53 protein-coding genes, 2 pseudogenes and 1 riboswitch are annotated in these 53,668 nt (G+C 45.6%); of the genes and pseudogenes, 33 read left to right on the top strand and 22 right to left on the bottom strand.

Annotated features, from left to right (window positions below; genetic code table 11):
* The first annotated feature begins 609 nt into the window (after nt 1-609).
* Nucleotides 610-1,158 (top strand): gamma carbonic anhydrase family protein, encoded by a 549-nt coding sequence (locus ACQEXR_RS12820; protein ID WP_138972816.1) that lies wholly within the window; start codon nt 610-612, stop codon nt 1,156-1,158.
* Here the strand turns inward: ACQEXR_RS12820 and ACQEXR_RS12815 are convergent.
* The 4 genes from ACQEXR_RS12815 to ACQEXR_RS12800 all read right to left on the bottom strand — a co-directional run bounded on the left by ACQEXR_RS12815 (nt 1,151) and on the right by ACQEXR_RS12800 (nt 3,825).
* Nucleotides 1,151-1,417 (bottom strand): DUF1488 domain-containing protein, encoded by a 267-nt coding sequence (locus tag ACQEXR_RS12815; RefSeq protein ID WP_331417349.1) that lies wholly within the window; start codon nt 1,415-1,417, stop codon nt 1,151-1,153. The genes ACQEXR_RS12820 and ACQEXR_RS12815 overlap by 8 nt on opposite strands.
* Before the next feature lie 2 nt (nt 1,418-1,419).
* Nucleotides 1,420-2,253 carry a shikimate dehydrogenase gene (gene aroE / locus ACQEXR_RS12810; RefSeq protein ID WP_427020459.1) on the bottom strand — a complete coding sequence of 278 codons (834 nt, stop codon included), beginning with the start codon at nt 2,251-2,253 and terminating at the stop codon, nt 1,420-1,422.
* 75 nt (nt 2,254-2,328) lie between these two features.
* The gene (gene hemF / locus ACQEXR_RS12805) at nt 2,329-3,246 is read right to left on the bottom strand and encodes an oxygen-dependent coproporphyrinogen oxidase (protein ID WP_331417347.1); all 918 of its coding nucleotides are present in this window, start codon (nt 3,244-3,246) and stop codon (nt 2,329-2,331) included.
* A gap of 21 nt (nt 3,247-3,267) precedes the next feature.
* Nucleotides 3,268-3,825: an L-threonylcarbamoyladenylate synthase gene (locus ACQEXR_RS12800; RefSeq protein ID WP_427020458.1), complete on the bottom strand. Its 558-nt coding sequence runs from the start codon at nt 3,823-3,825 to the stop codon at nt 3,268-3,270.
* 192 nt (nt 3,826-4,017) lie between these two features.
* On the opposite strand from ACQEXR_RS12800, the gene purE reads away from it, so the two are divergent.
* Both purE and ACQEXR_RS12790 read left to right on the top strand, forming a co-directional pair.
* Nucleotides 4,018-4,503 (top strand): 5-(carboxyamino)imidazole ribonucleotide mutase, encoded by a 486-nt coding sequence (gene purE, locus ACQEXR_RS12795; protein ID WP_138972821.1) that lies wholly within the window; start codon nt 4,018-4,020, stop codon nt 4,501-4,503.
* 4 nt (nt 4,504-4,507) lie between these two features.
* The gene (locus ACQEXR_RS12790) at nt 4,508-5,641 is read left to right on the top strand and encodes a 5-(carboxyamino)imidazole ribonucleotide synthase (protein WP_331427158.1); all 1,134 of its coding nucleotides are present in this window, start codon (nt 4,508-4,510) and stop codon (nt 5,639-5,641) included.
* Nucleotides 5,642-5,679: 38 nt separating this feature from the next.
* On the opposite strand, the gene ACQEXR_RS12785 is transcribed toward ACQEXR_RS12790, so the two are convergent.
* From ACQEXR_RS12785 to dprA, 3 genes are read right to left on the bottom strand one after another with little or no spacing between them, the layout of a single operon-like run.
* Nucleotides 5,680-6,264 carry a topoisomerase DNA-binding C4 zinc finger domain-containing protein gene (locus ACQEXR_RS12785; RefSeq protein ID WP_426952766.1) on the bottom strand — a complete coding sequence of 195 codons (585 nt, stop codon included), beginning with the start codon at nt 6,262-6,264 and terminating at the stop codon, nt 5,680-5,682.
* 15 nt (nt 6,265-6,279) lie between these two features.
* The gene (locus ACQEXR_RS12780; RefSeq protein ID WP_269378311.1) at nt 6,280-6,759 is read right to left on the bottom strand and encodes a DUF494 family protein; all 480 of its coding nucleotides are present in this window, start codon (nt 6,757-6,759) and stop codon (nt 6,280-6,282) included.
* Nucleotides 6,760-6,761: 2 nt separating this feature from the next.
* Nucleotides 6,762-7,883 carry a DNA-processing protein DprA gene (gene dprA / locus ACQEXR_RS12775; protein ID WP_426952768.1) on the bottom strand — a complete coding sequence of 374 codons (1,122 nt, stop codon included), beginning with the start codon at nt 7,881-7,883 and terminating at the stop codon, nt 6,762-6,764.
* Nucleotides 7,884-8,164: 281 nt separating this feature from the next.
* Between dprA and def the strand changes: the two genes are divergently transcribed.
* From def to ACQEXR_RS12745, 6 genes are all read left to right on the top strand, one after another.
* Complete coding sequence (def, locus tag ACQEXR_RS12770; RefSeq protein WP_138972826.1) at nt 8,165-8,683, top strand: peptide deformylase; 519 nt, start codon at nt 8,165-8,167, stop codon at nt 8,681-8,683.
* Nucleotides 8,684-8,709: 26 nt separating this feature from the next.
* Nucleotides 8,710-9,657, top strand: coding sequence for a methionyl-tRNA formyltransferase (gene fmt, locus ACQEXR_RS12765; protein ID WP_426952770.1), 948 nt, complete (start codon nt 8,710-8,712; stop codon nt 9,655-9,657).
* Nucleotides 9,658-9,746: 89 nt separating this feature from the next.
* Nucleotides 9,747-11,027 (top strand): 16S rRNA (cytosine(967)-C(5))-methyltransferase RsmB, encoded by a 1,281-nt coding sequence (rsmB, locus tag ACQEXR_RS12760; protein WP_426952772.1) that lies wholly within the window; start codon nt 9,747-9,749, stop codon nt 11,025-11,027.
* Between the two features lie 56 nt (nt 11,028-11,083).
* Entirely contained in the window at nt 11,084-12,460 is a 1,377-nt protein-coding gene (gene trkA / locus ACQEXR_RS12755; RefSeq protein ID WP_331417340.1) for a Trk system potassium transporter TrkA, read from the top strand.
* A 9-nt stretch (nt 12,461-12,469) separates the two neighbouring features.
* Nucleotides 12,470-13,915 (top strand): TrkH family potassium uptake protein, encoded by a 1,446-nt coding sequence (locus ACQEXR_RS12750; protein WP_427020457.1) that lies wholly within the window; start codon nt 12,470-12,472, stop codon nt 13,913-13,915.
* A 9-nt stretch (nt 13,916-13,924) separates the two neighbouring features.
* Entirely contained in the window at nt 13,925-14,476 is a 552-nt protein-coding gene (locus ACQEXR_RS12745; protein WP_427020456.1) for a DUF3157 family protein, read from the top strand.
* Here ACQEXR_RS12745 and trhA read toward each other — a convergent pair.
* Together trhA and ACQEXR_RS12735 are read right to left on the bottom strand one after the other, a co-directional pair.
* Nucleotides 14,473-15,126, bottom strand: coding sequence for a PAQR family membrane homeostasis protein TrhA (trhA, locus tag ACQEXR_RS12740; protein ID WP_426952775.1), 654 nt, complete (start codon nt 15,124-15,126; stop codon nt 14,473-14,475). The two genes, ACQEXR_RS12745 and trhA, sit on opposite strands and share 4 nt — an antisense overlap.
* Nucleotides 15,127-15,218: 92 nt before the next feature.
* Complete coding sequence (locus ACQEXR_RS12735) at nt 15,219-16,016, bottom strand: sporulation protein (protein WP_331417337.1); 798 nt, start codon at nt 16,014-16,016, stop codon at nt 15,219-15,221.
* A 293-nt stretch (nt 16,017-16,309) separates the two neighbouring features.
* Between ACQEXR_RS12735 and ACQEXR_RS12730 the strand changes: the two genes are divergently transcribed.
* From ACQEXR_RS12730 to ACQEXR_RS12710, 5 genes are all read left to right on the top strand, one after another.
* Entirely contained in the window at nt 16,310-16,477 is a 168-nt protein-coding gene (locus tag ACQEXR_RS12730) for a hypothetical protein (RefSeq protein ID WP_269378302.1), read from the top strand.
* A 98-nt stretch (nt 16,478-16,575) separates the two neighbouring features.
* Nucleotides 16,576-16,842: a YihD family protein gene (locus ACQEXR_RS12725; RefSeq protein ID WP_138972833.1), complete on the top strand. Its 267-nt coding sequence runs from the start codon at nt 16,576-16,578 to the stop codon at nt 16,840-16,842.
* Nucleotides 16,843-17,096: 254 nt separating this feature from the next.
* The gene (gene ccoG / locus ACQEXR_RS12720) at nt 17,097-18,515 is read left to right on the top strand and encodes a cytochrome c oxidase accessory protein CcoG (protein ID WP_426952778.1); all 1,419 of its coding nucleotides are present in this window, start codon (nt 17,097-17,099) and stop codon (nt 18,513-18,515) included.
* Nucleotides 18,516-18,567: 52 nt separating this feature from the next.
* Nucleotides 18,568-19,554 carry a serine/threonine protein kinase gene (locus ACQEXR_RS12715; protein ID WP_138972890.1) on the top strand — a complete coding sequence of 329 codons (987 nt, stop codon included), beginning with the start codon at nt 18,568-18,570 and terminating at the stop codon, nt 19,552-19,554.
* Between the two features lie 27 nt (nt 19,555-19,581).
* Nucleotides 19,582-20,184 (top strand): thiol:disulfide interchange protein DsbA/DsbL, encoded by a 603-nt coding sequence (locus tag ACQEXR_RS12710; RefSeq protein ID WP_426952780.1) that lies wholly within the window; start codon nt 19,582-19,584, stop codon nt 20,182-20,184.
* Nucleotides 20,185-20,240: 56 nt separating this feature from the next.
* Here ACQEXR_RS12710 and ACQEXR_RS12705 read toward each other — a convergent pair whose 3' ends face one another.
* Entirely contained in the window at nt 20,241-21,125 is an 885-nt protein-coding gene (locus tag ACQEXR_RS12705) for an acyltransferase (protein ID WP_138972838.1), read from the bottom strand.
* A 182-nt stretch (nt 21,126-21,307) separates the two neighbouring features.
* Between ACQEXR_RS12705 and ACQEXR_RS12700 the strand changes: the two genes are divergently transcribed.
* Complete coding sequence (locus ACQEXR_RS12700) at nt 21,308-22,297, top strand: DUF2860 domain-containing protein (RefSeq protein WP_426952782.1); 990 nt, start codon at nt 21,308-21,310, stop codon at nt 22,295-22,297.
* Between the two features lie 45 nt (nt 22,298-22,342).
* Here the strand turns inward: ACQEXR_RS12700 and ACQEXR_RS12695 are convergent, their stop codons facing one another.
* Nucleotides 22,343-23,866 carry a YifB family Mg chelatase-like AAA ATPase gene (locus ACQEXR_RS12695; RefSeq protein ID WP_427020455.1) on the bottom strand — a complete coding sequence of 508 codons (1,524 nt, stop codon included), beginning with the start codon at nt 23,864-23,866 and terminating at the stop codon, nt 22,343-22,345.
* Nucleotides 23,867-24,342: 476 nt separating this feature from the next.
* On the opposite strand from ACQEXR_RS12695, the gene ilvG reads away from it, so the two are divergent.
* The 6 genes from ilvG (at nt 24,343) to ACQEXR_RS12665 (ending at nt 31,822) form a co-directional block, all read left to right on the top strand.
* Nucleotides 24,343-25,989, top strand: a complete 1,647-nt coding sequence (gene ilvG / locus ACQEXR_RS12690) for an acetolactate synthase 2 catalytic subunit (RefSeq protein ID WP_427020454.1) — start codon at nt 24,343-24,345, stop codon at nt 25,987-25,989.
* A gap of 1 nt (nt 25,990) precedes the next feature.
* Nucleotides 25,991-26,275, top strand: coding sequence for an acetolactate synthase 2 small subunit (gene ilvM / locus ACQEXR_RS12685; protein WP_138972842.1), 285 nt, complete (start codon nt 25,991-25,993; stop codon nt 26,273-26,275).
* Nucleotides 26,276-26,286: 11 nt separating this feature from the next.
* Nucleotides 26,287-27,234, top strand: a complete 948-nt coding sequence (gene ilvE / locus ACQEXR_RS12680; protein WP_331417328.1) for a branched-chain-amino-acid transaminase — start codon at nt 26,287-26,289, stop codon at nt 27,232-27,234.
* A 12-nt stretch (nt 27,235-27,246) separates the two neighbouring features.
* Entirely contained in the window at nt 27,247-29,088 is a 1,842-nt protein-coding gene (gene ilvD, locus ACQEXR_RS12675) for a dihydroxy-acid dehydratase (protein ID WP_138972844.1), read from the top strand.
* A 3-nt stretch (nt 29,089-29,091) separates the two neighbouring features.
* Nucleotides 29,092-30,621 (top strand): threonine ammonia-lyase, biosynthetic, encoded by a 1,530-nt coding sequence (gene ilvA, locus ACQEXR_RS12670; RefSeq protein WP_138972845.1) that lies wholly within the window; start codon nt 29,092-29,094, stop codon nt 30,619-30,621.
* Between the two features lie 220 nt (nt 30,622-30,841).
* Nucleotides 30,842-31,822: an MDR family oxidoreductase gene (locus ACQEXR_RS12665; protein ID WP_331417326.1), complete on the top strand. Its 981-nt coding sequence runs from the start codon at nt 30,842-30,844 to the stop codon at nt 31,820-31,822.
* Nucleotides 31,823-31,881: 59 nt separating this feature from the next.
* Here the strand turns inward: ACQEXR_RS12665 and ACQEXR_RS12660 are convergent, their stop codons facing one another.
* A complete protein-coding gene (locus ACQEXR_RS12660) occupies nt 31,882-32,823 on the bottom strand; it encodes a LysR family transcriptional regulator (RefSeq protein ID WP_269378283.1) in 942 nt (313 codons plus the stop codon).
* 154 nt (nt 32,824-32,977) lie between these two features.
* Nucleotides 32,978-33,169: a hypothetical protein gene (locus tag ACQEXR_RS12655; RefSeq protein WP_071985918.1), complete on the bottom strand. Its 192-nt coding sequence runs from the start codon at nt 33,167-33,169 to the stop codon at nt 32,978-32,980.
* A 134-nt stretch (nt 33,170-33,303) separates the two neighbouring features.
* On the opposite strand from ACQEXR_RS12655, the gene tusA reads away from it, so the two are divergent.
* A complete protein-coding gene (gene tusA, locus ACQEXR_RS12650) occupies nt 33,304-33,552 on the top strand; it encodes a sulfurtransferase TusA (RefSeq protein ID WP_138972849.1) in 249 nt (82 codons plus the stop codon).
* Nucleotides 33,553-33,607: 55 nt separating this feature from the next.
* On the opposite strand, the gene ACQEXR_RS12645 is transcribed toward tusA, so the two are convergent.
* Together ACQEXR_RS12645 and ACQEXR_RS12640 are read right to left on the bottom strand one after the other, a co-directional pair.
* Nucleotides 33,608-33,868, bottom strand: a complete 261-nt coding sequence (locus ACQEXR_RS12645) for a hypothetical protein (RefSeq protein ID WP_331427153.1) — start codon at nt 33,866-33,868, stop codon at nt 33,608-33,610.
* A 158-nt stretch (nt 33,869-34,026) separates the two neighbouring features.
* Nucleotides 34,027-34,584, bottom strand: coding sequence for a TMEM165/GDT1 family protein (locus ACQEXR_RS12640; RefSeq protein WP_331427152.1), 558 nt, complete (start codon nt 34,582-34,584; stop codon nt 34,027-34,029).
* Nucleotides 34,585-34,674: 90 nt separating this feature from the next.
* Nucleotides 34,675-34,813, bottom strand: a riboswitch (yybP-ykoY riboswitch).
* A 211-nt stretch (nt 34,814-35,024) separates the two neighbouring features.
* Between ACQEXR_RS12640 and glyQ the strand changes: the two genes are divergently transcribed.
* The 3 genes from glyQ (at nt 35,025) to ACQEXR_RS12625 (ending at nt 39,558) form a co-directional block, all read left to right on the top strand.
* The gene (gene glyQ / locus ACQEXR_RS12635) at nt 35,025-35,948 is read left to right on the top strand and encodes a glycine--tRNA ligase subunit alpha (RefSeq protein ID WP_138972852.1); all 924 of its coding nucleotides are present in this window, start codon (nt 35,025-35,027) and stop codon (nt 35,946-35,948) included.
* Between the two features lie 2 nt (nt 35,949-35,950).
* Nucleotides 35,951-38,017: a glycine--tRNA ligase subunit beta gene (gene glyS / locus ACQEXR_RS12630; RefSeq protein WP_426952790.1), complete on the top strand. Its 2,067-nt coding sequence runs from the start codon at nt 35,951-35,953 to the stop codon at nt 38,015-38,017.
* Between the two features lie 290 nt (nt 38,018-38,307).
* Nucleotides 38,308-39,558, top strand: a complete 1,251-nt coding sequence (locus tag ACQEXR_RS12625; protein WP_426952792.1) for a valine--pyruvate transaminase — start codon at nt 38,308-38,310, stop codon at nt 39,556-39,558.
* 201 nt (nt 39,559-39,759) lie between these two features.
* On the opposite strand, the gene ACQEXR_RS12620 is transcribed toward ACQEXR_RS12625, so the two are convergent.
* The 5 genes from ACQEXR_RS12620 to dnaA form a co-directional block, all read right to left on the bottom strand.
* A complete protein-coding gene (locus tag ACQEXR_RS12620; protein WP_426952793.1) occupies nt 39,760-40,194 on the bottom strand; it encodes an Hsp20 family protein in 435 nt (144 codons plus the stop codon).
* 363 nt (nt 40,195-40,557) lie between these two features.
* Nucleotides 40,558-42,975 (bottom strand): DNA topoisomerase (ATP-hydrolyzing) subunit B, encoded by a 2,418-nt coding sequence (gene gyrB / locus ACQEXR_RS12615; RefSeq protein ID WP_427020453.1) that lies wholly within the window; start codon nt 42,973-42,975, stop codon nt 40,558-40,560.
* 13 nt (nt 42,976-42,988) lie between these two features.
* On the bottom strand, nt 42,989-44,071 hold the full coding sequence (gene recF / locus ACQEXR_RS12610; RefSeq protein ID WP_426952797.1) for a DNA replication/repair protein RecF: 1,083 nt from the start codon (nt 44,069-44,071) through the stop codon (nt 42,989-42,991).
* A gap of 1 nt (nt 44,072) precedes the next feature.
* Nucleotides 44,073-45,173 (bottom strand): DNA polymerase III subunit beta, encoded by a 1,101-nt coding sequence (gene dnaN, locus ACQEXR_RS12605; protein ID WP_138972858.1) that lies wholly within the window; start codon nt 45,171-45,173, stop codon nt 44,073-44,075.
* Between the two features lie 53 nt (nt 45,174-45,226).
* Nucleotides 45,227-46,633 carry a chromosomal replication initiator protein DnaA gene (gene dnaA, locus ACQEXR_RS12600; protein WP_138972859.1) on the bottom strand — a complete coding sequence of 469 codons (1,407 nt, stop codon included), beginning with the start codon at nt 46,631-46,633 and terminating at the stop codon, nt 45,227-45,229.
* 408 nt (nt 46,634-47,041) lie between these two features.
* Between dnaA and ACQEXR_RS12595 the strand changes: the two genes are divergently transcribed.
* The 8 genes and pseudogenes from ACQEXR_RS12595 to ACQEXR_RS12560 all read left to right on the top strand — a co-directional run.
* Complete coding sequence (locus tag ACQEXR_RS12595) at nt 47,042-47,788, top strand: amino acid ABC transporter substrate-binding protein (protein WP_138972860.1); 747 nt, start codon at nt 47,042-47,044, stop codon at nt 47,786-47,788.
* Nucleotides 47,789-47,904: 116 nt separating this feature from the next.
* A complete protein-coding gene (locus tag ACQEXR_RS12590; protein WP_138972861.1) occupies nt 47,905-48,576 on the top strand; it encodes an amino acid ABC transporter permease in 672 nt (223 codons plus the stop codon).
* Nucleotides 48,573-49,310, top strand: a complete 738-nt coding sequence (locus ACQEXR_RS12585) for an amino acid ABC transporter ATP-binding protein (protein WP_138972862.1) — start codon at nt 48,573-48,575, stop codon at nt 49,308-49,310. Before ACQEXR_RS12590 ends, ACQEXR_RS12585 begins: the two co-directional genes overlap by 4 nt.
* A 230-nt stretch (nt 49,311-49,540) precedes the next feature.
* A complete protein-coding gene (gene rpmH / locus ACQEXR_RS12580; RefSeq protein WP_005378825.1) occupies nt 49,541-49,675 on the top strand; it encodes a 50S ribosomal protein L34 in 135 nt (44 codons plus the stop codon).
* Between the two features lie 46 nt (nt 49,676-49,721).
* A complete protein-coding gene (rnpA, locus tag ACQEXR_RS12575; protein ID WP_239928257.1) occupies nt 49,722-50,045 on the top strand; it encodes a ribonuclease P protein component in 324 nt (107 codons plus the stop codon).
* Nucleotides 50,012-50,269, top strand: a complete 258-nt coding sequence (gene yidD, locus ACQEXR_RS12570; RefSeq protein WP_138972864.1) for a membrane protein insertion efficiency factor YidD — start codon at nt 50,012-50,014, stop codon at nt 50,267-50,269. The genes rnpA and yidD overlap by 34 nt, the downstream gene beginning before the upstream one ends.
* Nucleotides 50,270-50,271: 2 nt before the next feature.
* Nucleotides 50,272-51,891: a membrane protein insertase YidC gene (gene yidC / locus ACQEXR_RS12565; protein ID WP_427020452.1), complete on the top strand. Its 1,620-nt coding sequence runs from the start codon at nt 50,272-50,274 to the stop codon at nt 51,889-51,891.
* Between the two features lie 129 nt (nt 51,892-52,020).
* A pseudogene (locus ACQEXR_RS12560) lies at nt 52,021-52,260 on the top strand (transposase domain-containing protein); the annotation flags it as partial.
* A 448-nt stretch (nt 52,261-52,708) separates the two neighbouring features.
* Here ACQEXR_RS12560 and ACQEXR_RS12555 read toward each other — a convergent pair.
* A complete protein-coding gene (locus tag ACQEXR_RS12555; RefSeq protein ID WP_427020451.1) occupies nt 52,709-53,197 on the bottom strand; it encodes a hypothetical protein in 489 nt (162 codons plus the stop codon).
* A pseudogene (locus ACQEXR_RS12550) lies at nt 53,194-53,668 on the bottom strand (lipase); the annotation flags it as partial. The pseudogene ACQEXR_RS12550 and the gene ACQEXR_RS12555, both read right to left, overlap by 4 nt.

Raw genomic sequence — 53,668 nt, 5'->3', positions numbered from 1 at the left:
AGGCCTGCCGCCAGCGTTCAATCTGAGCCATGATCAAACTCTTCAATTTAAGATTTTGTCGGCTCAATGAATACTGAACATTACATAAGTAATGTTTGAATTGACTGTGCTCTTATTGGTCTTTACTTTTGAGAAAGTAAAACAAAACAGCTCAAGGCTGTTGCCCAATTCGAATGGTCACTTCGTTTCATTGAAACCTAATTTGAAGCCTAAGCTTCTAATTGGATTATCATCAACGAGTGCCCACACAGATTGATAGGTTTATATTGTTAAAGAGCTGCTCTTCTTTGTGACCAACATCACTTCGGAAGAGGCGGTCATTTTAGCGAGATAAAGTTTAGTGTCAACCACTTTTTTCAAACTTTTTTCAAGTGTTTCCACTTGGCTAAGCGACCTGCTAACTGGGCTTTCATTCTTTCGAAACCTTAGCTTCGAACTGTTCCCGTGTCAGCGAGGGGGCATTATAGAGATCGCCATCACATTGGCAAGTGCTTTTTTGAGTTTTTTTTGATTTTTTTGCTGTTTGGGTATTTTCTATTCAAAACCATCTGTTTTTGTCACTTTTCTACGCCAATATTGGCAAATTCCCCCTTCTTACTAGGAGATAAAATGAGCTCTCTGCGCAGTTATAAAGGTATCAAGCCCCAAATCGGCCAACGCGTCTATATAGATAGTAGTTCTATTTTAGTTGGCGACATTCAAATTGGCGATGACTCTAGCGTTTGGCCTTTGGTGGCCGCTCGCGGAGACGTTAACCATATCCATATAGGCGAACGTACTAATATCCAAGATGGAAGCGTACTTCATGTTACCCATAAAAACGCAGCCAACCCAGAAGGCTACCCTCTTATTATTGGCAATGACGTAACCATAGGTCACAAGGTGATGCTTCATGGCTGTACCATCAAAGACCGTGTTTTAGTTGGTATGGGCGCAATCGTACTGGATGGTGTTGTAATAGAAGATGAGGTAATGATAGGAGCAGGCAGTCTGGTTCCACCCGGAAAGGTTTTGCAAAGCGGTTATCTTTATGTAGGCAGCCCAATCAAACAAGCACGCCCTCTTAACGATGCCGAGCGTGCTTTCTTGCAAAAATCTGCAGATAACTATGTACAGAACAAAGAGGACTACCTACATCAGGTAGAAGACCTTAATTAGTTACCTCTACTTTTCCATCAGCGTTGAACTCTTCATCTTCGATAAGTTGCTCGGCAAGTTCCTCTAGATCAAAACGATATTGAGTAAAGAGGTCTAGGGCTTGTTGGGCATTGTTGATGGTTTGTCCGGATAATTTTTCCAATTCAGCCTGAGTAATGACACATTCAATGAGTGCCCCAGCCAGCTGAGCAGGGAACGTCATCTCTTTATGTTGCTCATCCCAAGACTGTAGATCTGGAAATAGGATCGACTGATTCAATTTTACATTCCTTCTAGATTCTTACGCAGTTCGCGCAGAATTTGTTTGGTTCCTGGTCGAAGTCCACGCCACAACATAAAGCTTTCTGCGGCCTGACCAACCAACATACCCAAGCCATCGTAGGCAGCGGCTACCTTATTATCTATAGCCCATTGATTAAACGCTGTGTTGCCCGCACTGTACATCATGTCGTAGACATGCGTATGCTTAGTAAATATATCAGGAGAGATTTCAGGAAGTTCACCACTTAGACTCGCCGACGTAGAGTTAATCACCACATCAAAGCCATCATTTATCTCTGACATTGCTACGGACTGGACCCGTCCATATGGAGAAAACATCTCTTCAAGCTGCAACGCCTTGGAGAATGTTCGGTTGGTAATAACGATTTCACTTGGTTGTTGATCAAGTAATGGCTTTATTACCCCTCTCGCTGCGCCACCAGCACCAATGATAAGTATTCGCGCATCTTTCAGCGGCACTTGGTGTTGCAACAGATCTTGTACCAGCCCTTCCCCATCGGTGTTGTCACCAATGATTTCTCCATCATCCAGCTTCTTTAAGGTATTGACCGCACCAGCGAGTTTCGCTCGCTCAGTCAGTCGTGTCGCGAATTGGTAAGCATCTTCTTTGAACGGCACTGTCACATTGCACCCTTTGCCGCCAGTAGAAAAAAACATCTTTGCGGCACTGTTAAATTCACCAACAGGCGCAAGCTCTGCTGTGTAAGTAAGAGACTGGTTAGTCTGGCGAGCAAATAGAGTATGAATAAAAGGGGATTTACTGTGTCCAATGGGATTACCAAAAACGGCATAACGATCTATTTGCTGTGTCATATCCTTACCTGCAGAAATAAAAAGGGTCAACTAAGTTAAGTTGACCCTATCACTATCTATATAAGGAAGAAAGCCTTACCACTCTCTTGGTTTAAGGTAATGATCATAGAGCTCCGCTTCCGGTGAGTTAGGTTCAACTTGATAAGCATACTCCCAACGCGCAAGCGGAGGCATCGACATTAGGATCGACTCAGTCCGGCCACCACTCTGTAGGCCAAATAGAGTGCCACGGTCAAACACTAGGTTAAACTCAACATAGCGACCTCGGCGATATAACTGGAACTGACGTTCACGCTCGCCGTATGCAGTCTCTTTACGACGCTCGATAATAGGCAAATAAGCTTGAGTATAACCTTCACCGACCGCCTTGATGTAATCAAAGCACTTGTCGAATTCCCAATGGTTGAGATCATCAAAGAACAAGCCGCCAACACCACGAGTTTCATCGCGATGAGGGAGATAGAAATATCGGTCACACCAAGCTTTATGTTCTGGATAAACTTCGCTACCGAACGGGGCACACACTTCCTTAGCCGTGTTGTGCCAGTACTGAGCATCTTCTTCGAATGGGTAGAATGGCGTTAAATCGAAGCCACCACCGAACCACCAGATAGGGTCTTCACCCTCTTTCTCGGCAATAAAGAAACGTACATTAGCGTGAGAGGTTGGTACATAAGGGTTATTCGGGTGCATAACCAAAGAGACCCCCATCGCTTCAAAACGACGCCCAGCCAGTTCAGGACGATGCGCTGTTGCTGAAGCCGGCATCTCTTTCCCTTCAACGTGGGAGAAGTTAACTCCACCTTGTTCAAATACCGCACCATCTTTCATGACACGAGTACGGCCGCCCCCGCCCAATTTCTCTCCAGGTTCACGGTGCCATGCATCTTCGACAAACACCGCTTGTCCATCAGCCTCTTCCAACTGCTGACAAATTGAATCCTGAAGTTTCATTAAAAACTGCTTAACCGCTAGTTTATCTATGGCTGACATACGACTTCCTTAACTGCAGGGTTATCCCTGTCTTAATACTTGTGAGGTTTTAGCATCGCGAATCTCACTGGGTTTATTACGCCCCCCTGTTTCCCCCTCCAAGACAGCAACCAATTGGCTACCCAATTGCTGGTAGACTTCATCAGTCGTCATACAAGGTGGCTGACCGGTCAAGTTCGCGCTGGTAGAGGTTAACGGCTTTCCAAATGCATTACACATCTTTTGTACCAAAGGATGATCACTCACACGAACTGCAATCGAATTATATTGACCGCAAACCCAGACAGAGACTTTATCGCTACAAGGCATGATCCAAGTTACCGGTCCGGGCCAACTTTGCTTTACTTGCGCTAACTGCTTTGGCGTCAACTGAGATTCATCAATATAAGGCAGCAACTGCTGGTAACTTGCTGCGATGAGAATCAGCCCTTTGTCCTTTGGTCTCTGTTTGAGTTTTAGTAGCTTATCAATGGCTTGAGGATTATCGGGATCGCATCCGACCCCAAACACGCCTTCGGTTGGGTAAGCGATGACTTCACCATTACGCAAAGCGCTGAGCGCCTTATCAAAGTTATCCACCAAATCACTTCCTATTAATCATCAATCCGCACAAGTGTACAAATATTCGCAACCACACACTAAAGCTATTTGTCGACAAATTCATAGGCGTCGCTTTCAAACCCAACGCAAACGTTTGCTTCGATCGGAAATCCCCGTATAATGCGCTCAAATTATTTGCTCACTATTCTATGTGCTTTGAAGGAGTTTGAGATGAAAGTCGGTATCATCATGGGTTCAAAATCAGATTGGCCAACAATGAAGCTAGCCGCAGAAATGCTAGACAAGTTTGGCGTTGAGTACGAAACCAAAGTTGTGTCAGCGCACCGTACCCCTCAGCTTCTTGCAGATTACGCAACCACCGCAAAGCAACGTGGGCTAAAAGTGATTATTGCTGGCGCAGGTGGCGCAGCACATCTACCAGGTATGGCGGCAGCCTTTACATCTCTACCTGTACTGGGTGTACCCGTTCAGTCTCGTGCACTGAGTGGATTGGATTCACTGTACTCCATCGTTCAGATGCCGAAAGGGATTGCCGTTGGTACTCTTGCTATTGGTGAGGCTGGCGCAGCAAACGCAGGCATTCTCGCTGCTCAAATCCTAGGTACTCACGATGAAGAAATCATGGCGAAAGTGGAAGCTTTCCGTCGTGAGCAAACTGAAACCGTTCTAGCAAACCCAAATCCAGCAGAGGATTAAGTCGATGCATGTTTTAGTGTTAGGCGCAGGCCAACTGGCGCGAATGATGTCACTTGCTGGTGCACCTCTTAACATTGAGATCTCTGCCTACGATGTCGGTAGTGAAAATATTGTTCACCCACTAACACAAGCTGTTATTGGCCACGGGTTGGAAAATGCGATCGAAAAAGCGGATGTCATCACCGCAGAGTTTGAACATATTCCACATCCTATTCTTGAGATCTGCGAGCAAAGCGGAAAGTTTCTCCCATCAACACAAGCGATTAAAGCTGGCGGCGATCGTCGACTTGAAAAGTCGCTTCTCGATCAAGCGGATGTTCGCAATGCTAAGTATTATGTGATCGAGACGCGCGAAGATTTCGATCAGGCTATCGACCATGTCGGTATTCCAATGGTGCTCAAGAGTGCGCTAGGTGGCTATGATGGCAAAGGTCAATGGCGTTTGAAAGAGATGGCTCAAGTAGAGCAAATCTGGACTGAGATGGCTGATTGCATTGCGGCAACGCCTACACAAGCGATCGTTGCAGAACAGTTTGTTCCTTTCAACCGAGAAGTCTCTTTGGTTGGTGCTCGTGGTAAAGATGGTTCAATCGCCGTCTACCCACTCGCAGAGAACATCCACACAGACGGCGTGCTGACTCTCTCAACCGCGATTGCAGATACTGAACTGCAAGAACAAGCAAAGGCGATGTTTACTGCGATCGCAGAGCGACTCGAGTATGTGGGTGTATTAGCGCTGGAGTTTTTTGATGTCGACGGCACCCTGCTGGTCAATGAAATCGCGCCACGAGTACACAACTCAGGTCACTGGACTCAACAAGGTGCAGAAACCTGTCAGTTTGAAAACCATCTACGTGCAGTGTGTGGCTTACCACTTGGCAGTACAAAACTGATCCGTTCGACCTCAATGATCAACATCTTAGGTGAAGATACACTACCAACAGAAGTGCTTGCGATGGATGGGTGTCATATCCACTGGTACGGCAAAGAGAAACGTGCTGGACGCAAGATGGGACATATCAATGTCTGTGGTGACTACAACGGTGAACTTCAACGCAAATTATGCGCGCTGGCCAACCTGCTTGATAAGCAAGCTTTTCCTGCGGTGCATGAATTTGCCGAGCACTTCTCGGAATAGAGAATAAGAAGCAAAAACGGCGCTTTATGCGCCGTTTTTTATTGCTCTGATTGGGTGTGATGACATTTACGATTTGCGCACTGGCGCTTATTGCCACTGGCGAGTTTCTTCTCGACTAATAGTGGATAACCACATTGCTCGCAACTGCCTGCAACTGGGGGTTGATTCACGGCAAACTTGCATTTTGGATAGTTGTCACAAGCATAAAAGAGTTTGCCAAAGCGCGTTTTACGTTCGACAAGCTGTCCTTTATGGCATTCAGGACAAGTGTACGTTTGTGGCGTGTGCTCTTGTTTTGGCTTTTCGAGCGACTCAATATGTTGGCACTGGGGATAGTGACTGCATCCAATGAACATGCCATAGCGACCCTGACGCAAAACCAGTTCATTACCGCACTCTGGGCACGCTACACCTAACTCTTTAACGATATGGCCATCATTTTGATGCAATGGCTTAATGTAGTCGCAGGCCGGATACTGGTTGCAACCGAGAAAAGGACCATGCCTACCATGACGAAGCTGAAGTTCACCCTCACGGTGCTGTTCCTGACACTTAGGACATGCTTGATGCTCTAACGCATGTTCATGGGCAGAGAACAACTGATGATCTATTTTGTTACTCATATCTACTCTTGAAGATTAATGCAGAATACCTTGCTCTTTGGTATACAACAGCTCTTCCATAAGCGTATAAGCATTTTCATTACCTGGCACATTAAATAGCACCATCAACACAATCCATTTCAGATCGTCTAACTCAAACTCATCAGTTTCTAAACCCATAATACGGTCGATAACCATTTCACGAGTTTCTGTCGTCAACACATTAACCTGCTCTAAAAAGGTTAAAAAACCACGACATTCAAGGCTAAGACGTTCACACTCTTTAGCCGTATAAATACGAGTTGAGTTTGAAGTGCTACACACTGAAATCGCCGAGTGAGTTTCACTTTGCTGCAGTGCTGCTAACTCTTCTAGCCAGACGAGAGCTTTGTATATGTCTTTTTGATGAAAACCAGCGCGAAGAAGCTCTTCTTCTAGCTCATCTTGATTGACCTGTAAATCTGCATCGCTATGGATGTAGGTCTCGAATAGATACATTAGGATATCCATCATCATAGCTAGCCCCTCCCCTTAAGAATATAGCCACCACAAACTGCAACAACATGCCCTGAGAGCTCAAGCTCCAAGAGCTGCATCATGACTTCCTGCACAGGTATATTGGTCCTGTTTGCAAGAATATCAACTGGTGTAGCCTTACTTCCTACGTTAGCTAACAGCTGAGGAAATGGCAATTGTTCTTTACCACCAATTTCATTGAATAGCTCATTTTGAATCGGAGGCTCACTTTTGTTAGACCACTGCAAAAGCGTTTCTACTTCACTCACAATGTCATCCACCGTTAATACCAAGCAAGCCCCCTGTTTAATTAGAAGGTTACATCCCCTCGCGTTCACATTGTGAATTGAACCTGGCAAGGCAAACACTTCTCGCCCTTGTTCAAGAGCGTAACGAGCAGTAATAAGGGAACCACTCTTTTCCGCCGCCTCGACAACCAAAACACCAACAGAAAGGCCACTAATTATTCTGTTACGACGCGGAAAGTGTGCCGACTTTGGTTTGGCATGAGGATGCAATTCAGAAACTAGCGCGCCTCCAGCATCAAGAATTCGACCCGCCAAATCACGGTGGCGTGTAGGATAAACGGTCTGTAAACCACACCCTAGAACGGCAAGAGTTTGTCCGCCCCCCTGTAGAGCACCATCATGTGCGTATCCATCGACCCCAAGCGCTAGCCCACTGGTCACAGCTAAACCCTGCTTCACCAAATGCTTGGCAAATTGACGAGCCGTATCAAGCCCTTCATGACTGGCGGATCGACTGCCCACTATCGCTATTTGAGGTTGCGACAAGCTCTCAACACTCCCTTTAACAAATAAAATTGCAGGTGAACCTGAAGCCTGTTTTAAAAGTTCGGGATAACCTTGATCAAGTAATGTGACGATGTGGTTATTGCCCATCTGCGCCTGCCAATCAAAACACTGCTCTACGTCTTTCCGTGCGCGATGGTGAAGATAGTCAACCTGCCTGTCGTTCATTCCTAGAGCTAATAAGGCAGTCGCTTTAGAGGTAACGATATTGATGGGAGAATCGTATTCCAATAAGCGAGTAAAGCTCTTAGAGCCAATTCCGGGAGTAAAATACAGTGACAACCAAGCACTGAGTTCTTCATCAGATACCACTGCTATTCCTTGATGTTTTACAAGCTTGCCTTAGGGGTACGTAGGCAGCTTGAAGTTTAAAGATTTCCTACCCCGTAAATATGCACCAAGCACTCAATCACTTAACAAAACCACCACAATTAGCAGCTCTAGTTGCGTGGTTGTGTCATCGACATCACTCGCTTCATGAACAAGAAGCGACTCAAAAAGCCGCATTGATGCTGTCATTTGAGATGTAAAATGTCTAGAATTGAGCCAACAAGGTTTATCCTGATTTGGCACAGTTCAACATTCGAGTGTATATGTCTGTATTACAAGTATTAACATTCCCAGATGATCGCCTGCGCACAGTGGCAAAGCCCGTAGAAGCAGTGACACCTGAGATTCAAAAGTTCGTTGATGACATGATTGAAACCATGTACGACGAAGAAGGTATCGGCTTGGCTGCAACCCAAGTAGATTTCCACCAACGTATCGTTGTTATCGATGTTTCCGATACCCGTGACGAACCTATGGTTCTGATCAACCCAGAAATCATCGAAAAACGCGGTGAAGATGGCATTGAAGAAGGCTGTCTATCGGTTCCTGGCGCACGTGCACTTGTGCCACGAGCAGCTGAAGTAACGGTAAAAGCACTTAATCGTGATGGCGAAGAATTCACTTTTGAAGCTGACGATCTATTAGCTATTTGTGTTCAGCATGAGCTTGACCACTTAGAAGGCAAACTTTTTGTAGATTATCTTTCGCCTCTAAAGCGTAAACGCATCCAAGACAAGCTTGCGAAAATTAAACGCTTCAACGAGAAAAATACGAACGCTTAATCGCTAACTAATAGAAGGAAGGTACCTTGAGCAAACCTTTAAAAATTGTTTTTGCTGGTACTCCGGATTTCGCCGCCCGTCACTTGGCGGCGTTGTTGTCTTCGGAGCACGAGATCATTGCTGTTTACACTCAACCAGATCGCCCAGCGGGTCGAGGTAAGAAGCTGACAGCAAGCCCAGTTAAAAATATCGCTCTTGAGCATAACATTCCGGTATATCAGCCAGAAAACTTCAAATCAGATGAGGCGAAACAAGAATTGGCAGAACTGAATGCCGATCTCATGGTTGTGGTTGCTTACGGTCTGCTTCTGCCTCAAGCGGTACTCGATACACCAAAACTCGGTTGTATTAACGTTCATGGTTCAATTCTTCCACGCTGGCGTGGTGCGGCTCCGATTCAACGTTCTATTTGGGCGGGCGACAAAGAGACTGGCGTGACCATCATGCAAATGGATATCGGCCTTGATACTGGCGATATGCTAAAAATTGCCACTCTACCTATTGAGGCTAACGACACCAGCACATCAATGTACGAGAAGTTAGCAGAACTTGGTCCTCAAGCTTTGGTGGAATGCCTAACAGATATCGCGAATGGTACGGCTGTGGCAGAAAAGCAAGACGATGAACTGGCAAACTACGCGAAAAAACTCAGCAAAGAAGAAGCTCGTATCAACTGGAATGATGAGGCTCAACACATCGAGCGTTGCGTCCGTGCGTTCAATCCTTGGCCAATGAGCCACTTTGATGCCGCTGAAAATAGCATCAAAGTTTGGCAAAGCCGTGTTGAAGAGCAAACTTCAGCGAAACCTGCGGGCACAATTTTGCAAGCAGACAAGTCTGGTATCTATGTCGCGACAGGCAAAGGTGTACTTGTCCTAGAACAGCTACAGATACCGGGTAAAAAAGCCATGCCAGTACAAGATATTCTTAACTCTCGTGCAAACTGGTTTGAAGTGGGTAGCGTACTTAGCTAGTCCCCATTCGAGCTCAGTCATTATCATTGGGCTCACTATTACGAACTTTTCGAGAGCAGAGATGCTCTCGCACCATTAAGGTACTCAACATGAATGTTCGCGCTGCTGCAGCCAACGTCCTATTCCAAGTGGTCGACAAAGGTCACTCTCTTTCGAGCGCACTCCCTGCGGCTCAACAAACTATCAAGCCTCGTGATCACGCACTATTACAAGAGATTTGTTATGGTGCACTACGTTACCTCCCACGCTTGGAATCCATTGCCAACGAGTTGATGGATAAGCCACTCAAAGGTAAACAACGTGTCTTTCACCACCTGATTCTGGTCGGTATCTACCAACTTAGCTTTATGCGTATTCCCGCGCATGCGGCGGTAGGTGAAACGGTAGAGGGGACAAACACTCTTAAAGGCCCACGTCTACGCGGCTTGATCAACGCAGTTTTACGTAATTATCAGCGTCATCAGCAAGAGTTAGACGCAATAGCGGTGAGTCACAATGCTGGCAAATATGGTCATCCAAGTTGGCTACTGAAGTTACTTCAAGAGAGCTATCCAGAGCAGTGGCAAGAGATTGTTGAAGCGAACAACAACAAAGCACCAATGTGGCTACGTGTTAACCACCAACACCACTCGCGTGATGAATACCTTGAATTACTTAAAAATGAAAACATTGATAACACGATTCATAGTGAAGCCAAAGACGCCGTAAAATTGGCCACCCCATGTGACGTGACAAAACTGCCTGGCTTTGAAAAAGGTTGGGTGTCCGTTCAGGATGCGGCCGCGCAGTTATCGATTAACTACCTAACACCGCAAGATGGCGAATTGATCTTAGACTGTTGTGCGGCCCCTGGCGGTAAAACAGCACACATTCTGGAACGTACTCAGGGTTGTGAAGTGGTTGCCATTGATTGCGACGATACACGTTTGAAGCGCGTTCACGATAACTTGCAGCGTTTGAACCTCAAAGCCAAAGTGATTTGCGGTGACGCACGAAATCCGCAAGATTGGTGGCAAGGTGAGCAATTTGATCGCATTCTACTCGATGCACCTTGTTCTGCGACTGGCGTTATTCGTCGTCACCCTGATATCAAGTGGTTACGCCGAGCTGACGACATTGCCGCCTTGGCCGAGCTACAAAGCGAAATCCTTGATGCAATGTGGCAACAACTGAAGCCGGGCGGCACTCTAGTGTATGCAACCTGTTCAATCACACCTCAAGAGAACAAGGAGCAGGTGAAAGCTTTCCTAGCTCGCACTTCAGACGCTCAGTTGCAAGGTTCAGATGTGAGTAACCCTGGACGTCAGATTTTACCAGGTGAAGAGGATATGGATGGCTTCTATTACGCCATCCTAACTAAGAACGCGTAAGTGATAGGACGGCAGCAACCCTGTCGCCTTTTTAAGTAGTTAAACGAGAAAACGGTATGAAAATCATCATTCTTGGTGCGGGTCAAGTTGGCGGCACGTTGGCAGAAAACCTTGTCGGTGAGAACAACGACATCACCATCGTCGATAGAGACTCAGATCGTCTGCGTGAGCTTCAAGACAAATACGATCTCCGTGTGGTTAATGGTCACGCAAGTCACCCAGACGTACTGCGCGAAGCCGGTGCACAAGATGCTGATATGTTGGTTGCAGTAACCAACATGGATGAAACTAACATGGCCGCTTGTCAGGTGGCTTTTTCTCTGTTTAATACACCAAACCGTATCGCTCGTATTCGTTCACCAGAATACCTCGCTGAAAAAGAAGCACTATTCCAATCTGGCGCCGTACCCGTCGATCATTTAATTGCACCTGAAGAACTCGTCACCAGTTACATTGAACGCTTGATCCAGTATCCAGGAGCTTTACAGGTTGTGAGCTTCGCAGAACAGAAAGTCAGCCTGGTTGCGGTGAAAGCCTATTACGGTGGCCCATTAGTGGGTAACGCGCTGTCGGCATTGCGTGAACACATGCCGCATATCGATACTCGTGTAGCGGCGATTTTCCGTCAAGGTCGACCTATCAGACCTCAGGGTACAACCATTATCGAGGCTGATGATGAAGTGTTCTTTGTCGCCGCCAGCAATCATATCCGCTCAGTCATGAGTGAACTGCAACGTCTTGAAAAACCTTATCGTCGCATCATGATCGTCGGCGGGGGTAACATCGGTGCCAGCCTAGCGCGTCGTCTTGAGCAGTCATACAGCGTCAAACTTATTGAACGAAGCTATCAGCGAGCTGAAACGCTGTCTGAAGAACTAGAGAACACCATTGTTTTCTGTGGCGATGCTGCCGACCAAGAATTGCTAGCTGAAGAGAACATCGATCAGGTTGATGTATTTATTGCTCTAACCAACGAAGATGAAACCAACATTATGTCAGCCATGCTCGCCAAACGTATGGGAGCAAAGAAGGTAATGGTGTTGATCCAACGCGGTGCCTATGTTGACCTTGTACAAGGCGGTGTTATCGACGTTGCGATCTCGCCACAGCAGGCCACAATATCAGCACTGCTAACCCACGTGCGTCGAGCAGATATTGTCAACGTATCTTCACTACGTCGTGGAGCCGCTGAAGCAATCGAAGCAATCGCCCACGGCGATGAAACCACGTCCAAGGTGGTTGGCCGAGCGATTGGCGACATCAAACTACCACCGGGTACCACTATCGGCGCAATCGTCCGTGGTGAAGAGGTACTCATTGCCCATGACCGTACGGTTATCGAACAGGATGATCACGTAGTGATGTTCCTCGTTGATAAGAAGTACGTACCAGACGTAGAAGCACTATTCCAGCCAAGTCCATTCTTCCTATAGGCTCGGGTTATGGTTAACTTTCGTCCCGTACTTTTTGTAATAGGGTTAGTACTTTCTAAACTAGCCCTATTTATGTACGTCCCCACCTTAGTCGCCTTTATCACTGGTACTTCGGGTTTTCTCGAATTTGGTCAAGCTGTGCTAATCACCCATTTAGCCGCCTTCTGCTGCCTAAGTGTCGGGCGAACGAGAGACTTTAAACTCAGTGTGCGTGACATGTTTCTGATCACCAGTTTGGTATGGACTATCGCCAGTGCTTTTGCCGCCTTACCATTCGTGTTTATCAATCATATCAGTTTCACTGACGCCTACTTTGAAACCATGTCAGGCATCACTACTACTGGGTCTACGGTGCTAAGTGGGCTAGACAATATGGCGCCAAGTATCCTGCTGTGGCGTTCAATATTGCAGTGGCTGGGAGGCATTGGCTTTATCGTCATGGCTGTTGCGGTTCTTCCGATGTTAAACGTTGGTGGTATGAAGCTCTTCCATACCGAATCATCAGACTGGTCAGATAAAAGTAGCCCAAGAGCCAAAACAGTGGCTAAAAACATTGTTGCGGTTTATCTGGCGTTAACGGGTTTGTGTATTGTTGGCTACCTGATAACAGGAATGAATCTATTTGAGGCCATTAACCATGCCTTTACCACGCTATCGACTGGTGGCTACTCCACTTCTGATGGCTCAATGAACCACTTCTCAAATGGCGCTCATTGGGTCGCGACCTTGTTTATGTTTTTAGGTGGACTGCCCTTCTTATTGTTCGTTGCCGTCATCAGAAAACGTCGCTTGAATGAGCTGCTCAATGATGCTCAGGTGCGTGGATTCACTTATTTATTTCTTATAAGCAGTCTAATTATATCGGCTTGGTTGGTGATTCGAGATGGCTACGCGGTGATCGATGCCCTGCGAGTATCCATGTTTAACATCGTCTCCGTTGTCACTACCACCGGATTTGGTCTTGAAGATTTCACCGCTTGGGGAGCTCTGCCAACCACTCTATTTGCGTTCTTAATGATGGCAGGCGCCTGTTCCGGTTCTACCTCTGGCGGCATCAAAGTTTTCCGCTTTCAGATTGCTGTAACCCTACTCAACAAGCAGATGATGAAACTAATTCACCCTTCTGGTGTATTTGTTCAACGCTACAACAACCGTCCGGTCAATGATGATATCGTGCGTTCAGTAGTGGCTTTCGGCTTAACTTTTTTTATCACGATTATCGCGATTGCTGGGGGACTGAGTGCCATGGGCCTTGACCCAATTACCAGTATTTCGGGCTCTATTACTGCGGTTGCAAACGTTGGACCTGGGATGGGTTCTATTATCGGACCAACAGGCAACTTTGCTCCCCTACCTGACGCTGCTAAATGGCTCCTCAGCCTGGGAATGTTAATGGGACGCTTAGAGATACTGACTCTACTGGTGCTTTTCTTCCCTGCCTTCTGGCGACGTTAAGGAATAAATATGAAAACGACGATTGGACTTTCATGCTTGCTTGCGAGCACTATGATTTACGCGGCGCAGACAGTCACTCTTGCCGATGGGCGCCAAGTACAGCTGAATGATGATTTTACTTGGCAATACATAGTTGAAGCGTCAACTGATACACCGTCTATCCCAGTAAAAACCGTCGCGACTATTCCTGTGATTAACCGACAAGTGGGCAGCGTAATTCAACTTGGTAGCCAAAAACCAGTAATGCAGCTATCTGACTCTGGCGTTGATGTACTGCTTGGAGCTGCACAGTATCAATCTGATCAGTTGGTTATTGAGACCTCTTTGACGAACCAAAGCACTCAGTCTGTCGTACTGGTTGAAGTAGAGGTAGAGTTATTAAACATGTCTGGAGAGGTTATCTCTGAACAAACATTTGCGGTTTGGACTTCCATCAAGCGCCTTGCTGATACCTACCTAAGACCTCAACAGGCCGTCGCAGGTAAAACAATCAAGATCCCTGTTGAACGCGCTGAACAGTACCAAATCAACGCAAAAATCATCAAAGTCGAAACCCGTTAAACAGGGTCGACATAAAGATAAATCGCGAAAAAATGGCAAGCGCATCCTGCTAAAACAAAGCCATGCCAGATTGCATGATTGTAGGGGATGCGTTTAGCAACATAGAAGATCACTCCCAACGAATAGATCACTCCACCAGCAGCAAGCAAAGTTAGCCCTCCAAGCGCTAAATGCATCGCTAATTGATAAATCACTATCAATGATAACCAACCCATGATCAGATACGTGGCAAGAGAAAGCCGTTTAAACCGATAGACAAACGCCATCTTCATAATGATGCCAAACAGAGCAATACTCCAAATCACCACCATCAAACTGATTGCTAAAGGTGTACGCAAACTCACCAGAAGAAACGGTGTATAGCTACCCGCTATAAGTAAGTAGATAGCACAATGGTCGAAAGTTTTAAGCGCTCGTTTCGCTTTTTGATAGGGGACGGCATGGTAGAGAGTAGAAGCAAGAAACAGCACAATCATGCTGCCGCCGTAAATACTCATGCTGGTAATTGTCAGCGTATCGGCGTTGTGTTCTGTAGATTTGAGCAGTAACAGTACCAAGCCAACAATACTCAGCACCATTCCAAAAGCGTGGGTGATCGTATTGGCAAACTCTTCTTTAACACTGTATGCAACGGCTGGATTCGCAGACATTTGACCTTACTCTTGAGTAACGATTGGAATAATTACTCAGGAGTATGGCACATTAAGCTTACACTTGTAAGCTGAAAATGGTTACTTTTTGGTTAAGAGTGGTTATCCAAATACTCGATAACTTTCTGCCCCGCTTCTTGAGCTGATGTATGCAACGGAATCGACATCTGACGCTTGAGATCACCGATACCCAGTAAGCTTGCAAGCATACCTTTGGCGCCTTCTCGATGGCGATCAATCTCAAACCACAATTGCAGCTCGTCTTCACTACGATAAGCAACCACTTCTAACTCTCGCCAGCGACCGTGAAACGGCCCCGTGGTTGGCACGAACTCAAACTCCTGCACAAACGGCATGGCAAAACCGTCTACAGCTTCACACTCCACCTGACGAATACGTAAGCCTTGTTCTTCCAGTGCTGTAAAAATACCATCGAGAAGAGGATCAGGTCGTACCGTCAGGATATCTTTATCGGTTGGATCTTTAGCCATTGCGATGTCTAGACCAGTTTCAAGCCAGACTTTGGAATCACCAATCGTGACTGGAGTATTCCAAGGCACATCAAGTTCTACAGAGAAGTCTCGACTTTCGCCTGGTTCAATGGTGAACGCATATGGAAGTGACCACTCAGCTAACGCATAACTTGCCGGTACACGGCGCATTCGCCCTGCATTGGCTTTCTCTTTATCGTGGTTAGCAGGAACCTCTTTGATATAGCGGCAGTATAGCTTGAGATCGATGTTATCAATCTCTTGCGCAGTCGAGCCACCGTAGACATGAATCGTAATATTGAGTTTTTGTCCCGGATACAGCACTTCTTGCTGAAGCACAGAGTCGACCTTTGCTGAGCCAATACCAAACGTCGCCAGCGTTTTCTTAAACAACGACATACACACCTCCTTGGCAAACACGAGACTATAACAATGTTTTCATACTAATCTTGTTTGCTGTCTCACTACTAGTGACTTGTTCACATTATTGCAGCATCTACACATCGATTAGATATCGACCAATCTTACTGATAATGCTAATCTATTTATTGATGTGCTTGCATATCAATATTCCTGATTAATTATTTGGATTGGCGTGCGCCAGAAGAGCCAAACTTCAGTAATGGAGCTCAACTCATAGTTAATCAGGCCATTACATTGGCAATGGATATGCCTGACAGTTAGGTAACTCGATGCGCCCAACAGCAGTCAGGTTTTCGCACACAAATCGTAGTGCGATGCGCCGTCGTAGTGGTTTTGCGACCGCTCCAATGGCAAAACAAGTCGCTACTACCATGACTTTAGTTGAAAAAACAGCCTTGATGGCTGCCGCTTCTCCTAAAGTGGTTAAAGCAGCTTAATTAAAAAGCGCAGTCTAGGCTGCGCTTTTTTCTTACCTTCTCCGCACCTATTTGTTACCTTTAGCGACAAATCATTATAAGTTGTGTGGAGAAAACCAATGAAATGCCATCGAATTGAAGAACTGCTCGAACTGCTCGAACCTGAGTGGCAAAAAGATCAGGAAATGAACCTGCTGCAGTTTATCGTCCAACTAGCGCAAGAAGCGGGTTACCACGGGAAACTTGAAGAGTTGACCGATGACGTACTGATCTACCACCTAAAAATGCGCAACAGCAGCAAAGATGAAATGATCCCTGGTCTGAAAAAAGACCAAGAAGATGATTTTAAAACGGCGATTTTACGCGCTCGTGGAATCATCGACTAAAAAAGATCTCTCCCAAAGGCGACCAGTGGTCGCTTTTTTTTATACGCATACTGCCCTTAAAACCCAAACTGTTAGGCGATTAATTTTTAAAACTGTAATGATTTTTGTTGTTAAAGGTTGATAGTGTTAAAGAAATAATAATGTTATAGCGTATATAATCGCCGAACATAAGAGATTACTAAAATAATAGTCAGCAATGTCTACTGAGCGAGAACATAAGAAATCTCGCCAATTAGCCTAAAGAAGGAAGCGTAATGAGTCAGGATAAAATCGATATCAAAGATGTGACTCCCAAGACCTTTAACCCTAAGACTCATAAAACTAAGGGGGACAGGTTTAACCCAAGCAACCGAATCTATGTTCGCGAAAGTAAAGGTACCTTTCAAAAATTACGCCGCTATGGTGGTTGGTTCCTACTGCTATTTTTCGCACTCATTCCTTGGCTCTCTTACGGAGACCGACAAGCCATCTTGTTAGACATTGGCCATCAGCAGTTTAACTTTTTCGGTACAACCCTTTACCCGCAAGACCTCACACTACTTGCACTGCTGTTTATGATCGCCGCATTTGGCCTATTTTTCCTCACGACCTTCTTAGGCCGTGTATGGTGTGGCTACCTCTGCCCACAAACCGTCTGGACCTTTATGTACATATGGTTTGAAGAAAAGCTCGAAGGCAGTGCTAATAAACGTCGCAAACAAGACTCTGGCAAGCTCACAGCCAATCTTGCAATGCGCAAAACAGCAAAACATCTCGCTTGGTGGGCGATTGCGCTGGCCACAGGCTTTACTTTTACCGGTTACTTTGTGCCAATCAAAGAACTCGTCGTCGGCTTTTTCACCTTTAACGCTGAGTTCTGGCCAGTATTCTGGGTGTTATTCTTTGCAATTTGTACCTATGCCAACGCAGGTTGGATGCGTTCAATTATGTGTATTCACATGTGCCCATACGCTCGTTTCCAGTCAGCCATGTTCGACAAAGATACCTTTATCGTCGGTTATGACACTAAACGTGGAGAAACACGTGGTCCTCGTTCGCGCAAAGCCGATCCAAAAGCACTAGGCTTGGGTGATTGTATTGATTGTGACCTGTGTGTGCAGGTCTGCCCTACAGGTATCGATATTCGTGATGGTCTACAGTACGAATGTATCAACTGTGGTGCCTGTATTGATGCGTGTGACAACACGATGGAACGAATGGGCTATGACAAAGGATTGATCAGCTACACGACCGAACATCGTTTATCAGGCAAGCACACCAAGGTCGCTCGCCCTAAACTGATCGGTTATGGAGCCGTTCTACTCGTTATGATTGGTCTATTTTTTGTTCAAGTCGCTAGCGTCGATCCTGCGGGTCTAAGCGTACTTCGCGATCGTAACCAGTTATTCAGAGTGAATGGGCTAGGCGAAGTAGAAAACACATACACTCTAAAGATCATCAATAAAACTCAGCAACAGCAAGAGTATCAGCTCAATGTTGAAGGACTGAGTGATGTCTCTTGGTATGGAAAACAGACGGTACAGGTAGCTCCTGGTGAGGTACTTAACCTTCCGATGAGCCTAGGTGTTAACCCTGACAAACTCAGCTCTCCTGTTTCAACAATTCAGTTTATACTGTCGGACAGCGAAGACTTCACTATTGCCGTAGAAAGTCGCTTCATTAAGAAGCTCTAGACTGTCTACTCACCCAATGGAAAGAGGCTCAGCAATGAGCCTCTTTTATTTTATGATACAGCAAGCCTTTAACTTTGATGCATTAACGCCTGACTTTATGTGGTATGCCCTCGAGAGCATCGGGATCCGCGCCGAGTCGGGATTTTTAGCACTTAACAGTTATGAAAACCGCGTCTATCAGTTCACTGATGAAGAACGTCAGCGTTATGTGGTGAAGTTCTACCGCCCAGAGCGTTGGAGTCAGGAACAGATTCAGGAAGAGCATCATTTTACGCTTGAGCTGATCGAATCAGAAATTCCCGTCGCGCCACCCGTCGTCATTAATGGTCAAACTCTGCATCACTATCAGGGGTATCTATTTGCCCTGTTTGCCAGTGTTGGTGGTCGTCAATTTGAAGTGGATAACCTAGAACAATTGGAAGGGGTTGGCCGTTTCTTAGGTCGTATCCACAAAGTCGGCTCAAAGCAGGTATTCAAACACAGACCCACTATTGGGCTCGAAGAGTATGTTTATCAGCCGCGCAAATTACTGCAAAACTCAACGTTTATTCCCATGCATTTGGAAAACGCCTTTTTCAATGATCTTGACCTGCTGATCAGCAATCTCGAGACGCACTGGACGGACTCCACCAGCATGATACGTCTGCATGGCGATTGCCACCCAGGCAACATTCTGTGGAGAGATGGCCCTATGTTCGTCGACCTAGACGACGCTCGCAATGGCCCTGCCATTCAGGATCTATGGATGCTACTGAGTGGGGATCGGGCTGACAAAATAATGCAACTCGACATCATCTTAGAAGCGTATCAAGAATTTAATGACTTTAATCTCAATGAATTGAAACTAATCGAACCTTTGCGTGGTCTACGTATGGTGCACTATATGGCATGGCTAGCAAAAAGATGGCAGGACCCGGCATTTCCTCTCGCCTTTCCATGGTTTAATGATCCAAAATATTGGGAAAGTCAGGTTCTCGGGTTCAAAGAGCAGATATCTGCCCTCAATGAACCACCACTTTCACTCATGCCACAGTGGTAACAACAATAATTACACATGGAGTTAAGAATGAAAAAGCTGTTTGCACTCGTCGCAACAATGATGCTGAGCTTATCGGCTCATGCTGCACAATTTAGTCAAGGTGAACACTATAAAGTCCTTGAACTTGAAGCTTCAAAGAAACCGACAGTGACTGAGTTTTTCTCGTTCTACTGCCCTCACTGTAATACCTTTGAGCCTATCATTCAGCAGCTAAAAGCGCAGCTACCTAAGGATGCTAAGTTCCAGAAGAACCACGTCTCTTCTATGGGCGGCAACATGGGAGAGTCAATGAGCAAGGCTTACGCCACCATGATTGTGCTAAAGATCGAAGACAAGATGACACCTGTGCTGTTTGACCGAATTCATAACATGCGCAAAGCACCAAAGAATGATGAGGAATTACGCCAAATCTTCCTTGATGAAGGTGTCGATGCAGACAAGTTCGATGCTGCGTTCAATGGTTTTGCTGTGGATTCTATGGTTCGTCGTTTCGACAAGCAGTTCAAAGATAGCGGTCTTTCCGGTGTGCCAGCCGTTGTGGTCAACAACAAATACTTAGTACAGGCTCAATCGATTAAAACGCTTGATGAATACTTTGCATTGGTCAACTATCTACTGACACTGAAGTAATCGCTACAGATCAAAAAAGGGAGCATACGGCTCCCTTTTTGATCCCAATGATGCAATTACTTTTCCTGATGCAGCTCCTTGAGCACAGCATCTTTTTCCTTCCAAACATCTCCCAACCATTGCTGAAACTGACGTTTATACGGTTTGTCGTTAAAGTAATCACCTCGCACTTTTTCATCAACAGGCAGAACCTGAGTACGAACCACTATTCTTTGCATTCTTCCCATCAAAGCATCTTTAAATGGCTTTTCTGTATTGTCAGGGTAAGCCAGTGTGACATCGATAATATTATCAAACTGGTCGCCCATCGCCGCTAACGTGTAGGCAATGCCACCTGTTTTAGGTTGGAGCAGATAGTCATAGCCAGCTGTACTCTTACGCTGCTTTTGCGGTGTAAAACGAGTCCCCTCTACGTAATTCACCACTGTTGTCGGCGTGTGTTTAAATTTGGCACATGAACGACGAGTGGTTGCGAGATCCTGACCACGCTTTTCTGGATGACGAATCAGATACTCCCGCGAATAACGGCGCATAAATGGCATATCCAACGCCCAGCAAGCCATTCCAATGAAAGGAACATAGAGTAATTGTTGTTTAAGGAAAAACTTGGGCATTGGAATGCGATCTTTAAACACACAGCACAACACGACAATATCAGTCCAACTCAGGTGGTTACTGATCATTAAATACCAACCGTCTTTCTTCAGCTCATCTCCCCCCTGAACATCCCATTCAACTTGGTTCGAAACATTCAGAATGGCCGAGTTAATCGTCGCCCATAGCCACATCACTTTATTGGCTAATTGGGTGCCTTTCGCTTTCAGCGCCGCAGTTGGAAGAAGAAGCTTGAATACAGCGATAATACAGATAGCTACCGAACACAAAGCTGAGTTTAAGATAACTAAGGAAACATTCAGAATAAGAAGTAAATGTGCCAACATAACGCTTAATAATGAGATTTGAAGAAAATTTAATATAGTTTTACTAATGGATAATAAAACAGCGTGTAATTATACAAGCCATTGGAAAGTTTGAAACTAATCTGGCTATGGTCAGAGTAGTTAATCAACACTATTTCCGGTGATGTCACCTTATTTAGCATTACACTTTTGGAGAACTCACAATGAGCACCAAACCTATCATGCTCTCAACTGCCATTTTCTGCTTCTGCGCTGCTCCAGCGATGGCCCAGTTGTCAGACACCGCTGGTATCAGTGGTGAAATTTCGTTGAGCGCCGGTTACCTTTCTTCAACATCCAATTTCAATACCGATGCCAACGCAACCATTAATGACAACAACCAAAAAGGTGAAAGTGACAGCAGCTTTATCCCTGTACCTCTCGGTAGCATCGCCTATACATTTGGAAGCCAGCTAGATAGACAGCTATATGTGGGTACATCTAGAGAAGATATCGCAGTAGGTACCTTAGCGTTAGAGTTGGGCTATAAGCAACTGCTGGCAAATGGAACAGTGATAGATGCCTCTTTCCTACCGACAATCATGTCTGGTGAAACATGGTCAGATCCTTTTAAAACAGGTTCAGCAAGAAGCGTAACCGACGAGAAAGGCAATGCCTTCCGTCTAAAATTCAGCAATATTAATAATTCTGGCTTTAGCTTGGACACCGCTTATGCCAGTCAGGAAGTAGAGAACGAACGTTCAGGTCTAGATTCTGGCTACGTATCATCGGCTCACCTTTTAAAAAGAGATGCAGACAAACTCTACCTAAAAGGTGACTATCGGATGCGCATCCAACCCGGTACATTTTTAGCCCCCTCCATTACGTTGGTAAAATCGGATGCTGAAGGGGATGCCTACTCCTTTACTTCATGGAGAGGCGAACTATCCCTATTTAAAGTAATGGAGCGTCACCAGTTTGCTCTCACAGCTGGCTACACGCACTTCAGTTACGACGCCTCTCATCCGGTTTACAATACAACGCGTGCTGATGATGAATTTAGCCTGTTTGCGGCCTATGAGTACCAACAATTAATGGGCTTGCGTGATTGGTCTCTGATCTCGTTTGCGGGTTATGGGCAAAAAGACTCAAACATCAACTTTTACCAAGAACAACAGTTAATATTCTCCATAGGTGTTAACTACAAGTTTTAAGCATCGGAAAGCCCACTGAACACCTTCTGTGGGCTTCCATTCAATCTATACCGCTTGTTCGGTAAGTTGTCGCAGCAGTCGGTCCATAGAACGATAACCAAGGGCCTCAGCAAGATGATTACGCTCTATTTGAGGTGAATCTTCTAAATCAGCAATGGTACGAGCAACTTTAATGATTCGGTGATAAGCACGAATCGATAGACCCAATCGATGCAAAGCATTTTCTAGAAACTGCGCATCCTGCTTTTGCAGTGGACAATAACGCTCGATTTCTCGACTAGTGAGTAAAGCATTAACCTTGTTGGCACGCGAGAGCATTTTTTCACGCGCTAGCAGCACTCGCTGTTTGACAACCGTGGTCGATTCTCCTCTGTCCCCCCCCTCTGCTAGGGTCCCCTTTGGTAAGGCAGGGATTTCCAACGACATATCGAATCGGTCAAGTAAAGGCCCTGACAAACGACTCAAATAGCGCAAAATAACTTGTGGGTTAACTCGAGATAAATTGCCCTCGTAATACCCCGTAGGACTAGGGTTCAAAGCGCCAACCAACTGAAAACGTGCCGGAAATCGCGTTTTTCCTTGCGCGCGTGAAATAATAATTTCACCGGACTCAAGAGGTTCCCGCAAAGAATCCAACACTTTGCGTTCAAATTCTGGCATCTCATCAAGAAACAACAAACCATTGTGGGCGAGTGAAATTTCACCCGGTCTCGGAATAGAGCCACCTCCCACTAAGGCTGCCATTGAACTTGTATGGTGTGGAGCGCGAAATGGCCTCTGTTTCCAATTATGAACATTAATCTCTTGTTGTGTCAGTGAGGCTATCGAAGCGGTTTCTAGCGCTTCTTGATCCGACATCTCGGGTAATAAGTCACACAGCCTCGACGCCAACATCGTTTTACCCGTCCCTGGAGGGCCTAGAAAAAGCAAATTGTGGTTGCCAGCAGCGGCTATTTCCAAGGCGCGTTTGCCTTGTTGCTGACCAATAATGTCCTGCATATCACGCTGTAAATGCGACTGACTCTCCTGGTATTCGCTTTGGTGAAGAGACAAGGGTTGCTGGCCCGAAAGGTCTGCACACACTTCAAGTAGACTGTGAGCTGATTTATGCCGTTCCGCCCCAACCAACGCCGCTTGATCACCATTTTGATGTGGTACAACTAAGCTACGTTTGACACGATTTGCGGCTAAAGCAGCAGGTAGAACACCTTTGACGTATCTCAGTTCACCTGACAGTGCCAATTCACCAATAAATTCTCGCTCAGATAACGCGACGGTAGGTATTTGCTCTGAAGCGGCCAAGATACCCAACGCAATGGGCAGATCAAACCTTCCTCCCTCTTTGGGAAGATCGGCAGGAGCAAGATTCACCGTAATTCGTTTAGCGGGAAACTCAAAGCGTGAATTAACAATGGCGCTGCGAACTCTATCTCGTGATTCTTTAACCGTCGTTTCGGGTAACCCAACCAAACAAAAACCGGGCATACCATTACTAATATGTACTTCGACTGTCACCGAAGGTGCTTCAACACCCACACAGGCTCGACTGTGAATAATGGCTAATCCCATAGTGAATCCATCTTGTAGATGCTCATTATTTATCCCCCTGATAGTTAGTTCATTTTCTTATCAAGGTTGTTATATAGCTTGGCTAGATGCTGAAAGAATGTGAAAAAAGAATGAGTTTTTGCTTGTCATTTAACGGATATGTATGTTACCACTAGAGACGCAAACATTTTCGTGCCCTATTCGGCACACATAACTATAGAAAATAAGATGAACTTTAACGCCCGCACTAACGCACTGATTGCCCTGATTATCGTGGTCATTATTGACACCGCGCGGGGTCTAGTGGGCGAAAGATAACCACAGAATAGAAAAAACCCCCGCACTGCAAAGTCCGGGGGTTTTTTTACAATTAGTCGCTGAAAAATTTGGCTGACATAAATTTAAAGCTCATAAATAGAGCTTGCAGGAAGAATGGGAGCGCACATGACGTGCAATAAAACACAACATCAAGATAAGGACAGCCGAGGGGGTAGAGGATGACAGGTGCAGAGCTAGTCGTAGCTGCTCTACAACAGCAAGGAATCAAAACCGTTTTTGGTTACCCTGGCGGTGCCATTATGCCAATCTATGACGCACTATATGATGGTGGCGTTGAACATATCCTCTGTCGCCATGAACAAGGTGCCGCAATGGCTGCAATTGGTATGGCTAGAGCAACACAAAGTGTCGCCGTATGCATGGCCACTTCAGGCCCCGGTGCTACAAACTTAGTGACAGGTTTGGCCGATGCTTTCATGGACTCTATTCCGCTAGTTGCCATTACTGGTCAGGTTGCGAGTTCGCACATTGGTACCGACGCGTTTCAGGAAATGGATGTCATTGGGATGTCACTATCCTGTACCAAACACAGCTATCTCGTCACCGACATCAATGACCTCGCCCCCACGTTGGCCGAAGCGTTTGAAGTTGCTAAAACAGGCCGTCCAGGCCCGGTCATTGTCGATATCGCTAAAGATGTCCAGCTTGGGCAAGCTCCTGTTGAGCTACTACCACCATTTACCCCACCTGCAATGCCCGTTGCCAGCCAAGAAGCAATAGCGAAAGCTCAGGAGCTTCTTTCACAAAGTTCTCGTCCTGTTCTTTATGTTGGTGGTGGCGTACAACTAGGTCACGCAACCAATGCTGTGCGCGAATTCTTGCGTCTAAACCCTATGCCATCAGTCAGCACACTAAAAGGCTTGGGCACTATCGAACGTCACGACCCACATTACCTAGGTATGCTAGGTATGCACGGAACCAAGGCTGCCAACCTTGTTGTTCAAGAGTGTGACCTTCTGATTGCCGTTGGCGCACGTTTCGATGACCGTGTTACTGGTAAGCTAGATACTTTCGCTCCCAATGCCAAAGTTATCCATATCGATATCGACGCAGCTGAAATCCATAAACTTCGCCAAGCAAACGCTCCAGTTCGTGCAGAAATTCCAGCCGTTCTTCCTCATCTTGAACTCACTCAAGATATTACGCCTTGGGTTAAACACAGTGAAAGTCTACGCAGTGGGTTTAAGTGGCGCTATGACCATCCAGGTGATCTGATCTATGCACCGGGACTACTCAAACAACTTTCTGATCTCATGCCAGATAGCTCGATTGTTTCAACAGATGTTGGCCAACATCAAATGTGGGCAGCTCAGCATATTCAGCCTCGTGATCCGCAGAACTTCATCACTTCAGCAGGACTTGGCACCATGGGCTTTGGCTTGCCAGCAGCAATGGGCGCCTCAGTAGCTCGTCCTGATGATCAGTCTATTCTCATTACGGGTGATGGTTCGTTTATGATGAATATGCAGGAGCTTGGGACACTAAAACGTCGCCAAATTCCTGTAAAAATCGTACTACTCAACAACCAACGCTTAGGCATGGTGCGCCAATGGCAATCATTGTTTTTCGATGGCCGCCACAGCGAAACTATCTTAGATGATAACCCTGATTTTGTAATGCTAGCCAAAGCCTTTGATATTCCTGGTAAAACCATCACCAAGAAAGAAGAAGTTGAGCCAGCACTAAAAGAGATGCTAGAAAGTAACACGTCATACCTTCTTCATGTTTTAATCGATGAGGAAGAAAATGTCTGGCCACTTGTACCACCAGGTGCATCAAACAATGACATGCTGGAGAACACATAACATGGAAAGATACTTAATCGACATTAAAGCAGACGACAAACCCGTTCTGCTAGAACGTGTACTTCGCGTTGTTCGTCACCGTGGCTTCACGGTTAAACAGGTGGCAGGCACACAAAACCACGAAAGCAGAATCGCCAGCGTAGAGATCATCGTTGATAGCGACCGCCCAATCTCGTTCCTAACCAATCAGATCGAGAAGCTTTGGGACGTGCGCACCGTTGAAGTCACGCAAATTGCGCGAGATGAATTACCAAATAACAACTTACAACAAAAGATTTGTGCATAAGGAAGGCAATAATGGCTACAAAAACAGCAGATTACATTTGGTTTAATGGTGAGATGGTTCCTTGGGCGGAGGCTAACGTACACGTTTTGACTCACGCGATGCACTACGGCACTTCAGTATTTGAAGGCGTACGCTGCTACAACACACCAAATGGCCCAATTGTCTTCCGTCATCTAGAGCATGCGAAGCGTCTGAAAGATTCAGCAAAAATATACCGCTTCCCGATTCCATACACGATTGAAGAAATCATGGAAGCAACGCGTGAAACTCTGCGTCAAAACAAACTGGATAGCGCTTACATCCGTCCACTCGGTTTTGTGGGTAACGTTGGCCTTGGTGTTTGTCCACCAGTCGGCACAGAGATGGATCTCATTATTGCTGCCTTTCCTTGGGGTTCTTACCTAGGCGAAGATGCGCTAGAAAAAGGTGTAGATGCCATGATTTCTAGTTGGAACCGCGCTGCACCAAATACCATTCCAACCGCAGCAAAAGCTGGTGGTAACTACCTTTCTTCTCTACTGGTTGGTGGTGAAGCTCGTCGCCACGGATATGCTGAAGGCATCGCACTCAGCGTTGATGGTTACCTATCTGAAGGTGCTGGTGAAAACATTTTTGTGGTTAAAGATGGTGTTATCTGCACTCCACCAGCAACCAGCGCGATCCTACCAGGCATTACTCGTGACTCCATAATGACCATCGCTCGAGATCGTGGTTACGAAGTGCGTGAAGCTAACATCGCTCGTGAAGCACTGTACCTTGCAGACGAAGTATTCATGACAGGTACCGCCGCGGAAATCGTTCCTGTTGCGACGATCGACAAAATTGAAGTGGGTAGCGGTAAACGCGGCCCTATCACTAAAGAGCTGCAAGAAGCTTATTTCGGCCTATTCAACGGTACGACGGAAGATAAATGGGGTTGGCTAGATTACGTTTACCCAGAGAATGCACCGGCAAAATAAGGAAGTAGTAAGATGCCTAAATATAGATCAGCAACCACCACTCATGGACGCAATATGGCGGGTGCACGCGCTTTATGGCGTGCGACCGGTGTTAAAGATGAAGACTTTGGTAAACCAATCATTGCGGTAGTGAACTCATTTACCCAATTTGTACCAGGTCATGTTCACCTGAAAGACATGGGGCAGTTAGTCGCTCGTGAAATTGAGAAAGCAGGCGGTATCGCTAAAGAGTTTAATACGATCGCGGTAGACGATGGCATCGCGATGGGTCACGGTGGCATGCTCTACTCGCTACCATCACGTGAACTGATTGCTGACTCAGTAGAATACATGGTCAATGCTCACTGTGCTGATGCCATGGTCTGTATCTCGAACTGTGACAAAATCACGCCGGGGATGCTAATGGCGTCAATGCGCCTCAACATCCCGGTAATTTTCGTCTCTGGCGGCCCTATGGAAGCGGGTAAAACCAAGCTTTCTGATCAAATCATCAAACTAGACCTTGTTGATGCCATGATCCAAGGGGCTGACCCGAAAGTTTCTGACGAACAAAGCGAACAGATCGAGCGTTCAGCGTGTCCAACCTGTGGTTCATGTTCAGGTATGTTCACAGCTAACTCAATGAACTGTCTGACTGAAGCTCTAGGCTTATCTCAGCCGGGTAACGGTTCAATGCTGGCAACGCACGCAGACCGTGAGCAGCTATTCCTTAACGCAGGTCGACGCATTGTTGAACTGACACGTCGTTACTACGAGCAAGATGACGAATCTGCACTACCACGCAACATTGCAACGTTTGACGCATTTGAAAACGCGATGGCATTGGATATCGCAATGGGTGGTTCAACCAATACCATCCTGCACCTATTGGCTGCTGCACAAGAAGGTGAGGTTGACTTTGATATGGAAGATATCGACCGCCTATCTCGTCAGGTACCGCATCTATGTAAAGTGGCGCCATCTACACAGAAATACCACATGGAAGACGTGCACCGCGCTGGTGGTGTAATGGCTATCCTTGGTGAGCTTGACCGCGCAGGACTGCTACACAGCGACGCACATACCGTACTGGGTCTTTCTATGAAAGAGCAGTTAGCCAAATACGACATCATGCAGACCGAAGATGAAGAGGTTCTAAAATTCTTCCGCGCGGGCCCTGCTGGCATTCGTACGACCAAAGCATTCTCGCAAGATTGCCGTTGGGATCGCCTTGATGATGACCGCAAAGAAGGTTGTATCCGCACGAAAGAAAATGCCTTCAGCCAAGAGGGAGGCTTAGCCGTTCTTTCAGGCAACATCGCTCTCGATGGTTGTATCGTGAAAACAGCAGGGGTGGATGAAAGCATCCTTAAATTTACCGGTCCGGCTGTCGTTTTTGAAAGCCAAGAAGATGCCGTTGAAGGTATTCTGGGCGGCAAAGTGAAAGCTGGTGATGTGGTCATTATTCGCTACGAAGGCCCTAAAGGTGGCCCTGGTATGCAAGAGATGTTGTACCCAACGACTTACCTCAAATCGATGGGTTTAGGTAAAGAGTGTGCCCTGCTGACTGACGGTCGATTCTCAGGCGGAACATCGGGACTATCTATCGGTCACGCTTCTCCTGAAGCAGCCAACGGTGGTGCTATCGGTCTGGTAAGAGAAGGCGATATGATCGCAATTGATATTCCTAACCGTTCAATCTCTCTTGAGGTTTCAGAACAGGAACTTGCTGAGCGCCGTGCAAAACAAGACGAACTTGGCTGGAAACCAGCTGATCGTCAACGTGAAGTATCATTTGCACTAAAAGCTTACGCGAGTATGGCTACCAGTGCTGACAAAGGTGCGGTACGAGATAAATCTAAGCTAGAGGGCTAGCTTATGACGCTTACGCAACAAACTGGCGCAGACTATCTGCGCCAGATCTTAAGAGCTCCAGTTTATGAAGTGGCGACCGTTACGCCACTTCAGGATATGCCCCGTCTTTCGGCTCGTATTGGCAATAACGTTCAAATTAAACGTGAAGACCGCCAACCCGTGCACTCGTTCAAACTGCGAGGTGCGTACAATATGGTCGCGAGTTTGAACGATGAACAGAAATCGGCAGGCGTGATCGCTGCGTCGGCAGGCAACCATGCACAAGGCATGGCGCTATCGGGTACGAAACTAGGCATAAAGACTACCATTGTCATGCCTAAAACGACACCGGATATCAAGGTAGAAGCGGTACGCGGATTTGGCGGCAATGTGGTTCTACATGGCAGCAACTTTGATGAAGCTAAAGCGGAAGCTGAACGTTTGTCTACTGAGCATGGTTACACCTTTGTTCCTCCGTTTGATCACCCTTTGGTCATTGCTGGTCAGGGAACAATTGGCATGGAGATGCTGCAACAAAATGGTCATCTCGATTACATCTTTGTCCCTGTTGGTGGTGGTGGTCTTGCTGCGGGCGTTGCTGTTCTAGTCAAACAACTGATGCCTGAGATAAAAGTCATTGCTGTTGAACCTGAAGATTCCTCTTGTCTGAAAGCCGCTCTAGACGCAGGAGAGCCTGTCGTTTTAGACCAAGTGAGTATGTTTGCTGACGGCGTAGCCGTAAAACGTATCGGAGAAGAGACATTCCGCCTTTGTCAAAAATACATCGATGGACACATCTCGGTATCCAGCGATGAAATCTGCTCTGCGGTAAAAGATATCTTTGAAGATACCCGTGCGATTGCCGAACCTTCTGGTGCACTCGCTCTGGCTGGACTAAAGAAATTTGCAGAAAAGAATGAACTCAAGGGTAAAAACCTTGGAACCGTTTTATCAGGCGCAAACACTAACTTCCACGGTCTGCGTTACGTCTCCGAGCGTTGCGAACTCGGTGAAAAACGTGAAGGCCTGTTAGCTGTCACGATTCCTGAACGCCAAGGGGCATTCTTCGAATTTTGTAACTTAATTGGTGGCCGTGCTGTCACTGAGTTTAACTATCGTTACAATGATGATTCTTTAGCGAATATCTTTGTCGGTGTTCGTCTGCAGGGTGGTCAAGAAGAGTTAGAACATATCATTCATGATCTACGTAACGGCGGTTACCCAGTGGTTGATTTGTCAGATGACGAAATGGCAAAACTGCATATTCGCTACATGATTGGTGGAAAGCCATCTAAACCACTGAAAGAACGTCTCTATAGTTTTGAGTTTCCTGAGTACCCCGGCGCTCTTCTTAAATTTTTAAGTACCTTAGGGACACACTGGAATATTAGCCTGTTCAACTACCGCAACCATGGTGCTGACTATGGTCGAGTACTGTGTGGCTTTGAATTGGATGAGTCAGATCTCTCTCAATTCTCAGCTCATCTGCGTGAACTGGGTTATCAATGCAAAGACGAAACCGACAACCCGTCGTATAAGTTCTTCCTTTCCTAGTTAGGATACCCTCAATACTCAGCCTCTTGCTTTCAGTAAGAGGCTTTTTTATTTGGCTTTAGTGATTTTTTGCTCTGAACCGTGAGCACTAACCTGTCAGCTTATTGGACAGAATGCGTGATACGCATAGATATAATGCTAAAGTTTCATTTTAGTCATGCCTTATTTCGGTCTACACTCAATTCTGTTTTTTAATTGCTGCCCGTGGTGGAGACGACAAATGTTTAACGCACTGATCCTAAACCAAGAAGACAAACGCACTATTGCTTCCATCGAGCAAATCGATGAATCACAACTTCCTCAAGGTGAAGTCCTAATCGACGTCGATTACTCATCTCTCAACTACAAAGATGGTTTGGCTATCACTGGTAAAGGCAAAATTATCCGTAATTTTCCAATGGTGCCCGGTATTGATATGGCGGGAACCGTTGTCAGCTCTGAAGACAACCGCTACCAAGCGGGTGACAAAGTTGTACTCACCGGCTGGGGTGTGGGTGAAAACCACTGGGGTGGCATGGCTCAGCGTGCTCGTTTACAAGCAGACTGGCTAGTCCCACTACCAAAAGGTATCGACAGTAAAAAAGCCATGATGGTAGGAACCGCAGGTTTTACTGGCATGTTGTGTGTGCAAGCTCTGCTTGATGCTGGTATCACACCAGAGTCCGGTGAAGTACTTGTAACAGGTGCGAGTGGCGGGGTTGGCTCGGTTGCCGTATCGCTGCTGGCAGCTTTGGGCTATCAAGTCACAGCTGTCACCGGACGTGTAGAACAAAATGGTCCACTACTAGAGAAACTTGGCGCTAGCCGAATCATTGATCGAGCGGAGTTTGAAGAACCTGCGCGTCCACTAGAAAAACAAGTTTGGGCGGGTGCGGTTGATACCGTAGGCAGTAAAGTGCTAGCAAAAGTTCTTGCGCAAATGGATTATAACGGCGCTGTAGCAGCATGTGGGCTTGCTGGCGGCTTTGACCTACCAACAACCGTCATGCCGTTTATTCTACGTAACGTACGTCTACAAGGCGTTGACTCGGTAATGTGCCCAACCGAAAAACGTATTGCGGCGTGGGAGAGACTGGTTGAGCTCCTTCCAGAGAGCTACTTTGAACAAGCATGTACAGAGATTGAGCTTCAAGATGCGCCAAAATACGCTGAAGATATCACCAACGGTCAAGTAACAGGTCGAGTGGTGATCAAACTTTAGCGACAGCAAAACTCAAAGAGCCAGCACCTGTAATGCTGGCTCTTATTGATTCTGCCTGTCTAATCTAACCCAATATCTTCTATTCGCTTGGCAATTAAACGACTACATTCTTCTTTAACTATCCCACGCAGCCACTCCTGAGAAGGTGAATGTTCACAGCGGGGATGCCAAATCATTGAATAATCAAAGGGCGTAAACTGAAATGGCAACGGCTTGATGAGCAAGTCATAACGTTCAGCAACTAAGTACGCCAAATCAGCAGGCACGGTAATAATGATTGGCATGGTATCCACAATCGCCAATGCCGCCTCAAGATGATATGCCCTTAACACCATTTTCCGCTCAGGTTGATCAATCAAAGCCTGCTCAATCAGTGCCTTAACTCCATCACTTATCGCTATCATCGCATGCGGATAGGTCAAATAATCCGATAGGCTCATCTCTTTATCTGCTAAAGGATGCTGTTTTGAGAGCAAGCAAAGCACACCTACCCGACCAAGAATTTCACTGCGTAGTGGTTCGACTGGGCCAATAGGTCGGCAGATGGCTAAGTCTGCCCCTTGATAAGTCAGTTGATCAGCGAGTCTGTCATGTTGCAAAGGTAGGAAGTTAAACGAAACATTCGGCGCTTCCTGATAGATTCGCGGTAGAGCAAAGGGCAGTATGGTTTGCATCGCGTAATCTGTGGTCGCTATATTGAACGTCTGATCGCAGCTCCTTGGCTCAAACTCTAATGGTGACAACAACTGGCGAAGAGATTCGAGAGGTTCACCCAAAGCCTGATCGATTTCCAGCGCTTTTTGCGTTGGAATCAAGTGCTGACCTTGCCGAGTAAACAGTGGATCGGAGAGCATTTCACGTAAACGCCCAAGCACTCGACTCATAGCCGATTGACTGAGGTTGAGGCGGTTTGCCGCTTTGCTGACGCTGCATTCCTCGATAAGAACACGAAGAGCCACCAACAAGCTAAGGTCACGACGATAAATGTCTTCTAATTCCACGTTTAACCATCATTTTTTGAAAAGGTGTCTGCAATTGTACCTTTTTCAGGCAAAAAAAATCCCGCTTTTCAGCGGGGAAGCCCAAGAAAACTGGGGATAGTGTCGGAATGTAGTTGAGCGTAGTGACAGAAATGAATGACGGTTGGAAGCGCAATCATCCATTCTCTTGCTCTTCAGATGCGCTCGGCCAGCGATGCATCTCGAGCCAGATCCCTACAACCGTCGCACCCATGCCGAGTAGCGGCATAAACGAAGACGATTCTGCTGGTGAACGTAAAACAAGAGCGCAGAAAGAGATAAAGCACAACACTGAATAGATTGTTAACCGATCTAATGCTGTCAACATAATAGCTCCCCCGTTTAAATGTTACCAACTTGTTAACTAAGTTAAAACAAAATGATCCGTTTGCCAAGGGGTTATTGAATATTTTTTCTTCACTAGTATTATCTAGGCCAAATTAAGTAACCAAAGATACGACCATGACATTCAATATCGAGCAGGCAAATCAAACATTAGAGGCAGAAGGACTACGCTGCCCAGAGCCAGTGATGATGGTCAGGAAGACAATTCGAAACATGCAAGATGGTGAGGTTCTGCTTGTTAAAGCTGATGACCCATCAACAACCCGAGACATTCCCAGTTTCTGTCGCTTTATGGATCATCAGTTAATCGGCTCTCAGACAGAACAACTGCCATACCTATATTTAATTAAGAAAGGAATGGCATAGCATAGAGGCCATTAGCAAGAGATGAAAAAACGGCTGCCCTAGGGCAGCCGTTACTTTATTCGTCGTATTCTATGGTGTGAATTTCAGCCTGAAGTTTATTGATCTGCTTTCTCATGGCACGCATCTCTTCATGCATCGGTATTATGTGAGCAACTCGAATCCAAGCCTCAACCGTCAAGCCAGTCAAAATGAACGAACCCGCAACAATGGGCAACCACATGTCCGTTAGCACCATAGCCAGCAAACACAACACAAGGCCAAAGGTGAACAAGTAACTCTGACTTCTAGGGGTGATCCCCGTATAACGTGTAAGCATCGTATCGCCCTCTCGCTATCAATCACACGGTTAAATTACCATGACAAACATGACACTAATATGTCAGCGATCACGTCTACGAACGATTTCAATCCATACTTTGAACTGACGCATTTTAAAGGCTAGCTATTGATATTTAACACCATATCCTTAGCAAACTACGAGTAAATTGCAGCACCAGTCGCTAAGGCGATGAATAGCAAAGCGGTCACTTTTCGGATCAAATCCAGTGGCATTTTGTCTGCTGACAGTTTACCGATCAGTACCACGGGTACATTGGCCAAAAGCATACCGATTGTGGTGCCAAGAACAACCAAACTCAGAGCATCCGCATATTGCGCACCTAAAATTGAGGTTGCGATTTGCGTTTTATCTCCGATCTCAGCGACAAAAAATGCAATAAAACTGGCGATGAAAGGTCCTCGATTCGAAATCTGTTCATCGTCATCAAGTTTGTCTGGTATCAGTACCCAGGCGGCCATAGCGACAAAACTGACCACCAGCACCCATTTTAAAACTTGCGGTGAAAGATAATCAGCAACGACAACACCTAGCCATGCTGCTAACGCGTGGTTGGCAATAGTGGCAAGAAAAATGGCTGCGATAATAGGTATAGGTTTACGGTATCGACTCGCTAACAGGAGTGACAATAATTGAGTCTTATCACCGATTTCCGCCAGTGCGACGGTGGTAATAGAAATAGCTAAAACGCTCAAGACATGCTCTTTTGAGGTAGGGATTATTTTTAACCAAAGACAAACCTCATGCCCCACCCCGGTTCATGATGATTTGTCTAAGGTCTTGCTAAACACGAGTGACGTTTTTGATTGTTATCTGTCACTACTCGTCTCGAACGCCATGATGATTTTGCATCAATTATGTTGACGAACGAACCTATTATCCCAGTGTTGATAAATAGGTAAGCTACTCCCCAAAGACAGCGGAATTCTATCGCTCCCCTTAGCGATTCTCAAGTAGGAAACTACAAATAAACTCCCTTTTAGGAAAATTTGGTTAGATAAGGCAGAAAAATTCTATTAAAGGGGATTTTTGCCTATCAATTAGTCAAGATTACCTCTACTCCCATGCCTAATATCTGGGTATACTTGATTGTTATTTTTTATCAATTTTAGACACAAGAATCGCGCGAATTACTATGCAAAAATACGATATCAAAACCTTCCAGGGAATGATCCTCGCGCTGCAGGATTACTGGGCACAAAATGGCTGCACAATCGTTCAGCCTCTAGATATGGAAGTAGGTGCAGGCACCTCTCACCCAATGACATGTCTACGTGCACTTGGCCCAGAGCCAATGTCGACAGCTTACGTTCAACCTTCACGTCGTCCAACCGATGGCCGTTATGGTGAAAACCCGAACCGTCTGCAGCACTACTATCAGTTCCAAGTAGCTCTAAAACCATCTCCGGATAACATTCAGGAGTTGTACCTAGGCTCGCTTGAAGTTCTTGGTATCGACCCGCTAGTTCACGACATCCGCTTCGTAGAAGATAACTGGGAAAACCCAACACTAGGTGCATGGGGTCTTGGTTGGGAAGTATGGCTAAACGGCATGGAAGTGACTCAGTTTACTTACTTCCAGCAAGTGGGCGGCCTTGAGTGTAAACCAGTGACTGGCGAAATCACTTACGGTATCGAACGTCTAGCGATGTACATTCAAGAAGTGGACTCCGTTTACGATCTAGTGTGGAACGTCGCTCCAGACGGTAGCAAAGTCACTTACGGTGATATCTTCCACCAAAACGAAGTTGAGCAATCAACGTACAACTTTGAGCACGCAGACGTAGATTTCCTATTTAGCTTCTTCGATCAGTGTGAAAAAGAGTCTAAGCAACTACTAGAGCTTGAGAAACCTCTTCCTCTACCTGCTTACGAGCGCATCCTGAAAGCGGCACACGCCTTCAACCTACTTGATGCACGTAAAGCAATCTCTGTAACAGAGCGTCAACGTTACATCCTTCGTATCCGCAACCTGACTAAGTCAGTTGCAGAAGCCTACTACGCATCTCGCGAAGCGCTTGGCTTCCCTATGTGTAAAAAAGAAGGTGAGGAGAAGTAATCATGGCTAAAGAATTTCTAATTGAACTCGGTACAGAAGAGCTACCACCAACGCAACTTCGTACATTAGCAGAAGCGTTCGCAGCAAATTTCGAAGCTGAGCTAAAAGGTGCAGACGTTGAACACCAAGGAGTGAAATGGTATGCCGCTCCTCGTCGTTTAGCTCTTAAAGTGTCAGCACTGGCTGAAGGTCAAGCAGACAAAGTCGTTGAAAAGCGTGGTCCTGCTGTTGCTGCTGCTTTCGATGCTGAAGGTAACGCAACCAAAGCAGCACAAGGCTGGGCTCGCGGCTGTGGTATCACAGTTGACCAAGCTGAGCGCATGGTCACGGACAAGGGTGAATGGCTACTGTTCAAACAAGAAGTAAAAGGCCAAGCAACCTCAGAAATCGTTGTGGAACTTGCTGCTAAAGCTCTTGCTGATCTACCAATCGCAAAACCAATGCGTTGGGGCGATAAAGCAACACAATTTATCCGTCCAGTGAAAACGCTAACCATGCTTATGGGTTCGGATCTGATTGAAGGTGAAATCCTTGGAGTTGCGTCAAGCCGCACTATCCGTGGTCACCGCTTCATGGGTGAACAAGAGTTCACTATCGACTCTGCAGAGCAGTACCCAGCGATTCTGGAAGAACGCGGTAAAGTAATGGCAGATTACGAAGCACGTAAGGCGATCATTCTCGCTGACGCACAAAAAGCAGCGGCCGCCGTTGGTGGTATTGCCGATCTAGAGGACGACTTAGTAGAAGAAGTGACTTCTCTTGTTGAGTGGCCTGTTGTACTTACGGCAAAGTTTGAAGAAAAGTTCCTAAAAGTGCCTTCTGAAGCTTTGGTTTACACCATGAAAGGTGACCAAAAGTACTTCCCTGTATACGATGAAAACAAGCAGTTGCTACCAAACTTCATCTTTGTATCGAATATCGAATCAAAAGAGCCACGCTACGTAATCGAAGGTAACGAGAAGGTTGTACGTCCACGTCTAGCGGATGCAGAATTCTTCTTTAACACTGACCGCAAGCGTCCTCTTATCGATCGTCTTCCTGAGCTAGAACAAGCTATCTTCCAAAAGCAACTTGGTACGATCAAAGACAAAACTGACCGTATTACCGCTCTTGCTGGCTACATCGCTAAGCAGATCGACGCTGATGTTGAAAAAGCAACTCGCGCAGGTTTATTGGCTAAGTGTGACCTAATGACTTCAATGGTATTCGAATTTACCGATACTCAAGGGGTTATGGGCATGCATTACGCCAAGCATGACGGTGAAGACGAACAAGTTGCACTGGCGCTGTACGAGCAATACATGCCTCGTTTTGCTGGTGACGACCTACCAAGCACAGGTATCTCTTCAGCAGTCGCTATGGCGGACAAACTAGACACTATCGTCGGTATCTTTGGTATTGGCCAAGCACCTAAAGGCTCAGACCCATTTGCACTTCGCCGCGCTTCTCTAGGTGTACTACGTATCATCGTTGAAAACGGCTACAACCTAGACCTCGTTGATCTTATCCGCGAAGCAAAAATCCAGTTTGGTAACAAGCTGACCAATGACAACGTTGAGCAAGATGTTATCGAGTTCATGTTGGGTCGTTTCCGCGCTTGGTATCAAGATGCAGGCTTTAGCGTAGATATCATCCAAGCAGTACTAGCGCGTCGTCCAACCAAACCAGCAGACTTTGACCAACGTGTTAAAGCGGTATCTCACTTCCGTGAATTGGAAGCGGCAGAAGCACTGGCAGCAGCGAATAAACGTGTCGGTAACATCCTTGCTAAATTCGATGGTGAACTGGCAGCAGAGATAGACCTAGCTCTTCTCCAAGAAGACGCAGAAAAAGCACTAGCTGAAAGCGTAGAAGTGATGACTGAAGCTCTTGAGCCAGCATTTGCGACAGGCAACTACCAAGAAGCATTAAGCAAGCTTGCAGACCTACGTGAACCTGTCGATGCGTTCTTCGATAACGTAATGGTTATGGCGGATGATGAAGCGCTTAAGACAAACCGTCTAACGCTACTGAACAATCTACGTAACCTATTCTTGCAAATTGCTGATATCTCACTACTACAGAAGTAAGCATTAATCGTAAGAATCGATTGAAATCACCAAGAGTAAGGGAAGCAAATGCTTCCCTTTTTTCTTTACCTTCCAGCGAACTCGCGACAGATTGCTCACGATAACACTCCAAACATCGATCCGATGAGACTGGATTTGTGATCAGAAAGTAAATTATTTTCTGCCATGCTTAGATTGGCTCTTTGCGTTGTACTCACATTAAGGTATGTTCAAGGATTATTCGCTTTACTAGCTGTTTCTAGTAACTCATTACACTTAAAGCAATCACAATGAATTAGGTATAACTACAAATGCAATTCTCGAAGTTTGGTGAAAAATTTAATCAGTATTCTGGTATCACACGATTGATGGATGATTTAAATGATGGTCTGCGTACCCCAGGAGCCATTATGCTCGGTGGAGGTAACCCAGCCGCGATTCCAGCTATGCTCGAAGACTTTCGCCAAACCAGTGAAGAGATGCTCGCCAGTGGCGAATTGATCGCAGCCATGGCCAACTATGATGGTCCGCAAGGCAAAGATGCATTTGTTAAAGCACTCGCTAACTTATTGAAAGAGACTTATGGTTGGGATATCAGCGAGAAGAACATCAGTCTAACAAATGGCAGTCAAAGTGGTTTTTTCTACTTATTTAACCTGCTTGCAGGTCAGCAGCCAGATGGCTCGCACAAAAAAATTCTGCTGCCTTTGGCTCCTGAGTATATTGGCTATGGCGATGCTGGGGTTGATGAGAACATCTTTATCTCTTACCACCCAGAGATAGAATTACTCGATAATGGCCTATTCAAATATCACGTCGACTTTGAGCAACTTAAGGTTGATGAGTCCGTGGCGGCTATCTGTGCATCACGCCCGACTAACCCTACAGGTAATGTTCTAACGGATGAAGAGATTCACAAGTTGGACAAACTCGCACGTGAAAACAACATTCCACTGATTATCGATAACGCTTACGGACTGCCATTCCCAAATATCATCTTCGAAGATGTACAGCCATTTTGGAATAAGAACACCATCTTATGCATGAGCCTATCAAAACTAGGTCTACCGGGTGTTCGCTGCGGGATTGTCATCGCCAATGAAGAAATAACTCAAGCACTGACGAATATGAACGGCATTATCAGTTTAGCACCGGGGAGCATTGGGCCAGCGATCGCTCATCATATGATTGAAAAAGGGAACTTACTGAAACTCAGTTCAGAGGTAATTAAACCTTTCTACCAACAAAAGTCACTTCGTGCTGTTGAACTGCTGCAAAACGCAATTACCGATCCGCGTTTTCGTATTCATAAACCGGAAGGCGCTATTTTCCTTTGGTTATGGTTTGATGAACTTCCAATCACAACGATGGAACTTTATCAGCGTCTTAAAGCTCGTGGGGTTTTGATTGTACCTGGAGAGTATTTCTTTATCGGTCAGGAAGATGACTGGGAACACGCTCACCAGTGTTTACGTATGAACTATGTGCAAGATGATGAGATGATGCAGAAAGGTATCGATATTATCGCTGAAGAAGTAGCGCGAGCCTATCAAGAGGCTTAATTTCATCAGAAGTAAAACAGCCCAAAGCTAGAACAACCAGAGACAGTAACAATCAACGCTGCCAATACCACTTTTTTCATTCTATTTTCCAAGTTTATTAATTGTCGACGCAGAAACTACTGATGGATAGAATTGAGAGCAATAAAAAAGAGCGCTCATAGGCGCTCTTTCACTCTCAGCTCTCATTTATGAGACGGAATATTAACCTTCAATGAGTTTTTGACCATTGATAGCAATCTTACGTGGTTGCATCGCTTCAGGGATTTCGCGTTCAAGATCAATGTGGAGAAGACCATTTTCCATGCTCGCTCCGACAACTTTTACATAGTCTGCTAGCTGGAACTTACGCTCGAAATCGCGCTCTGCAATACCTTGATAAACGTATTTTTTCTCTTCTTCGGTTTTACGCTCGCCTTTGACGATCAGCATGTTGTCATTTTGAGTTAAATCTAACTGATCTTCAGCAAAGCCCGCCACAGCCATAGTAATACGGTAGTGATTATCGTCTTGCTGCTCAATGTTGTATGGAGGGTAACCACCTGAAGAGTTCTTCGAAGAGTTCGCTTCCATCATGTTGAACAGACGATCGAAGCCAATTGCATTGCGGTATAGTGGAGTGAAATCTACAGTTCTCATAGTGCTATCCTTTTAGTAAGCAATAGTCTTAGTCGTGAGTTTGCGTGGTTCGATACTATGATCGTAGCCTTGCCGACTAAGGGACTCATTGACTATTCCTCTGGCTACCTCTGTTAGGTCTAAGCACGGGGACATAGCAACGAATCAAGTTTTAAATTGTGTGCCTTTAAGGTCATCCTCTCTTGAGCGATACCTTATCAGCGAGTCCAGAGGTTCTGTTTCTTCTCTTTTGAGCAAGACAGCTTCCCTCTTCAACCATAGATATGTGGTTGGGGTAAATGAGTTTCAAGGGATAAAAGTAAAAAAGCGCAAATCTTTCGACCTGCGCTTTTTCTAGGGACTCGCTGCTAGTCACTAGGAACTTTATACATCCAAATTAGCTACTTTCAGTGCATTCTCTTCGATGAAGTTACGACGCGGCTCAACTTGGTCACCCATTAGAGTCGTGAACAGCTGGTCAGCACCGACTGCATCTTCGATCGTTACTTGCATCATGCGGCGAGTTTCTGGGTCCATAGTGGTTTCCCAAAGCTGATCTGGGTTCATCTCACCTAGACCTTTGTAGCGCTGTAGGCTTAGACCACGACGTGACTCTTTAATTAACCACTCTAGTGCATCAACAAAGCTTGATACTGGTTGAGTACGCTCACCACGTTTGATGTAAGCGCCTTCTTCAATCAGACCTTCTAACGCTTCAGACAGGCTTGCTAGCTTGCCGTACTCTTTCGAGTTGATTAGGTCGATGCTGAGTGCATGCTCATGAGTCACACCGTGAGTACGAACGACAATCTTAGGTAGGCTTAAACCTAGCTCAGCGTGTTGTTCTACTTCGAAGCTGTATTGGCTAGCACCGACTTCTTTCGCGTTCAACTGCTCAACGAGAGTTTTCGTCCAAGCTTCGACAGCAGCAGAGTCATTACATTGCTCTGCCGTTAAACGTGGTACGTAGATAAGCTCATGCACCAGTGCGCGTGGGTAGCGACGGCTCATACGATCCACCAGCTTAATACCCGCATTGTACTGCTGAACTAACTTCTCTAATGCTTCACCAGACAATGCTGGTGCTTGTGCATTCACATGTAGAGATGCGCTATCTAGAGCCAGTGCCACTTGATACTGGTTCATCGCATCTTCGTCTTTAATGTACTGCTCTTGCTTGCCTTTCTTCACTTTGTATAGCGGTGGCTGAGCAATGTACACGTAGCCACGCTCAATGAGTTCAGGCATTTGGCGGTAGAAGAAGGTCAATAGAAGCGTACGAATGTGCGAACCATCGACGTCAGCATCGGTCATGATGATGATGTTGTGGTAACGCAGTTTATCTGGGTTGTACTCGTCACGACCGATACCACAGCCAAGAGCGGTAATAAGCGTTGCAACCTCTTGAGAAGAAAGCATTTTGTCGAAACGTGCTTTCTCAACGTTCAGGATCTTACCTTTAAGCGGTAGGATAGCCTGATTCTTACGGTTACGGCCTTGTTTTGCGGAGCCGCCTGCCGAGTCACCCTCCACTATGTAGAGTTCAGACAGCGCTGGATCTTTTTCCTGACAGTCTGCCAGTTTACCAGGTAGACCCGCTAGGTCTAACGCACCTTTACGACGAGTCATTTCACGAGCTTTACGCGCCGCTTCACGAGCACGTGCCGCATCGATAATTTTAGAACAAACCATCTTCGCTTCTGTTGGGTTCTCTACTAGGAACTCAGACAGTTTTTCACCCATTGCAGACTCTACCGCAGACTTCACTTCAGAAGAGACCAGTTTGTCTTTAGTTTGGCTAGAGAATTTCGGATCTGGAACTTTAACAGATACAACAGCGGTTAGACCTTCACGAGCATCATCTCCCGATGTCGCTGTTTTTGCCTTCTTAGAGAAGCCTTCTTTGTCCATGAAAGTGTTCAGGGTACGAGTCAATGCCGCACGGAAGCCGGCCAAGTGCGTACCACCATCACGCTGAGGAATGTTATTGGTGAAACAGTAGATATTCTCTTGGAAACCATCGTTCCACTGCATCGCAACTTCAACAGCAATGCCATCTTCACGTTCGAAGTCGAAGTGGAAGATCTTGTCAATGATTGGGGTTTTGTTGGTGTTAAGATGCTCAACGAATGCTTGGATACCACCTTCAAACATGAAGTGGTCACTCTTATCTTCTTCTCGCTCGTCGATCAATTTAATCGAGACACCTGAGTTTAGGAAAGACAGTTCACGTAGACGCTTAGCGAGAATATCGTAGTGGAATTCCGTGTTAGTAAAAGTCTCTGCACTCGGCCAGAAACGGATCTTCGTACCCGTTTTATCTGAATCACCAATCACTGCTAGTGGCGCTTCAGGCTCACCATGACGATAGGTTTGCGTATGGATATGACCGCCACGATGAATCGTTAGCGTTACTTTTTCAGACAAGGCGTTTACTACTGAAACACCTACACCGTGTAGACCACCCGAAACTTTGTACGAGTTATCATCGAACTTACCACCAGCATGAAGTACTGTCATGATAACTTCAGCCGCAGAGACTTTCTCTTCTGGGTGCAATTCTGTCGGAATACCACGACCATCATCGCTTACAGAAACTGAGTTATCCTCATGAATTGTCACAATGATGTCTTTACAGTGACCTGCTAACGCTTCATCAATTGAGTTATCCACCACCTCGAAAACCATGTGGTGCAGACCGGTGCCATCATCCGTGTCGCCGATGTACATACCAGGACGCTTACGAACCGCATCCAGACCCTTTAGTACCTTAATACTCGATGAATCGTAATTTTCAGACATGAGTTTTCTTCCGCTATTTATTTTGCTCTATTGTGCCATGTTCCACATGGAACATCCTGCCATTTTCGTCTTGCATATCTGCAATTTGACTGTCAGTAATAGAGCTTACAAAAACTTGAGCCCCCGTCGCTTTCAAGCAATCCGCTAGGCGCTTACGACGTTGGCTATCTAATTCAGATGCAAAGTCATCAATTAAGTAGATACATTGCTTGCCAGTCATTTCAGTAAGATGTTGTCCCTGAGCCACACGCAATGCACAAACCATTAACTTTAACTGACCACGTGACAGTACATCCTCAACAGGTGTGCCATTCACTTTGATGCGTAAATCCGCTTTATTAGGACCACTAAATGTGTACCCTAATGCTTGATCACGCTCGAAATTTTTTTCCAGTATATCTTGGTATGGCGTCTCTTTATCCCATCCACGATAATACTTCAGTTGAATCTCAAATTCGGGTAAGAATGTCTGACAAATTTCTTCAGCCTTTACCCTCATTTGCTCGACATATGTCGCACGCCACTGGCTAATATTCTCAGCCAAACGAGCCATTTCTTGATCCCAGTAACTCAGCTCTCGATAACTGGTTGCTGTTTTTAATAACGCATTTCTTTGCTTGTTGAGACGCTTGAAACGACCCCATGCATCATAAAATGCAGACTCGGTATGAAACACACCCCAGTCAATAAATGCACGGCGATGTTTAGGGCCATCGGTCAGCAAATCAAACCCTTCAGGGTGGATCAACTGCAGAGGTAATACTTGTGCCAGTTGTGCCAACTTTTGTCCAGACTGACCGCCTATTTTAACCTCTGTTGAGCCGTCACGCTGCTTATTAATGCCAATTGGTAGCTCAAATTGATCCGAGTTCAAAAAACGCCCATGAACAAACAGCTCATTGCAGTCATTTTGAATCACTCTGCCTGTCAGAGAACTCTTAAAAGAGCGACCATGCCCAAGCAGGTAGATGGCCTCAAGAATGCTAGTTTTGCCACTTCCATTGGGCCCAATAAGAAAGTTAAAGCCTGCTGATAGTTCAATATCACAGGCTTTAATGTTTCGAAATTGCTGAATAATAAGACGTGAAAGCGGCATGCTAGAGTCGAATTGGCATTACCACGTACATCGCACTGTCATCATCGGCATTTTCAATCAACGCACTGGCGTTGGCATCCGACATTGACACTCGTACTTTCTCACAACGAATTGTATTAAGCACATCGAGAACGTAGCTCACGTTAAAACCAATCTCGATAGGTTCACCTTCAAAACTGACATCTAACATCTCTTCAGCTTCTTCTTGTTCTGGGTTGTTCGCGGTAATACGCATTTCCGCATCAGCAAGATTCACTCGAACACCACGGAATTTTTCGTTCGATAGAATAGCAGCACGAGAGAAAGCTTGACGTAGCTCATCGCAACCTGCTTCAAGTGTTTTGGTCGTACTCTGTGGCATTACGCGTCGGTAATCAGGGAAACGACCATCAACGAGCTTCGAAGTAAATACGTAGTTATTCACCTCTGCACGAACATTAGAGCTACCGATCTGCAAAACAACAGGCTGCTCTGGTGCATCGAGTAATTTAACCAGCTCCAGTACACCTTTACGCGGTACTATAATCTGTTTTTGTGCAAAATCAGCACTTAGCTGAACTTGTGATACCGCCATACGATGGCCATCCGTCGCAACACTGCGTAAGGTGGTACCATCGATTTCAAACAACATACCATTGAGGTAGTAACGCACATCTTGGTTTGCCATAGAAAACTGCGTTTTTTCCACTAAACCACGCAACTCAGCTTGAGTCAGTGATACCTCAACTTCACTTTGCCAATCTTCAATATTTGGAAAATCATTCGCAGGAAGTGTGGATAGCGAAAAACGGCTACGCCCAGAACGAACCTGAACGCGATCACCTTCCAACACAAAAGTAATCACCGAGTCATCAGGAAGACCACGGCAGATATCGAGGAACTTACGAGAAGGAACGGTAATGCTGCCAGCTTCGAATTCACCTTCCAATGTCACACGGCTAATCAGCTCAACTTCAAGATCCGTCGCCGTCATCGATAGCACGTTATCTTCTACCTTTAACAGTAGGTTGCCCAAAATTGGCAATGTTGGTCGACCACCTAACGCACCTGAGACTTGTTGAAGAGGTTTAAGCAGGTGGCTACGCTCAATGGAAAATTTCATAGGATGCTCTTATCCGAATTCGTTGGTTATTTCGTTGCTAAGGATACTGCGAATTAAGAAGAAAGGGTACGAATCAAATTCGAGTAATCTTCTTTAATATCGTGGCTCTCTTCACGCAGTTGCTCAATCTTACGACATGCATGAAGTACAGTCGTATGATCACGACCGCCAAATGCATCACCAATTTCTGGCAAACTGTGGTTAGTCAGCTCTTTCGCCAGAGCCATAGCAAGTTGGCGCGGGCGCGCAACAGAACGAGAACGGCGCTTAGATAACAGATCCGCGACTTTAATCTTGTAGTATTCAGCTACCGTTTTTTGAATATTATCAATGGTAACTAACTTCTCTTGTAACGCTAGCAAATCTCTAAGCGCTTCACGAACAAAGTCGATAGTAATTGGACGACCGGTAAAGTTGGCGTTTGCAATAACGCGATTCAATGCCCCTTCCAGCTCACGAACATTAGAACGTAAACGCTTAGCAATAAAGAAAGCAACCTCGTCAGCGAGGTGAATCTGGTGATCTTCCGCTTTTTTCATCAAGATCGCGACGCGAGTTTCTAGCTCAGGTGGTTCGATCGCAACCGTTAGACCCCAACCAAAACGCGATTTAAGACGGTCTTCTACACCACTGATCTCTTTCGGATAGCGGTCAGATGTCAAAATGATCTGTTGGTTACCTTCCAGTAAGGCATTGAAGGTATGGAAAAATTCTTCTTGTGAGCGCTCTTTATTGGCAAAGAACTGAATGTCATCGATAAGAAGTGCATCGACACTGCGGTAATAGCGCTTGAACTCTTCAATCGCGTTATTTTGGAGCGCCTTAACCATATCTTGAACAAAACGCTCAGAGTGCATGTAAACGACTTTTGCATTGGGCTTGTTATCAACAATCGCGTTGCCTACCGCATGCAATAAGTGTGTTTTACCTAAACCTGTACCACCATATAAAAATAGCGGATTGTACGCTGAGCCAGGATTATCAGACACCTGACGCGCCGCCGCTAAACCTAACTGGTTCGATTTACCTTCAACAAAGTTGGTGAACTTATGTTTTGGGTTAACGTTTGAGCGATGGTTGATGTCAGCAATCGCTTGAGCGTCATCATCCCAAGTTTTATGAACAGGTTTACGTGCTTGAAGTTGCGCAGGAGCAGAGGATTCGGCCGCCACATCCGCAGGTGTACGTTTCGGTGCAGGGGTCGGCGCTGCCACACGACGGCTACCTACCTCAAAACGTAGGCTTGGTACGTCGTTACCACAGTATTCCTGCAACAGACGATTAATGTTGTTTAGATATTTGTCACGTACCCAGTCCAATACGAAACGGTTTGGGGCAAATAAAGTGAGCGTATTGTCATTGAGCTCCGCTTGTAACGGACGAACCCACATGCTGAATTCAGTTGCTGGTAGCTCTTCTTGAAGCTGTTGCAAACATTGCAACCAAAGCGAAGATGACACGGTGCCCCCACTCGAAGTAATTGATCTGAAAAGATTGGCAATTTTACCTGTTGATAACCAAGATCGCCAGCAAATGATCGACGATCCAGTGAATAAGATCCAAGTTATTCACAATATTTTCGACATTATTCGATGGATCCTCACAACCTGCCCCATTTTTACTCACACATTGATCCACATATCTCCAATATTGGCTTGATCTTTGGGTTGGTGATAAGTCTGTGAATTAAGCGTTTTCTCTTCGCTTGATTTCATGCGGATTTGTGTCTTTATTCACCAATAATTTCCACCACTGATGGAAAAACAGACAGCTTATTACTCTAGTTTCTAGTTTATTTCTCTTGGTTATTTATCTATTCATCTAAACTGACAGTAGTATTTATCCCCATAATCATGTGGAGTTGTAAAATGAAAAACTGGATTAAGGCTGCCGTTGCAGCTATCGCGCTTTCTGCGGCTACTGTACAAGCTGCTACTGAAGTAAAAGTTGGCATGTCGGGTCGTTACTTCCCGTTTACCTTTGTTCAGCAAGATAAGTTACAAGGCTTTGAAGTCGATCTATGGGATGAAATCGGCAAACGCAACGACTACAACGTAGAATATGTGACAGCTAACTTTTCTGGTCTATTTGGTCTGCTAGAGACGGGGCGCATTGATACTATCTCTAACCAAATCACTATGACTGATGCACGTAAAGCAAAATACCTTTTTGCTGACCCATACGTGGTAGACGGTGCTCAAATCACCATTCGCAAAGGTAACGATAGCATTAAGGGCATCGAAGACCTTGCGGGTAAAACAGTAGCAGTAAATCTTGGTTCAAACTTTGAGCAATTGCTGCGTGCTTACGATAAAGATGGCAAGATCAACATCAAAACTTACGATACAGGTATCGAACACGATGTTGCTTTAGGTCGCGCTGATGCGTTTATCATGGATCGCTTGTCAGCACTTGAACTGATCAAGAAAACAGGCCTGCCGCTAGAACTTGCTGGCCAACCATTCGAAACCATTCAAAACGCTTGGCCATTCGTTAATAACGAAAAGGGTGAAAAGCTTCAAGCTGAAGTAAACCAAGCGCTTGCAGCAATGCGTGCTGACGGTACTCTAGAGAAAATCTCTCAAAAATGGTTCGGCGCTGACATTACTCAGTAAGCCTGTATACTCTCTATCTCATCTGAGATAGGACACCTTAACCCACTGCCTCCCTTCATTTGCAGTGGGTTTTGCTTTTCTAATGCCGTCATTTATTTAATCAATGGGACACGTTTATGGGATTCGATTTTAATTACATGCTGGATCTGATGCCGATACTGCTTAAGTATTTAGGCACAACCATGGAAATGGCGACATGGGGACTGGTATTTTCACTGTTCCTTGCCGTGATTCTGGCCAATATTCGCGTGTTTCGCATCCCGGTTCTCGATCAACTGAGCCAGCTTTATATTAGCTTCTTCCGCGGTACGCCTCTATTGGTGCAGTTGTTTCTGCTCTACTACGGATTACCTCAAGTCTTCCCATGGTTAGTTGGGTTAGATGCATTTAGTGCAGCGGTCATCGGCTTAACTTTACACTTCGCTGCATATATGGCCGAAAGCATTCGAGCAGCCATCATTGGTATCGATCGCAGTCAGATGGAAGCTAGCTTGTCAGTCGGCATGACGACGACTCAAGCGATGCGCCGTATCATCCTACCGCAAGCGACACGCGTAGCACTACCATCACTAATGAACTACTTCATCGATATGATTAAATCAACCTCGCTTGCTTTTACCTTAGGTGTGGCTGAAATCATGGCTAAGGCGCAAATGGAAGCCTCATCGAGTTTCCGATTTTTTGAAGCCTTCTTGGCGGTAGCGCTAATCTACTGGGGTGTCGTGGTTATCCTGACTCGTATTCAAATCTGGGCTGAAGCTAAACTGAATAAGGCATACGTAAGATGATCAAATTAGAGAACATCCATAAAAGCTTTGGTGATACACAAGTATTAAAAGGCATTGATATTGAGATCAACCGGGGTGAGATCATTGTCATTATCGGCTCGAGTGGCACAGGAAAATCGACTCTCTTGCGCACTGTAAACTTTTTAGAGAATGCGGACAAAGGCATCATTACCATCGATGACGTCAGCGTCAACGCTGAAAAACACTCTAAATCAGAAGTATTGGCTCTACGACGTAAAACAGGCTTCGTATTCCAAAACTATGCCCTATTCGCGCATATGACAGCGAGACAGAACATTGCTGAAGGCTTAGTTACCGTGCGCGGTTGGAAGAAGAGTGATGCACTACAGCGCGCTCAGCAGATTCTCGATGATATCGGCCTAGGCGATAAAGGCGATAGTTATCCAGCTGCGCTTTCAGGGGGCCAACAACAGCGTGTGGGTATTGGCCGAGCTATGGCACTTCAACCAGAGCTGCTGCTATTTGATGAACCAACATCAGCACTTGATCCCGAATGGGTTGGCGAAGTTCTTAATTTAATGAAGGACTTAGCGACAAAACACCAGACTATGCTGGTGGTTACACACGAAATGCAATTTGCTAGAGAGGTCGCTGATAGAGTGATCTTTATGGCGGAAGGAACAATTGTTGAGCAAGGTTCTCCACAGGATATTTTCACTAATCCACAAGATCCTCGTTTGCAAAAGTTCCTACGACAGGTAGGCGCTGAGTAAAGATCATCAACAAGGATCGATCGATCCTTGAGATTTTGCTCACACTACGTATAATCGCTCGGCCGGAATTTAGCACTCGCACAGAGATTGACACTTTGTGTGACTGTGATTACAATTCCGCCTCTTTGTTGAGAGGCGTCGGTTAGTCCTCTTTATATATAAAGAAGACGTTAAGCGCCCACGCCGGGTTAACATTGACCTAAAACTACTGATCAGTAAAGGTAATTATCATGAAACGCACTTTTCAACCTACAGTTCTAAAGCGCAAGCGTACTCACGGTTTCCGTGCTCGCATGGCAACTAAGAACGGTCGTAAAGTAATTAATGCACGTCGTGCTAAAGGCCGTGCGCGCCTATCAAAATAATCATTAGTTTATTTTGAATACGTACACGTTCAATCGGGAGTTACGTTTGTTAACTCCCGAGCATTATCAAAATGTCTTTCAGCAAGCTCATCGAGCTGGCTCACCTCATTTCACCATCATTGCTCGTAAAAATAGCCTATCTCATCCTCGACTAGGTTTAGCCGTTCCCAAGAAACAGATCAAAACCGCAGTAGGTCGTAACCGTTTTAAGCGCCTTGCTCGTGAAAGCTTTCGTAACAATCAACATCAACTTGCTAACAAAGATTTTGTTGTTATTGCCAAGAAAAGCGCGCAAGATTTGAGCAATGAAGAAATATTCAAACTATTTGATAAGTTATGGCAGCGTCTGTCTCGCCCTTCACGTGGTTAGCGATCGGATTTGTCCGTCTCTATCAAGGCCTAATTAGTCCGCTTATTGGACCGCGTTGTCGTTTTACTCCAACCTGTTCTACTTATGCCATTGAAGCGTTGAAAGCTCACGGTTTTGTAAAAGGGTGTTGGTTATCAAGCAAACGTCTATTAAAATGCCATCCTTTGAATGAAGGGGGGTATGACCCCGTTCCACCAGTCCAAAAACAAGACAGAGATAAATAACGATGGATTCTCAACGTAATATCCTGTTAATCGCGCTAGCACTGGTTTCTTTCTTATTGTTCCAGCAATGGCAAGTTGCAAAGAATCCAACGCCTCAGCCGGTTGAGCAGGCTCAATCAAGCAGTACTCTACCTGCACCATCTTTTGCGGACGAGCTAGATCCAGCTCCAGCGCAGCAAGCTTCTGCTAAAATGATTACCGTGACAACTGATGTATTGACTCTGTCGATTGATACGGTTGGTGGTGATGTTATTCAGGCAGACCTTAACCAATACTCAAACGAGTTGGATTCATCGGATCCATTCGTACTGCTTAAAAACGAGCCAGGACACCAGTTCATTGCTCAGAGTGGTCTAGTTGGTCCTCAAGGTATCGACCTTAGCAGCACTAACCGCCCTCTATATGCAGTAAACGGTGATAGCTTCGCTCTAACTGATGGCCAGGACGAACTACGCGTTCCAATGACATTTACTGCCAATGGCCTTGAGTACACGAAGACATTCATTGTTAAACGTGGCAGCTACGCTGTTGACGTTGAATACGATATCGTCAACAAGTCAGGCAACAATGCGACATTCGGTATGTACGCTCACCTACGTCAAAATCTACTTGACGCTGGTGGCAGCATCACAATGCCAACATACCGTGGTGGTGCGTACTCAACAGAAGATACTCGTTACAAGAAGTACAGCTTCGAAGACATGCAAGATCGCAACCTGTCTCTCAACCTAGTTGACGGCCAAGGTTGGGCAGCCATGATTCAACACTACTTTGCCTCAGCATGGATCCCTCGCAACGAACCAGACACAAACCTTTACACTCGTGTTATTGGTAACCTTGGTGACATCGGTGTGCGCATGCCGAACAAAACGATTGCAGATGGTGACAGTGCTAACCTTAAAGCAACACTTTGGGTTGGTCCTAAACTTCAAGACCAGATGGCTGAAGTTGCACCAAACCTAGACCTTGTTGTTGACTACGGCTGGTTATGGTTTATCGCTAAACCACTGCACACACTGCTTTCATTCATTCAAAGCTTTGTCGGCAACTGGGGTGTGGCAATCATCTGTTTGACGTTTATTGTTCGTGGTGCGATGTATCCACTAACTAAAGCACAATACACGTCTATGGCGAAAATGCGTATGCTTCAGCCTAAGCTGCAAGCAATGCGTGAACGCATTGGTGATGACCGTCAGCGTATGAGCCAAGAGATGATGGAACTGTATAAGAAAGAGAAAGTGAACCCACTTGGTGGCTGTTTACCTCTTATTCTACAAATGCCAATCTTCATTGCACTGTACTGGGCGCTAATGGAATCTGTAGAGCTACGTCATTCACCATTCTTTGGTTGGATCACAGACCTTTCAGCCCAAGACCCGTACTACATCTTGCCGCTACTGATGGGTGCATCTATGTTCATGATTCAGAAGATGAGCCCGACAACGATAACGGACCCTATGCAGCAGAAGGTCATGACCTTTATGCCGGTTATGTTTACTTTCTTCTTCCTGTTCTTCCCATCAGGTTTGGTTCTTTACTGGCTAGTATCGAACGTAGTAACGCTAATTCAACAGTCGCTAATTTACAAAGCGCTGGAGAAAAAAGGCTTACACTCTAAGTAACCTTTAAGCGGAATTAACTGTGAAAGGCGACCTAAAGGTTAATTCCTATCAGTTAAGCAAATGATCAGTTGAACGATCCTGTGGTTGATTGAAAATACCCTCAAGCATTTCATGTTTGAGGGTATCTTTATGTTGGCTCACTGGCTTATTGATGTTGATGACTTTGCTTCTCCTGATTCACTTACGCTTTTCCAAAAAGAGCTTCCATTGGAATAGATAAATCAAGCGCTTGATGAAACGAATAAAGCCAGCATGAGAAGACGAAAGCGACCAGCTGAGTTGGTCGTTTGGCTGCCAGTCGATATTGGTTTGTATCGCGACAGACCTATTACTGATGTTTTGGAGAAGTTAGATTTAAAACTATCTAACTCTCGATGGGCTTTTTGGCCAAACATATCATAAGAGTAGGATTCACAGTCATCACCATCTACCCAATAGTTTGCCCACACTTTTACGGTTGCATCGGTTGGTTTTAAGCCCGTAACCAGAATCGATTCTTGCTCGGTAGTGTTCAGTATCGAGTACAACCCAGAAAGTGCGCTCACTGAAACCAGAACCAATGCGACACTCCTCTCTGTGAATTGTCGCTTAGTTAACCGAGTCACTTGCCAGTCTCTGGATCTAATGGCGCAGTACGATAATTCTCTCCAGCTAAAATATCGTAGTGAATCACCGTATCGCTATTAAACTGAGAGAAATCAAAGTAGACACTGTATGCATTGAAAACGACTAAATCCGATTTTTTATCCCTTATTTCTCCATTTGTATAAAAACTGCACGCTAAGCCAGATGACCACTCTTTTAAATCTTCATAATATCATGCGTGACAATCTCTAGCTTCAACCTGTGAAGTTAACTCTAACGGTTTATTGTTATAATCGGTGCCTGATTGATAAATGCGTAATTGGGCAAAACCTACCGTATCAAATGCGTTATAGGCTTCGACCTTGATATCTCGCAATTCAACCACGCAATTTTTACTGCTTGTGTAAGTTGAGTATGGCACGGTGAACTGATAACGGTCATCACTTACATCATTACTCGGAGTAAAGAATGTAGTGATCTTTCCTCCTCGATGGGCTTTTTGGCCAAACATATCATAAGAGTAGGATTCACAGTCATCACCATATACCCAATAGTTTGCCCACACCTTTACAGTTGCATCGGTTGGCTTTGAACCTGCTACTCGAATCGACTCTTGCGGATTTGAATTCTGTGCTGAGTAAAGACTACAACCTATACCAACAAGAAATACAAGCAGCGTGAGGTTTATCCCCAACCTTGTTTGTTTAGTCGATAGCGTCATTTTAATTGTTCCTTAATTTCATCAGGTAAGGATTGATTAGACATCAGCAGTAAACTGAGCGAGTACCTCTCAGGGTTGTTTAGAGTCGCGGTTAATTCGTGTCTGACCTGATGATGATTGTGCACTAATTGTTCGCAGATCGATATCTCTTGTCTTAAGCGGGCAAGATAAGCTTGATTAGTGGGCGAGTAGGGTTTGCCTAACGTTTCGGCTAACTTGTACTTAGCCTTCAAGGAGCGTTGTTGTATATCTTCGATGGTATTTGAGAGGTAATTGATCGTGCCTTGATAATTATCATGCAAACTTTCTTTACTGAGTGCTTGCAGTTGAGCGAATAGGTTAGGGATATAAACCTCCATACCGGGTTCAGCGATTGAAGCATCGGTCAAACCGTCCACTAATGCATAGGAATCATTTTCGGCCATCTTAGCGATATCTAGCATAGTGATTTGAGTCTGCCGTGGCGATAAC

This window comes from Vibrio sp. TRT 2004, assembly GCF_050113735.1.
Lineage (GTDB): Bacteria > Pseudomonadota > Gammaproteobacteria > Enterobacterales > Vibrionaceae > Vibrio.
Note: the sequence above shows the minus strand (reverse complement) of the source record. Positions and strands in the feature narration are given on the sequence as shown.

What these genes read in the sequence shown, in the direction of transcription:
- ACQEXR_RS12820 (WP_138972816.1), top strand. Translation starts at nt 610, where the DNA reads ATGAGCTCTCTGCGCAGTTATAAAGGTATCAAGCCCCAAATCGGCCAA.
- aroE (WP_427020459.1), bottom strand. Translation starts at nt 2,253, where the DNA reads ATGACACAGCAAATAGATCGTTATGCCGTTTTTGGTAATCCCATTGGA.
- hemF (WP_331417347.1), bottom strand. Translation starts at nt 3,246, where the DNA reads ATGTCAGCCATAGATAAACTAGCGGTTAAGCAGTTTTTAATGAAACTT.
- purE (WP_138972821.1), top strand. Translation starts at nt 4,018, where the DNA reads ATGAAAGTCGGTATCATCATGGGTTCAAAATCAGATTGGCCAACAATG.
- ACQEXR_RS12790 (WP_331427158.1), top strand. Translation starts at nt 4,508, where the DNA reads ATGCATGTTTTAGTGTTAGGCGCAGGCCAACTGGCGCGAATGATGTCA.
- ACQEXR_RS12785 (WP_426952766.1), bottom strand. Translation starts at nt 6,264, where the DNA reads ATGAGTAACAAAATAGATCATCAGTTGTTCTCTGCCCATGAACATGCG.
- ACQEXR_RS12780 (WP_269378311.1), bottom strand. Translation starts at nt 6,759, where the DNA reads ATGATGATGGATATCCTAATGTATCTATTCGAGACCTACATCCATAGC.
- def (WP_138972826.1), top strand. Translation starts at nt 8,165, where the DNA reads ATGTCTGTATTACAAGTATTAACATTCCCAGATGATCGCCTGCGCACA.
- rsmB (WP_426952772.1), top strand. Translation starts at nt 9,747, where the DNA reads ATGAATGTTCGCGCTGCTGCAGCCAACGTCCTATTCCAAGTGGTCGAC.
- trkA (WP_331417340.1), top strand. Translation starts at nt 11,084, where the DNA reads ATGAAAATCATCATTCTTGGTGCGGGTCAAGTTGGCGGCACGTTGGCA.
- ACQEXR_RS12750 (WP_427020457.1), top strand. Translation starts at nt 12,470, where the DNA reads ATGGTTAACTTTCGTCCCGTACTTTTTGTAATAGGGTTAGTACTTTCT.
- ACQEXR_RS12745 (WP_427020456.1), top strand. Translation starts at nt 13,925, where the DNA reads ATGAAAACGACGATTGGACTTTCATGCTTGCTTGCGAGCACTATGATT.
- trhA (WP_426952775.1), bottom strand. Translation starts at nt 15,126, where the DNA reads ATGTCTGCGAATCCAGCCGTTGCATACAGTGTTAAAGAAGAGTTTGCC.
- ACQEXR_RS12735 (WP_331417337.1), bottom strand. Translation starts at nt 16,016, where the DNA reads ATGTCGTTGTTTAAGAAAACGCTGGCGACGTTTGGTATTGGCTCAGCA.
- ACQEXR_RS12730 (WP_269378302.1), top strand. Translation starts at nt 16,310, where the DNA reads ATGCGCCCAACAGCAGTCAGGTTTTCGCACACAAATCGTAGTGCGATG.
- ACQEXR_RS12725 (WP_138972833.1), top strand. Translation starts at nt 16,576, where the DNA reads ATGAAATGCCATCGAATTGAAGAACTGCTCGAACTGCTCGAACCTGAG.
- ccoG (WP_426952778.1), top strand. Translation starts at nt 17,097, where the DNA reads ATGAGTCAGGATAAAATCGATATCAAAGATGTGACTCCCAAGACCTTT.
- ACQEXR_RS12715 (WP_138972890.1), top strand. Translation starts at nt 18,568, where the DNA reads ATGATACAGCAAGCCTTTAACTTTGATGCATTAACGCCTGACTTTATG.
- ACQEXR_RS12710 (WP_426952780.1), top strand. Translation starts at nt 19,582, where the DNA reads ATGAAAAAGCTGTTTGCACTCGTCGCAACAATGATGCTGAGCTTATCG.
- ACQEXR_RS12705 (WP_138972838.1), bottom strand. Translation starts at nt 21,125, where the DNA reads ATGTTGGCACATTTACTTCTTATTCTGAATGTTTCCTTAGTTATCTTA.
- ACQEXR_RS12700 (WP_426952782.1), top strand. Translation starts at nt 21,308, where the DNA reads ATGAGCACCAAACCTATCATGCTCTCAACTGCCATTTTCTGCTTCTGC.
- ACQEXR_RS12695 (WP_427020455.1), bottom strand. Translation starts at nt 23,866, where the DNA reads ATGGGATTAGCCATTATTCACAGTCGAGCCTGTGTGGGTGTTGAAGCA.
- ilvG (WP_427020454.1), top strand. Translation starts at nt 24,343, where the DNA reads ATGACAGGTGCAGAGCTAGTCGTAGCTGCTCTACAACAGCAAGGAATC.
- ilvM (WP_138972842.1), top strand. Translation starts at nt 25,991, where the DNA reads ATGGAAAGATACTTAATCGACATTAAAGCAGACGACAAACCCGTTCTG.
- ilvE (WP_331417328.1), top strand. Translation starts at nt 26,287, where the DNA reads ATGGCTACAAAAACAGCAGATTACATTTGGTTTAATGGTGAGATGGTT.
- ilvD (WP_138972844.1), top strand. Translation starts at nt 27,247, where the DNA reads ATGCCTAAATATAGATCAGCAACCACCACTCATGGACGCAATATGGCG.
- ilvA (WP_138972845.1), top strand. Translation starts at nt 29,092, where the DNA reads ATGACGCTTACGCAACAAACTGGCGCAGACTATCTGCGCCAGATCTTA.
- ACQEXR_RS12665 (WP_331417326.1), top strand. Translation starts at nt 30,842, where the DNA reads ATGTTTAACGCACTGATCCTAAACCAAGAAGACAAACGCACTATTGCT.
- ACQEXR_RS12655 (WP_071985918.1), bottom strand. Translation starts at nt 33,169, where the DNA reads ATGTTGACAGCATTAGATCGGTTAACAATCTATTCAGTGTTGTGCTTT.
- tusA (WP_138972849.1), top strand. Translation starts at nt 33,304, where the DNA reads ATGACATTCAATATCGAGCAGGCAAATCAAACATTAGAGGCAGAAGGA.
- ACQEXR_RS12645 (WP_331427153.1), bottom strand. Translation starts at nt 33,868, where the DNA reads ATGCTTACACGTTATACGGGGATCACCCCTAGAAGTCAGAGTTACTTG.
- glyQ (WP_138972852.1), top strand. Translation starts at nt 35,025, where the DNA reads ATGCAAAAATACGATATCAAAACCTTCCAGGGAATGATCCTCGCGCTG.
- glyS (WP_426952790.1), top strand. Translation starts at nt 35,951, where the DNA reads ATGGCTAAAGAATTTCTAATTGAACTCGGTACAGAAGAGCTACCACCA.
- ACQEXR_RS12625 (WP_426952792.1), top strand. Translation starts at nt 38,308, where the DNA reads ATGCAATTCTCGAAGTTTGGTGAAAAATTTAATCAGTATTCTGGTATC.
- ACQEXR_RS12620 (WP_426952793.1), bottom strand. Translation starts at nt 40,194, where the DNA reads ATGAGAACTGTAGATTTCACTCCACTATACCGCAATGCAATTGGCTTC.
- gyrB (WP_427020453.1), bottom strand. Translation starts at nt 42,975, where the DNA reads ATGTCTGAAAATTACGATTCATCGAGTATTAAGGTACTAAAGGGTCTG.
- recF (WP_426952797.1), bottom strand. Translation starts at nt 44,071, where the DNA reads ATGCCGCTTTCACGTCTTATTATTCAGCAATTTCGAAACATTAAAGCC.
- dnaN (WP_138972858.1), bottom strand. Translation starts at nt 45,173, where the DNA reads ATGAAATTTTCCATTGAGCGTAGCCACCTGCTTAAACCTCTTCAACAA.
- ACQEXR_RS12595 (WP_138972860.1), top strand. Translation starts at nt 47,042, where the DNA reads ATGAAAAACTGGATTAAGGCTGCCGTTGCAGCTATCGCGCTTTCTGCG.
- ACQEXR_RS12590 (WP_138972861.1), top strand. Translation starts at nt 47,905, where the DNA reads ATGGGATTCGATTTTAATTACATGCTGGATCTGATGCCGATACTGCTT.
- ACQEXR_RS12585 (WP_138972862.1), top strand. Translation starts at nt 48,573, where the DNA reads ATGATCAAATTAGAGAACATCCATAAAAGCTTTGGTGATACACAAGTA.
- rpmH (WP_005378825.1), top strand. Translation starts at nt 49,541, where the DNA reads ATGAAACGCACTTTTCAACCTACAGTTCTAAAGCGCAAGCGTACTCAC.
- yidD (WP_138972864.1), top strand. Translation starts at nt 50,012, where the DNA reads ATGGCAGCGTCTGTCTCGCCCTTCACGTGGTTAGCGATCGGATTTGTC.
- yidC (WP_427020452.1), top strand. Translation starts at nt 50,272, where the DNA reads ATGGATTCTCAACGTAATATCCTGTTAATCGCGCTAGCACTGGTTTCT.
- ACQEXR_RS12555 (WP_427020451.1), bottom strand. Translation starts at nt 53,197, where the DNA reads ATGACGCTATCGACTAAACAAACAAGGTTGGGGATAAACCTCACGCTG.